Here is a 57,671-nt window from a genome sequence, read left to right as displayed (position 1 = left end):
GACCACCCCATAATGCACCAATGATCGCACCTAATCCCGCTAAAAACAATGCTGTTTTCCTGTTTTTAATTACCTTTGCTCCATAAGCGACCCCCATACTCGCTGCAGAACCACTTGCTCCTATATTAAATGCAAACAGACACGCCGCTAATATTGCAATAATCACTAACATTTTCATCCTACTTCCTTATATTAAAGTTGGCAACACATTTTATATAATAAAAAACTCCCACTTTAGCATAAAGCAGAAGTTTTACCTCCTTCTTATCTGCCAAGTGATATACTTGCTGGAATTAGCACAGTACATAATGCCTGTTGCTGAGATTTCTACGGGCCAGCCCCTCCATCTCTCTTGATAAGAATTGTTATTGAATCGTATTCTTAATGAAGTATTCGGTTAGTTTCTCTCGATAATTACTGGGTATTTGTATTGAATATAATGGCAAAATTACTTATTGTCAATAGTGGTATTTATTGAAATAATAGGCTTTTCGGCCGAAAACCCTTATATCCCATACATTTACTAGGTTTTAATTTTTTTTAGAAAATTTCCTTGATATTTATACTGGAGAATTGTATGATAGTATGTATAGTATTTCCATTAAAACTAAATAATTCGTTTTACACTTATCCAGAGAGGTTTAGGGACTGGCCCGTTGACACCTCAGCAACCAGCATATTCGATGCATGGTGCTAATTCCAGACGGTATTCTTACCAAAGATAAGGAGATTAGTAAACCTTAACCTTACAGGGCTTTCTTCTTATCAAAGAAGAAAGCCTTTTTCAATTTAGAAAAAGAGGTAAAATTTGCATTAAAGGATGTGGGCCTGTTGAAACATATTGAAACTATACTTGCAAAAATCGGAAATGAATCAGATCCAAAAACTGGAGCAGTAGAAGCTCCGATCTATTTATCGACAGCATATCAACATCGTACGATTGGTGAATCAACGGGATTTGATTATACAAGATCCAAAAATCCTACGAGAGATATTGTCGAAGAAACGATTGCTAAATTAGAAAATGGATCAAAAGGATTTGCCTGTACATCGGGAATGGCAGCAATCCAGCTTATTTTTTCCCTATTCGAAAAAGGTGATCAAATTATTGTAACAGAAGATGTATATGGTGGAAGTTACCGCCTGTTTGATCATTATCAGAAAGCATATAATATCAAACCAACTTATGTTACTCCTGATCAAATTGAAGCAAATATTACGGACAAAACAAAAGCTATTTTTATTGAAACACCTACTAACCCATTATTAATTGAATTAGATATAAAAGAGATTGCCGCAATTGCTAAAAAACATGATTTACTGTTTATTGTTGACAATACATTTTATACCCCATATTTACAACAGCCATTAAATGATGGTGCCGATATTGTTATCCATTCAGCTACAAAGTATTTAGGTGGTCATAATGATGTACTAGCTGGCTTAGTTGTTGCGAAAGGGGAAGAACTCTCTGAAAGAATAGGTTATCTTCACAATGCAATAGGTGCTGTGCTTTCACCATTTGACTGTACGCTCTTAATTCGCGGGATGAAAACACTTAGCTTAAGGTTAGAGAAACAACAGCAAAATGCAAAGGATCTCGCAACATTTCTAACAAATCATGAATTAGTTACAGATGTACTTTATCCTGGCAGAGGTGCAATGATGAGCTTTCGTGTGAAAGACAAAGAAATGGTTGCAGGTTTTCTATCAAACCTTGAAACTATTATATTCGCGGAGAGCTTGGGTGGTGTCGAAAGTTTTATAACTTATCCAACAACCCAAACACATGCAGATATTCCAGAAGAAGAACGGGACCGTCGTGGAATCTGCGGCAGACTGCTGCGCTTTTCTGTTGGGATTGAACATATAGAGGATTTGAAGAATGATATTAATCAGGCGTTAATCAAAAGCAAGGAGGGAATTGTTCATGTCTAAACACCAGCTAGAAACGAAATTAATTCACGCAGGGGTGAACCAAGGTTACCAGGAAAGAAAGACAGGTGCTGTTAACCCTCCTATCTATTTGTCATCAACATACCATCAGGATGAGTTACATTCATTTGGACCTTTTGATTATAGCCGTTCAGGAAACCCGACAAGAGAAATTGTTGAAAAAACCATTGCAGAATTAGAAAATGGAATAGCAGGTTTTGCTTTTTCTTCTGGAATGGCAGCAATTTCCTCTGCCTTTCTGTTATTAAAGGCAGGAGACCATGTTGTTGTAACAAAAGATGTCTATGGCGGAACCTTCCGTTTTGTCAGTCAATTGCTTACACAATTCGCTATTGACTATACCTTTGTTGATATGACAAAAAATGAAGAAATTGAGCAAGCGATCAGACCTAATACAAAGGTTATCTATATCGAGACACCTGCTAATCCTTTATTGCAAGTGACAGACATTCGGAAAACAGTACAATTAGCCAAACAAAATAATGCCCTCACATTTTTAGATAATACTTTTATGACACCACTTTATCAAAACCCGCTTGACTTAGGTGTTGATGTTGTCTTACATAGTGCAACGAAATTCCTGTCAGGACACAGTGATATAGTAGCAGGATTAGCTGTAACAAATGATGAAGAGTTAGCAGGACGATTGAAGTTTGTACAAAATACATTCGGTGCCATTTTAGGTGCACATGATAGTTATACATTGATTCAAGGGATGAAGACTCTGGAAACAAGACTAACAAAATCTAGTCAATCCGCTGACAAAATTGCTCACTTTCTTCAAGAACATCAAGCTGTTGAAAAAGTGTACTATCCAGGTTTAAAGGAACACCCTGGTTATGAGATTAACAAGTCACAGGCTCGCAGTGGCGGTGCTGTGCTATCTTTTCTTTTAGATGGAAAAATTGATTGTCAAAAGTTTGTAGAAAGCATAAAGTTACCAGTATTCGCGGTAAGCCTTGGAGCAGTAGAATCTATTCTTTCACACCCTGCAACAATGTCTCATGCAGCAATGCCCCCTGCCGAACGAAAAGAGCGAGGTATTGATGATCGACTATTCCGCTTATCTGTCGGTATTGAAAATGTGGACGATCTTGTGGAAGATTTAACGCAAGCATTGGAACAGTCAGTTGTAGTAAGGAATTAAGTTATCAACGAACAAGAAAGGTCGGTAAAGCTTTACATTGCTTTATCGGCCTTTTTTGGCATCAATTTGACTAGTTGGGCATAATTCATTGCTCTTAGGCTTCCTCTTCTTTGAGATATTATGGCTTTTCAATGCCATCACGGCTGCTTTATCCTCACGCTTTGGCTTTTAAACACCTTTTCAATGCCATCACGGCTGCTCTTCGCTCACGATTTGGCTTTTAAACAGCTTATCAATGCCATCACCACTGCTTTTCGCTCACGATTTGGCTTTTAAACAGCTTATCAATGCCATCACCACTGCTTTTCACTCACGATTTGGCTTTTAAACAGTTATCAATGCCATCACCACTGCTTTTCACTCACGATTTGGCTTTTAAACACTATTTCAATGCCATCACGGCTGCATTTCCTCACACTTTGGCTTTTAAACCGCTTATCAATGCCATTACCACTGCTTTTCGCTCACGCTTTGCCTTTTAAACACTATTTCAATGCCATCACCACTGCTTTTCACTCACGCTTTGCCTTTTAAACACTATTTCAATGCCATCACCACTGCTTTTCACTCACGCTTTGGCATTTAAAAAAACTGACAAAAAAAGTTGTCCAGAATATATGGACAACTCCTTACACATTATTTATCTGTATTCGTTAATGCTTCTAATGCAATCTTTTTCTCCATTTCAATAGCTTGCTTCATTTGATCTGTATGGGGATTATAATCTTCTGCCAGATCTGCGTCAGCATAACCATCTATTGCAACAATTGCTGCAGCACGGACACCCCTTATGCTCGCAATTGTAAATAGTGAGGCAATTTCCATTTCAACAGCTAGGACACCTGCATTTTTATATTCTTCATGAGGAAAAGCAATTGCTCCTTGATAGAATACGTCTAGTGTCAATGTAATACCATGGTGTGAGTCTATTGATTGTGACTTCGACAGTTCAATCAAACGATTGGTTAAAGTTAAATCAGCTACTGCCGGAAAACCTTCAGGTACAATTTGGCTGCTTAATCCATCTCGTCTGACAGCTGCTGTACTTATAACAAGGCTGCCTGGTTTCACTTCTTTCTGATAAGAGCCTGCAGTTCCAACTCGGATTAAATACTTCACACCACCTTGGATTAATTGTTCAAAACAGACTGCTGCACCTGGTGAACCTACACCATGGCTAACAACCGCGATATACTCTCCCTGGTAAAATCCAGCATACGTATGATACTCACGGTTTTGAGCCAGTAATTTGCTATCATCCAAATCTTCCGCAATAAGCTTTGCCCTCTCTGGATCCCCACAAACGATCACTTTTTCCGGTAAATCTTTTGCATCTATTTTTAAATTTGGCAAATACATATCAATCAAACTCCTTTTTTAACCATTCATCATCAGGCATATAAGCATCATCTATTGAAAAGCGTTCTTCTTTAAATGGATCCCCATAATTATGGAAATCATTTCGCTCCCAATAGCCTGGACGATCTTCTTCCATAAATTCAATTCCGCGAATCCATTTTACGCTTTTCCAGAAATATAGGTGTGGAACAATCAGGCGGAAAGGATAGCCATGTTTTGGAGATAGTGGTTTATTATCATAACTGTGTGCGATCAGGATATCCTCTTTCAACAAGTCTTTTAACGGCATATTACTTTCATAATCATGATCACCATATACCATCACATACTTTGCTGTATCTTTCACATTAATTACCTTTAAAAAATCTGTAAATTTTACCCCGGTAAATGTGTTGTCAAATTTTGACCAGCGGGTAACACAATGGATGTCACGAACAATCGATGTCTGCGGCATGCTCATTAGATCCTCATATGTGAATACTTTCTCTTCTTCAACTTCACCAAAGACTCTTAAATTCCAATCTTTTAAATCATATTCAGGTACTTCCCCTTCATGAAGGATAGGGAATTTCGTTGTTAAGGTTTGTCCTGGAGGTAATCGATCTCCATATTTTTCGTTTCTTGGCGGCACTTTAGACTTTTTCAATCGATCTGCTTTTTTTGACATTTTTGGTAACCTCCTTCAAAATTATCGTGAGCTTCCTGTACTATTTTTCAGTGCACTTAACTGTGTTTTATCTTTAAAAATAAACATTGCTAATATTGTAATCACATAAGGAAGCATTAACGTAAAATTAGTTGGTATATTTAAACCTTGTAATCTGATACTAATTGCTTCAGTAAAACCAAATAATCCACTTGATAGAAATACGCCAATTGGATTCGACTGTCCTAGCATTGTTGCAACAAGGGCAATAAATCCACGTCCAGCTGTCATATTTTCACTAAACATCGTTACTTGACCAAGAGAGAGCTGAGCACCTGCTAATGCACATAGTACACCAGAAATGAGCACTGCCTGATACTGTATCCTCTTCACTTTGATCCCTTGGCTTTTCGCTGCAACTGGATTAATTCCAACTGCATCGAAATGTGAACCTGACACACTTTTCTTGAAAAAGATATACATGGAAATGGTGCAGACAACTCCTAAATACACAATTGGCGTTTGTCCTGACAGTAGGTTTCCGATAAAAGGAATATTGCCTATTACCGGTATCTCCCATGTTGGCAATCCTTGCATTTCATTGCTGTAGTATGCCCCTTGAACATTAAATATTGTTCGTAAAGCAAATGTTGTCATACCAATTGATAAGAAGTTGATCGCAATCCCCGTTACAATCATATTCGCTTGTAAATCAATCACCATATAACCATATAATGCAGAAAAAATCGTTGTTCCAATGACAGCAATCAATATTGCTAACCATACATTGTTGGTAAAAACATTGGCTGCAATGCCGAGAAACGCTCCCATCAGCATAAGTCCATCTAAACCGACATTAAAGACACCAACACGTGAACAAATAGCACCACCTAAACCTGCTAACAGAAGAGGGGCCATCATTCGTAATGTCGAATTGATTAAAGATAAATCAAATAAACTGTCCATCTTATTTCCCCTCTTTCTTTCTTTGTTTTAGAAATGCAAAAGTGAATTTTGCGGAAATAAATAAAATCAATACAGCTTGAATGATACCGGAAATGGAATTAGGCACATCTGTATTTCTTTCCACACCTAATGACCCTGTATCGAGTGCTGCTAAAAAGATCGCTACAATTGTTGTCCCAATAGGGTTAGAGTTGGCGAGAAGTGCTGCCATTAAGCCAGTCCATGCAAATTGCGGATTCGATAATGCCCCTTCAATAAAGCGATAATGCATTCCAAGCACTTCCACACTGCCGGCAAGACCTGCAAGCATTCCACTTATTAAAAGACTGATAAACATTGTTTTTTTACGGTTAATCCCGCCATATTGTGCAAAGAAAACATTCTGCCCTAACATCCTTACTTCATAGCCAAATGTCGTTCTTTTCATAATAAAAGCAATCACAATGGCTAAAATAATTGCAATTACAAAACCATAGTGCAGATTCATACCTGTTAACATTTTCGGCAGACGACTTGCTTGGTCAACCATCACAGTTTGCGGGACACCACCAGCACTTGATGTATCACGAAACGGCTCGCTGACAAGGTAACCAGCAAACAGTACCGCTATGTAGTTAAGTAACAATGTCGATATGAGCAAGTTGATTTGGAATCGCTGCTCCATCCATCCGGAAAAAAAAGAATAAAGCCCTGCAATGATCATACCTGCTGCGATGGAAAGAATCATATTAAGAAAGCCTTGAAATGGTAAAGAGACTGTAACAATCGCTGTTGTAACTGCCCCCATTACAAGTTGACCTTCAGCCCCAAGGTTAAAGAATCCTGCGCGAAAAGCAAAGGCAACCCCCAAACCAGCTAAAATAATGGGGATCGCTCTTTCTAATGTATTGGTAACAAAATAAAGATTCCCGAATGCACCTTTCCACATTTCCTGGTAGGTCACAACAACTGATTCACCTGAAAGGATTATTGCAACCGTACCAACCAGAAGCCCTACTGCAACTGCTAATAATGGTTGAACAAATAGAGTGGCACTTGTTTTTATTTTACTCAATTGTTACCACCTGCCATTAAAATACTTAATTTCTCTTCACTTGCATTGTTTCGATCAAACTCACCGGCAATTTTGCCTTCATACATGACTAAAATACGATCAGATAATGCCAATACTTCCGATAATTCAGAAGATATAAGTAGAACTGCATCCCCATTATTTCTTTTTTCAATAAGCTGCTGATGAATGAACTCCATTGCCCCAATGTCTACCCCGCGAGTTGGTTCAGCTGCTAATAAGAATGGAGTATTTTTCTGAATTTCTCTTGCTGCAATCAATTTTTGCAAATTGCCACCAGATAAATATTGGGCACTTGCGTCAATGGATGTTGCTTTTACATTGAATTTCTTGAGACTATCTGCAACATATTTGCGAATTGCTTTTAATTTTAATACACCTGACTTTTGAAAATTTGGTTTTATATAATCTGTCATCATCATATTGTCAATCAAATTTGCTTCTTTTGCTGCACCCCATAAGTAACGATCTTCTGGTATATGTGAAAGTCCTGCATCTCTAATTTGCTTCACTGTTTTGTTCGACAAATCAGTTCCATTTAAACGGACCGAACCATTTTCAATTGGGGCAAGACCAGTAATTGCTTGAATCAATTCTGATTGGCCATTTCCCGAAACTCCAGCAATCCCAACAATTTCACCATGGTGCACTTGAAAAGTAACATTGTCTAGCAATTTTTTTTCTGTATCTTTGTCTTTCATCCTAATGTTTGTGACAGATAATACTTCACTGCCTGTTTCTTGTTCTGGCAGTGGATTTGCTTTTAGTTCTCTCCCAACCATTAAACTAGATAATTCTTCGGGATTGGTTTCCTTTGTTGATAATGTTCCAGTTACTTTCCCATCCCTCAAAACTGTAACCCGATCGGACACTTCCATTACTTCATTTAGTTTATGTGTAATTAAGATAATGCTTTTCCCCATTCTGACCAGCTCACGCAAGCTTGCTAATAAGTCTTTTACTTCAATTGGTGTTAACACAGCGGTTGGTTCATCAAGAATAATTACATCAGCACCTTGGTATAATACTTTCAATATTTCCACACGCTGCTGTATCCCCACAGGAGCGTCCCCTGCAATTTGAAGTGGATCTATATTCATACCGAACTTTGCCGCTAATTGGGCAACTTCATCTGCAGCTTTTTTTCGGTCATATCGCCATCCTTTTTTAGGTTCATTATGGAATACGACATTTTCTGCAATTGTGAATGGAGGAAAAAGCATGAAATGTTGATGCACCATGCCAATTCCTAAGGCAATAGCATCATTGGGACTCTCAATATTTTGTTTCTTTCCACTTACAACGATCTCACCTGATGTGGGTTTTTCCATTCCATAGAGCATCCGCATAAGGGTTGTCTTACCCGCACCATTTTCTCCGACAATTGCATGGATTTCTTGTTCGTTTAATGAAAAATTAATGTGGTCATTTGCTGTAAAATCACCATATTTTTTTGTAATACCATTTAGTTCTAACAACAATCGAATTCACCTTCTTTGTTGAATGATAGAAGAAAACATTATTCAGACTATGTAAGTTCGGTCAGGAAGAAAATTTACTAAATAATCCAAAACTAGACTTGCAGTGCTTTCACTATTTGACAAGTACGATATATGATCACTTCTTCAAAAGAAGCAAAGTACGCTTTTTCGAGTTTTCGGACTCCCTACTGATTCTACTAAAATATAATGCTGTTAAGTAAGAAAGGCTGCTTATAATAAAAGCAGCCCACAGTTCTATAATCCCTTATTGCTCTAATGGATTTTGTACTTTTAATTCACCAGAGATGATTTGGTCTTTAATTGCGATCACTTCATCAATTGTTTCCTGACCAATGAAATCACTTAATGGTGATTCAGAATCTTCTGTTACAAAAACAACTCCCACACCATTTTCAGCAAGGCCGAAGGATTGAGTTCCAGTGGTAAACTCCCCATCCCCGTATTCTTTAACAAAATCATAAGCAACAACGTCCGTATTTTTCAATTGGGATGTAACGATATGTTCAGGATCATCAACTGTTCTGTCAATATCTTGTCCAGAAGTATAAAAGCCTTTCTCTGCCGCAGCTTCAAATACACCTAGATCACTAACAGCAGCAGCTGCTGCAATGAAATCAGCACCATTAGCATGTTGTTGTAACGCAATTTCTTTTGCTTTCGCAGGATCTTCGAAACTTCCTACATAGCTTGAAAGAATTTCTGCATCCTCGTTAACATGTTTAATCCCTTGTTCAAAACCTACTTTATATTTATCTAGTAATGGAACATCCATTGCTAGAACAATTCCTATTTTGTCTGTTTGTGTGGAAAGACCAGCAATTGTACCTAATAGAAAACTTGCTTCATATTCTCGGAATTCAGCACTTTTAACATTTGGCAAATCAACTACCGCATCAATGATGGCAAAGTCTTGATCGGGATTTTGCTCAGCAACACGTGTTAGGGCGTCTACTGCATCAAATGTTGCTGTTAAAATTAAGTCATAACCATCTGCTACTGCTACTTGAAGGTTTTGTTCTACTTCTGTTGGGTCTGATGACTCAATAATATTTACTTCAAGACCTGTCTCATTTGCAGCTTTCGTTGCACCGTCAGAAATTTGCTGAAAAAACGGGTTTACCCCAATTTGATCTGTTAATACAACGGCAACTCTTTTAGCTTCTTCATTTGACTCATTGCTTTCTCCACCGTTGCTTGACTTATCTGCTGATGAATCATCACTACTTGTACCACAGGCTGCTAATAGCATGATGAGAATAGCAGAAAAAAGCCATAGTAAGCTCTTTTTCATATGTTAGTCCCCCTATAATTATCTATCTATATTACATACCGTGATTATAAAGAACTATCCTGATAAAATCAATCTATTTTCGACAAATTCTGAAAATTTAAAACTCTGTCGACCTATAGTCATATGGATCAATCTGTTTTAATAGTTGCAGTTGTTTTGTTGTCGGTTCGTTTGTGTAGCGTATTTCGTCGTAGATTAATCGGAACCCTGTTTGTTTCTGGACTTCCTCCATTGTTGTATGGGGGTGAATCGAATCAAGTTGTAGCTTGCCATCCTTAAAGACAAACACACATAATGGTGTAACAATCTTCCACAAATTCCCTCTGGTTGTTACAAAGTCTACCTTTTCAACAAATGTCCTCGGGTCATGTTTTGTTCGCCAGATAATCGCTTTTTTGGCTGTTGGAATTAAGACAGCACTACCAGCACCTCCTGGCAGTCGGACTTTTGGCTTATTGTACTCACCAATGACTGATGCATTGACATTACCATTGATGTCGAATTGTACCCCGCCTAAAAATGCAACATCCAGCTTACCACGCATCGATAAATCAAATATCTGGTCCAAAGGAAAGTAAGATTCTCCTGCTTCAACTAAGTCTGCTCCTGCAGAGGAATAAGAGGATTGTTTAATCGAACTCGGATTAACACCACCTGGAATGTTTAAGTGGACTAGATTGGGGGCATGTAAATGACGAGCCAAATGCATGGCTACCATTGGCATTTGAGATGATACCCCATGAAATACTGTTTCCCCATCCTGGAGCATATCGGCAATAGCACATGTCATTAAATCACTGATCCGATAGTTTACCATGTCCTGTTCCCCCTCTCATGCTGATAATCTTGTTGCTCATACTTTTTAATAAATTCTATTATTTCCTGCTTTTCTTTTAAACTTAAAAATTCACGCAATGCTTTTTCATCAACATCATATTTTTTATAGCAAGAAGCGGGGGCCGCCCCTTTTGGAACATGAATAACCGCATCAACTAAAAATGCCGGGATATCAATTCTCTCTTTATTTTGCTTTATCCGATATGGTGAGACAATTTGTTCTGTTGTAATGATTACACGTTCAGCCGCTCTTGACATTAATACATCTTCAAATTTAGGGCCATTAATAACAGCATTACCTTCCTCATCACATTCCTGGACATGAATAATCGCAACATCTGGGAAAATGGAGCGAACTAACGTGACAGGTGTGCCTGTAAAGGGGTCTTCTACAACAACAAAATACTCATTATTTTCAATAAGATCCCCATATTTCAAACCACTGACAGGCATAAAAGGAACATTGGTTGATGCCCCTCTAAGTGCACTGATAACGGTATAACAAGCATGTTCATTAGCTTTTACTATCCCTGTTTGAACAGCCTTTCGATAATGTGGCGGCAGCCCATAAACTGTCTCATAACTAACAAATCCTGCATCAACTGTTTCAACGGATCCTACAGCACACAATAAGTCAATATCATGCGCTCCAGCTGTTTTTACCAGTTTTAATCCTTTTTTCTCTTGTCTGGCGAGCTCTCTAACAAACGCCATCGGGGAACGGTGTAATACATTTCCCCCTAGTGCAATTGTAGATCTATCAGCAATTGTTTCGACAACTTTTTTTAATGATTGTAATTTGGACAAAAATCCTCACCTCCAGCTGCTAATTATTTCACTGCATTACTTGCAATATGCACGGCATCCCATACACCTGCAAATGGTGGTGCGTAACATAAGTCAGTCATTCCCAGCTCATCTGCCAGCATATCGTTTTGAATAGCTATAGCAAACATATCAATCCGCAGAACTGCTCCAGATTCACCAATTGCTTGAGCACCCAATATACGCTTTGAGCGCTTCTCACAAATAATTTTTATCCACAATGGCTTTTGTCCAGGATAATAACCTGGATGATTCGCTGCTTTCACAAATTCAGTTGTATAGTCGATCGCTAAACTTTTTGCTTCCAGTTCAGATAAGCCAGTTCTTGCTAACTCAAGGTCGACAATTTTTACTGCAGCACTTCCTAATGTACCTATATATTTTTTATGGGCTCCAGCAATATTCTCTCCAGCGAGTCGACCACACTTATTCGCATTTGTTCCAAGTGGCAAATACGTGTTTTCTTGTTTCACATAATGATAGACTTCTGCACAGTCGCCAGCAGCATAGATATCTTTAACATTTGTACGCATCTCACGGTCAATTACAATTGCCCCATTTTCGGCAAGTTGGATATCTGTCCCTTGCAAAAATTTTGTTGCTGGCTTTACTCCAATTGATATAATGACTAAATCAGCATCATAGCTGGATTTATCTGTAATAACTTTTTGAACAGATCTGTCTCCAGAAAAACCTTTTACACTCTCATTTAAATGCAGGTCAACCTTTTTCTCATACAAGTGTTTTGTTGCGATCTCTGTTAATTCCTGATCAAATGGTGTTAAGATTCGATCAGCCTGTTCGATTATTCGTACATTTTTCCCTAATGTATGCATTGCCTCTGCAAGCTCTATACCTATATAACCACCACCGACAATTACCACATTGCGGATATTATGGTTGCCCACTTTCTGTTTTAAAAGAATCCCATCTTCCATTGTTTTTAATACATGGATGTTATCAAGCTCTAAGCCATCAAATGGCGGAACTATTGGAACAGTACCTGTTGCGATCATTAACTTATCATAATGGTCAATAAAAAGTTGACCAGACTGATTGTTTCTCACCATTACTTGCTTTCTATCGGGAGCGACTTTTACCACTTCATGTACTGTCTTTACCTCAATCCCGCGATTTTGGAATTCTTCCTTTGTTCGTGCAATCATTTTTGTATGGTCATTATTTTCACCAGAGACATAATAAGGGAGACCACATGCCCCATAGGACACATAGTCACCCTTTTCATATACGATAATCTCTGCCTCCGGGTTTATTCGCTTTAATTTAGAAGCAGCAGACATTCCTGCTGCTACTCCACCAATTACGATTAGTTTCATGACATATGTCTCCTATTCGTAAAAACTATAATTCTTTATTTAAATAATTGGCTCCTGATCAACAATGCCTACAACCATCGCATCTATTGGAGCACATTGCGGCAATGCATGTTGGACGGCACTACCGAAACTTACTAAAACCAGCTCACCTTCTCCTGCACCAATCGTATCAGCAGCAACAAACCATTCTTTATTTTCCCCATTGAAGGGCTCAATCACTAATAATTTATATCCTTGTAATGTATCATATTTTCTTGTAGATATAACTCTGCTTACAACTTTTCCAATTACCATAAAATAAACCTCCATAACTGGATAAGGTTTACTTGATCAATGTTAAGTATTCCTGACCCTTAATTCCAAATGCATTGGCATCATCTGTATCAATATGCATATCTAGTGCGTAGCGATCACTTACCCTTATTGTTACGCCATACATGAGTCCGCCTTTTTCTCCGTCTATTTCTACTTTTACTTTTTGGTGATTTACAACACCAAATCTTTTCGCATCTGCTGGTGACATATGAATATGGCGATCTGCGATAATACAGCCCTCTAATAAGTCCACATTCCCTTTCGGCCCGATTACTGTTAATGGGGCAGAGCCTTTTAAATCTCCAGAATGCCTTACTGGCGGGTTTACACCAAGCTTGATAGCATCTGTTTTTGAAATCTCAATTTGAGTTTGTTTTCTTAATGGGGCAACAATACGGACTCGCTCCATTTGGGATTTCGGTCCAACAATTGTCACTTGTTCCATACATGAATATTGTCCAGGCTGTGAAATATCACGATGCTTAGTGAATGTATAATTTTTGCCAAAAAGAATCTCGGCATGTTTTTGTTCTAAGTGTATATGTCTTGCAGAAACACTAACCGGCACCAATAGATCATGATCTTGCTCTTGAACCAGTTCAATGCCATGTGCGGTAATCTCGTCCATGACAGCATCACGGATGGCACGATAAAGTGTTTCTCTGCCTTCAACTGTCATATGTTGTCACCCTTTATTTAATGAACTCAGGCAAGATTTTTGCGATATCGCCATGTGGACGCGGGATCACGTGAACTGCGATTACTTCGCCAACGCGCCCAGCTGCTTCTGCTCCTACTTCTGTTGCGGCTTTAACTGCACCTACGTCTCCTTTAATAATTACTGACACAAGGCCTGAGCCAATTTTTTCGCTTCCTACTACTTCTACGTTTGCTGCTTTTAGCATTGCATCTGCTGCCTCAATTGCTGCTGTTAGTCCTCTTGTTTCGATTACTCCTAATGAATCACTCATTGGTATTCCTCCTTGAAAAATATAATAGATAATTTAATGAACAAATCTCAACTTGTATCTCCAGTGATTTAGTCTTAATGCTTGTTTAATGTACAAATCTTCTGCTGTATCTCCAGTGATTTGGTATTAATGCCTGTTTAATGTACAAATCTTCTGCTGTATCTCCAGTGATTTGGTATTAATGTTTGATTAATGTACAAATTACCGAAAATTCCGCTGAAGTAGACTGTTCTCCAATCCAATCTTCTCGGATATATTAAGACAATTTAAGCAGTTTATTTACATCACCGTGTGGTCTTGGGATGACGTGGACTGCTACAACTTCGCCTACTCGTCCGGCTGCTTCTGCTCCTACTTCTGTTGCGGCTTTAACGGCACCTACATCCCCTTTGATAATTACTGATACAAGGCCTGAGCCGATTTTTTCGCTTCCTACTACTTCTACGTTTGCTGCTTTTAACATTGCGTCCGCTGCTTCAATTGATGCTGTTAGTCCTCTTGTTTCAATAATTCCTAATGAATCACTCATTATTATTTTCCTCCTCTAAAGGTTTTTCCTCTGTTTTTTTTGTTGTTTTCGTTATACTTGGTTTTGCTGCCCGTTTTTTGACAATTTGTTTTGGTTGCGGAACAACAAAACGTAATATTTCTTCATGTGGATTGGTGATTACGACAGCATTTTTCAATGGACTATCTTGTTTCGACTCATTGACACGTTTCGCTGTTTCAATTGCCAATGTGACGTCAGAGATCGAACCGCCAATCATGATGGAAACAAGCTTTCCGCCTAATTGATTCTGACTTGATAAAAATTCGATAGCAGCTGTTTTGCTGACTTGATCTAACATTTCCATTGCAACAGCGAAGTATTTTGTTTCAATGATACCGATCGCTTCATATTTTTTCATCATCTATCACCCACTTCTGGTATCATCTTGCCATACAGCTTTTCATCAGGTCGCGGTATAGTCTTAACGGCAACAACTTGGCCATGGCGATATGCAGTCACTACACCAACTTCCAATGCTGCTTGTACAGATGCTAAATCACCTTGAATCATGATGGTAACCCAGCCCGATCCAGTCTTCTCTATTTTGACAACTTCGACAAATGCATGCTTACACATGGTGTCAATTGCTGAAGTTGCTGTTACTAAACCTTCTACTTCCATTATCCCTAACGACTGATACATCGTTTATTCCCCTTGCTTCATTATGGTAATTTCACTTTACCTATTCCTAATAAATTCTCAAGCCCTGGCGCGTAATTACTAATTAATTTTGTCACAATTTCTTCATCAGCAATATACTTACAAGCTTCTTGCCTTGCCACATCTAAAGCTATTCTTACATCGGAAATATTCCCGGTAAATTTAACTTGGATCACGACAGGAATAGAAGCCTTGTCCCCCGATGAAGGGTTATTGCAATCCATTGCTTCGATTCTTACTTCAGCCGCTTTACAAGCTTGGTCCATTGCTGCCAATGCCACACTATACCCCAGCACTTCTAACAGTCCAACTGCTTTCGCCATTACGGTTCACCTACCCTTTTATATTGAAACCGCCATTTGCGATTACAGTTCTTCGTTGTCTTGTATAGGTTCTGGCAGATGTCACACCTTCACCTGTCGGCCCAGCTATTGTCATTGTTGTAAAGCCTTCTCCTTTGAAACCAACGCCAGACAATGAGGAACCATTATTCACAAAAATAGTTGTACCAATTGCACGGGCAAATTTTGTAACATTTTCTATATGATTTGAATGCATTACTGCCGTATGCCTATTGCCGTGTTCTGCCTGCACAGCTTTCTCAATAGCTTCATCAATTGATTGCACTCGTACAATCGGTAAAATTGGCATAAGCTGTTCTAATTGAACATAAGGATGATCTGCATCGACTTCACATAATAACAGCTTTGTCTGTACATTCGGAACACCGATATTTTCTAAGATTAGGGAGGCATCTTTTCCTACCCATTCTTTTGAAACTAAATAGTCTCTTGCTAAGTACGAGCAGCCGCCAGGTACCCCTTCTTTATTTTCTTTCAATGTAAGCTGCATTGCTTGTTCCAAATTTCTGTGATCAAGCATATAGGCACCCTCTGCTAATAATTCGAAGATTAGATCATCAGCAACCTCGTCCAAAACAAATACTTCTTTCTCCGCAATACAGAGCAAATTATTATCGAAAGAAGCACCTTCCATAATGTCCTTTGCCGCCTGTTTCAGATCTGCTGTTTGGTCAACAATTACCGGCGGGTTCCCGGCACCTGCTCCTACCGCTTTCTTCCCTGATTTCAGCAAGCTTTTCACCATTCCAGGACCGCCTGTTCCAACGAGTAATTTCACATGCTTATTGTTTGCAATTTGCTGAACAGATTCGATTGTTGGTTCTTTGATCATTGTCAACAGATTAGAAGGTCCGCCTGCTTTAACAATCGTTTGATTTAACAATTGTACCATCTCTGCAGAAACCTTTTTCGCTGATGGATGCACATTAAATACAACTGAATTCCCTGCTGCAATCATCCCGATCCCGTTATTTACAATTGTATCAACAGGGTTTGTTACAGGAGTTACTGCACCAATCACGCCATATGGTGTTTGTTCAACAAATGTTAACCCATTATCACCTGTAAATGTTTCTGTTTGTAAGATCTCTGTTCCAGGTGTTTTTTCTACTGTTAAACTAAGTTTGGCTACTTTATCGTTATAATTGCCTAATCTCGTTTCTTCGACGGCAGCTTTTGCAAAATACTCAACTTTTTGAGAGACTGCTTCACGGATTGCTGCAATAATATTATTTCGATCCTCAATTTTAAAATCTTTCATCCATTTTTGTTGTGCTGAATATGCCGCATTGATGGCATCATCTGCATTGGTAAAAACACCATCAATATTGGTTCCGTCAGATGGAGCATATGATACTGTTTGAGGAGACAATTGTTTCATCTTGATCGGATTTGCTGCTGAATTCGCCGATTTACCTTTATCAAGTTGTGCTTCCACATTTTTAAGTACGGAATCGACAATTGTTTGTATGTCTCTTTCATTTAATTGCATTTACAATGCTCCTCCTTTCTGCAATTGTTCGATCACACGACTGGTGACTTTTTCCACAATTTCCTGAATGACTTCTTCTTTATTGGGCTCCTGCTTTTGCTGCTGTGTGATATCACATGGTGGAACTCCGCCAGTCTTAATTCCCATATTATTTCGAATGTCTATTAAATCCGAAATCTGGTTACAATTGAGTTCATTGGCTTTGTTCAGTATATTTGTCGAATAGGTTAGCATCAATGCATAGTGTTCCAATGACTCCATTCGATAATATGCTTCAATTAAATCTCTTCCCCACGTTAATGCTCCATGATTTGCCAGCAGTACCGCATGATGATCTTTAATTAATGGAGTGATCGAATCTGGCACTTCTTCTGTGCCAGGTGTAGCATATGGTGCAACGGGAATCCTTCCTAATAAAACTACCGCTTCAGGTGATACAGGTTTTTCTAAGTTAATTCCGGCTATTGCATAAGATGTGGCGACTGGCGGATGTGCATGTACCACCGCATTTGTCTCTTCACTTTCACGATATACCCGTAAGTGCATCTTCACTTCTGAAGATGGTTTTCGGTTACCAGCTAAAACCTTACCATCTAAATTCATCTTCACCATCATATCTGGTGTCATGAACCCCTTACTCACACCAGTAGGGGTCGTCCAAATGGTGTCAGGGCCTACTCTAACAGAGATGTTCCCATCATTTGCTGCAACGAAATTCTTCTGATAGACACGTTTGCCTATATCACAAATTAATTTCTTTGCCTCGAAGTCACTGTAATACTTTTTTTGGTACAATGGTTTGCACCTCCTTCAACACTTACTCTGCGAATATTTTCGCTAAATTCTCTTCATAGTTTGGATAGATGATACCTTTTTCAGTAATAATAGCAGTGATTAATGAACTATCTGTCACATCAAAAGCAGGATTATATGTTTTCACAGTTTCCGGCGCCATTGGTTCACTATACCATTTTGTTTTAATTTCTTCTTCTGATCGAAGCTCAATTTCTATGTCTTCCCCAGTTTTCGATTTTAAGTCAATTGTTGACATTGGTGCACATACATAGAACGGTATACCATAATGTTTTGCCAAAATTGCCACACCCGATGTACCGATTTTATTTGCTGCATCACCATTTGCTGCCACACGGTCACAACCAACAAGCACTGCTTGCACCTTCCCTTGCTTCATAACGATAGATGCCATATTGTCACAGATTAATGTCACATCAACCCCTGCCTGGTCCAGTTCCCATGCAGTAAGGCGAGCACCTTGCAAGAGCGGTCTTGTTTCATCCGCATATACTTTAAAGTCATAACCTTGTTCTTGTCCAAGGTAGATTGGTGCAAGAGCTGTCCCATACTTTGCCGTTGCAATGGTTCCAGCATTGCAATGGGTTAACAAGCCCATTCCCGGCTCCAGCAGTTCCAACGCATATCGGCCAATTGACTCACAAACTTCCTCATCTTCCTTCTTAATCAAATCAGCTTCTTCTTTTAGCGCACGTTTGATTTCATTAATAGCCATAGTCTTTTCTTTAAGAAGCCTTGCCTCCATACGATCAAGTGCCCAAAACAGGTTGACAGCTGTAGGGCGGGAAGAAGCTAATTTCTCTTTCACTTTTGAAAAAGTGTGAGCGAATTCCTCGTAACTGCTGGCGTCACTGTTTTTCGTCACTAAATAAATTCCATATGCCGCTGCAATTCCAATCGCCGGTGCACCTCTAACTTTTAAATGGTAGATGGCATCCCACACATCATCGACTGTTTTTAATTCAAGGAATACTTTTTTATTCGGCAGTTGTGTTTGATCCAATAAAATGATCGAATTATTTGTATCATCCAGTTTTACAGACTCAATGACTGTTACATGTTCTGACATGTTGTCCCCTCCTATTGAAACACTTTCTTTACTACGTTGACAAAATCTGCACCTGTCAGGAACTGACCGCGTTGTAGGATAAACTGTTTGGCAATTGTTAAACAATTTTCTTCAGCTTTTTGACGAGCCTTTTCTTCTTTAATTGATGTTATATCAGCAACCTTGGCAAGTCCGATGATTCGGCGTGATAGCTCCAATCCAGCCACAGCAGATGTATCTTTCAAAATATTATTTACATAGTAATCATAAAAACCGTCATACGTTGCGACAAGGTCTTTGTCAGTATCCTGCCATAATTGGCTGAATTTTTGCTTGAATAGATCGATCACATCTTTGATTGTTGTTAATATGTAGGAAGTGAATTCGGTTCGCTTTGCTTCATCTGTAATGACAGCTTGTCCATTTGCATAAGCAAAAATCAAATTCGCCACAACATTCCCCACATCATAGCCGGCTGGTCCGTAGAAAGCGAATTCCGGATCAATCACTTTTGTTGCACCTTGTTTAATAAAGACAGAACCTGTATGCAAGTCACCATGGATTAATGACTGCGCATTTGTCATAAACTCAAATTTTAATTTGGCTGTTTCTAACCGCAAATCCTTATCTGCCCAAAACTCTTTTTCGATAAATGGACGTGTAGCTGGAAAAACCTCATTGCGGTCACAGTTATAAAAAGGTTCTGTATATACTAAATCTTCACTGATTTCACATAATTCCGGATTAATGAAACTCTTTACCAAATCTTTCTTCTCTTTATGATCCATCACCACATCTGACGTTAGTAAAATCATTTTTGCCATAAATGTCGTAATATGATCTGCAAACTCCGGAAAGATCTCATGTTTGATTAGTGCATTGCGCATAATCTCGTAATCTGACAAATCTTCCATCGCAAAACAGTTCATAACAGGATCATATTGATAGGTTTTTGGTGTGTAGTCCGGAACAAAATCGTACTGGATTTTTAATATATCACTTTCAATTCTGTTACGATCTGGTGATACTTTAAATTCGTCTGATATTCGCGCAACAGGACCTGCTTGTTTTAAAATAATCGAGTCACCATCTTTTTCATCAATAATACGGAAAACATAGTTTAAGTTCCCGTCACCAATTTCCTTACAAGTTAACAAAGCATCTTCTTTGAAATAATTCAGCTTTTCCTTTGCATATTCTATTGCTTGCTCTTCATTCATTGTAAAATATTTCGTAGAAAAGTCGGTCACACTAAAACCCTCCTATTTCATTTTGTAATAAGTCAGTGCAAGTGCTAGTGCAAATACTGTACCTTTTACAATATCCATCGCATAATAAGGTACAGACATCATTACTAATCCATTAGCCAGAATACCGATTAGTACAGCACCGACAAATGTTCCAAATGCATTCGGCTTTCCGGCGCCAAGCACCGATAAACCAATAAATGCTGCAGCAACAGCATCCATTAAATAGGTCCCCCCTGCATTAATCTCTGCTGTCATAACACGTGATGCTAACATAATTCCGCCTATTGCTGCGAAAAGTGCTGACAATACATATGCCAAAACTTTATATTTATTTACAGCAATACCAGATAGTCTTGCCGCTTCCTGGTTTCCGCCAATCACATACAAGTAGCGGCCATGTTTCGTATAAGTTAGAAATATATGAACTAGTATAACGATCAGAAACATGAGAATTATAATTAATGGGACTTTACCTATCATTCCAAAAGCATCAGGAATTTTCCCTTCTGCATATGTCCCATCAGGCATGATCATATTCTCTGAAATGGTTGCACTTCGAGTATATGTTAATGCCACCCCTTGCACAACAAACATTGTCGCAAGTGTTAACAGCATATCAGGTATGCGGATTTTCACGATAAGAAAAGCATTCAAAAGACCAACAAGCAGTGCACAAACCAATGCAACAATAATCGCAATACCAGTAGGTTGTGAATGCCACACGAACATGGAAATAACAACAGCATTGGCTAGGGATGCAACGGAACCAATCGATAAATCGAACCCGTTAACAGATAACGAGATCGTCAGTCCAATTGCAATAATGGTAACAATTGAGATCGATCTTAAAATATTAATAATGTTATTCATTTGTAAAAAAGACGGATTAGCAATTGAAAAAATAACAATTAATAAGACAATCGTTATTATGGTGCCATATTTATATAAAAACTGAAAAAAATCAAAACCACTCTTCTTTTTTTCCACAGAAGGTAGGTGTGCCTCATTGGAATTTCCACTCATTCATCCTGTCCCCCAGTCGAATAAAATAATAATTCTTCTTCTGTTACTTCCTTAGTGTTTACTTCCTTTGCTACTTTCCCATCAAAAATAATGTACGCTCGATCAGTAATACCAATAATCTCGGCTAATTCACTAGATGCATAAATTACTGCTTTCCCTCTTTTTGCTAATTCCAGTATCAATGTAAAAATATCTTTTTTTGACCCAACATCCACACCTTTCGTTGGTTCGTCAAAGATATACACATCTGCATCTGTAACAAGCCATTTACCAATAGCAACTTTTTGCTGATTTCCGCCAGATAAGTTTTGTAATTTGGTATCAATTGTGGGTGTCTTAACCCCTAACTGTTCGACCATTTGTGATGCTGCCTTTTTCTCTTTGGAAAAATTTAAGAAAGAGAAAAATCGAGTAAATTCACTTAAATTAGCAGAAGTTATATTTGTTTTCACATCTTCTTCAACTAAAATTCCTTCTTTACGTCTTTCTTCAGGAACAAATGCCAATCCTTGTTTCACAGCATGGTTAGGTATCTTCGGCTTTATTTTTCTTCCATTAAGTTTAATAGATCCTTCCACTTTCTCTGTTGCCCCAAAAAGGGCCTTGCAAATTTCAGTTTTTCCTGCACCAACTAATCCAGCAAGTCCGATTATTTCCCCTTTACGAACGTGAAAGCTCACATCCATTACTTTATCTGTATCTCTCAAATGTTCTACTTCCAAAATTGGCTCACCAATTGTCTTTTCGATTTTAGGGAATTGTTCCGTCATCTTTTTACCGAGCATCTTCTCCACAATATCATTTATCGTAACGGACTGAATGAGATCTTCACTAATAAACTTTCCATTTCGCATCACTGTAATATGATCACAGATGTCAAACAATTCCTGTAAACGATGGGAAATAAAAATTATGCCGACATGATCTCGTTGTAATTGTCTTACAATTCGGAATAATTGATCTGTTTCTGACTTACTTAATGGGGCTGTAGGCTCGTCTAGAATCAAGAAACGACACTTACTTGAAATAGCTCGTGCAATTAACACCATCTGCTTTTCTGCTAATGTTAATGAACTGACCAATTGCTTTGAAGAAACGTTTATATGTAATTCTTTCAATATATTACTAGCTTGCTGATGAATATGTTGATAGTTAACCCACTGTTTTTTCCCCATTTCGCTAACTAAATCGTTTAACATAATGTTCTCACCAACAGTTAAATAAGGAATTAACGCTGTGTCTACTTCCTGATAAACAATCTGAATACCGAGTTCTTTCGCATCCTTTGGTGATTGTATTCCAACTTCTTTTCCATCAATAAAGATGCTGCCAGTGTAGTGAGTATAGGCACCTGATAAGATTTTCATCAAAGTAGATTTCCCTGCGCCATTTGCACCGATTAATGCATGGACATCTCCTGCATCTACTTGAAAAGAAGCTTGATCTAATGCACGAACACCAGGAAAATCAATTGTTATTTCTTTCATTTGCAATGCTGCTGACATTGTTCTTTCACCTACTTTTATCTTCTAATCATCTAGCTAGCAGATAATATGTAAAAGGATAGAAAGCAATCAGCCTATGACTGTTACTTTCTATCACCATTGCTTATTAGTTGGCGTTATTTTCTTTTAATGTAACCATCCAGTCTTCAAGGAACGCATCAGATTCGCCCCATCCTTCGATAACATCTGCTAATGTTTGCATGTTTACTTCTTCACCAGAAGCATTTAATTCTTCCTGAGAGATTAATGATGCTTCTAATGAGTATTCTTGAGGTGTTTCTTCACCAGCTAGTTTCTTTGCTAAAATACGGACATTTACCGCACCGATTAACATTGGGTCAACTGCTGCTGTATATTTCCACGGGCTTCCTTCTTCCTGCATTAATTGAAGGTCCGCATTAGATACATCGATACCATAAATATCAATCTCTTCACGTCCAGCTTCCATCAATGCACGAGTTGCGCCTGTTGCAAAAGCATCCCATGTAGCAAAAATTGCATCAATTTCACCTTCTGGGTATTTATTTAACCATGCAGCGACAGCATTTTGTGTGTCGACTGTTGTGTTATCAGTAGCTACCCCAAAGCGTTCTAACTCCTCAATACCTGGGTTTTCTTCTAGTACTTGTGTATATACATTATTTCTTCTTACCATTGGCGGGAATCCATCGACCCACAGGTAACCAATGTTAGCTTCCGCTTCCTGTTCTTCTACTAATTTTTCCAGAACTAACGTTGCTAAAGCCTCATCATCTTGAGAGGTTAATGTTACGCCATCAATCTCTTTTAAATCTTCAACTGAGTCAAATGTAACTACTTCAATCCCAGCATCTCTTGCTGCTTGGACTAAATCAGCTGTTGCTGCATCATCACCATGTGAGATTACTAGCCCATCGTATTCTTGGTCAATGGCTTGTTGAATGGTGTCATGGAACTTTGTAGTATCCCCATTTGCTGAGAATGTTTCTACTTCCATTCCTAAAGCTGTTGCTTCTTGTTGGGCACCAGCTAAGTATTGTGCTGTATGGTCATCGCCGCCAATTTTACGAACAACCATAACTTTCAATGGTTCCGCTTGTTGGAATGCTTCTGGTACTCCTTCCAGATTAGCAGATTCTTCAGTTGAAGCATCCTCTCCTGTTCCTGCACCAGCCTCTTCGCCTGATGTTGTTTCTTCATTGCCGCTGCCGCATGCTGCTAATAATAAAACGAACAATGCTGCAAATAATAGCGTGAAAAGTTTTGAACTTCTCATGTGATCTCCCCCTATAGATATTCTATTATGATAAACGTATCAAGCTTCTTTTGTTATTTGTTGCCGATACGGTATATCTAAGACTTTCTTTAACCATTCTTGGACTTATTCTGTCAGACATAGAGGAATCTCCTATTTTTTTATTAGTTTTATATATTCCTCATTGCTGACAATACAAATCTGTTAAACAAAAATTATTAAAATTCTGACTACTTAGATTCTTTTCTGCTGCAATTGTTTAATAACTTCAGCTGTTAGCAATTGTACGATGTCTTCTGTGTTATTATTATTTGTCTTGCTTGGTGATGATTCTTTTTGATTGATCCCTGTTGCTTTTTGTAACGATTGGTTTAAATCTTCATAAAGATCATCAATATTTTCAAGTCCTACTGATAGCCGAACCATATCTTCTGTTACACCTGTTGATTCCAGTTCTTCCTTCGACAGTTGCAAATGAGTAGTCGTTGCAGGATGAATAATCAGACTTTTCGCATCACCTACATTCGCCAAGTGTGACCATAATTGCATATTGTTAATTAATGCACTTCCTGCTTCTCTGCCGCCTTTGATGCCGAATACAACAACAGATCCATATCCATTTTCCAAAATATTTTTCGCATACTGATGGGATGGATGTGATGGTAACCCTGGATATGTTACCCAACTTACTGCTTGATGCTGTTCCAGTCTTCTGGCTAATTCAAGAGCATTCTGATTGTGACGCTCCACACGCAGATTCAATGTTTCTAACCCTTGTAATAATTGGAAAGCATTGAAAGGACTTAAACATGCACCAAGATCTCTTAGAAGTTGAACACGTAACTTCGTTGCAAAAGCAATATCCCCAAAATCTTTCGCATACACAATACCATTATAGCTTCTGTCAGGTTCAATAAAACCAGGGAATTTCGCTTGATTCCAATCAAAGTTACCGCCATCTACTACAATTCCGCCAATCGAAGTCCCGTGCCCTCCAATCCATTTGGTAGCAGAATGGACGACAATATCGGCCCCTTGTTCAATTGGACGGCAAACATATGGGGTTGCAAATGTATTATCAACAATTAATGGAATGTTTGCCTCATGTGCAACTTTAGATACTGCCGGTATATCGAGTACGTGCAAGCTCGGGTTCCCAATTGTTTCAGCAAATAGTGCTTTCGTTTTATGATTAATTGCTTTTTTGAAGTTTTCCGGGTCTGTTGGATCAACAAAATGTACTTTAATCCCATAGCGCGGTAAGGTTATGGCAAACAGGTTATATGTACCACCATAGATATTTGTTGCTGCAACAATTTCATCTCCTGCTGAAGCAATATTTAAAATTGCCAGAGAAATGCCTGCCATTCCTGACGCGGTTGCAACAGCAGCAGCCCCACCTTCCAATAATGCCATCCTTTTTTCAAATACATCTAAAGTAGGATTCATTAAACGGCTGTAAATATTTCCATTCTCTTCTAATGAGAATAATTTCTCGGCATGTTCTGTATCCTCAAAAACATACGATGTTGTTTGATATATAGGAACAGCACGTGATCCTGTTGTAGGATCTGGTGTCTGCCCACCATGTAATAATAACGTTTCTAAACGTTTTTCTCTCATTTTTGAAACCTCCAAAACTGTTCGACTAATTGACTAAAGATATCATACCATAAATTATCAGAATTTTGTCGAAAATTTAGAACACTTTTGTTGAATATTTTAACCAATTACTAACCGGATAGCTCCAATTGCTGCAAACACTAAGACTAAAATCTGAAAGAGACGTTGGGGCATTAGTTTTAATACTTTTACCCCTATTACCGCCCCTGCGATAATAGCTGGAATGAACCATAGATTGAAACGGAGCGATTCCACCGTAATGATCCCAAGTGAATAGTAAAATGGTACCTTTATCAGATTGACAAATAAGAAAAACCAGGCACCTGTCCCGACAAACTCTTTCTTTGGAAGACCTTTTACTAAAAAGTAAATCGCCATCACACCGCCTGCAGCATTGCCAATCATTGTAGCAAAGCCAGCTAATGCCCCCATAGTAAATGTAAACAATTTCGATTCAGGCAATAACTGATTAAATTTCTCCCCTAAACGTTCTCGACTGATATGTAATAAAATGAGAACAAGAATCAGGATCCCAATCATCGGCTTCAGCTGGTCACTTGTGACAAAACTTAAAACACCATAACCTGCCAAAATACCAGTTAAAACAGAAGGTATGAGGGAAAATAGATATTTCCAGACAACATTTTTGCGATAATATGTGACAGCATATATATCCCCAACAATTAATAATGGCAGTAAAACACCGACGGATTCTCTTGCTGGAAATATCATCATAAAAATCGTTACAACCAGAATTCCCATACTGGCAACCCCTGCTTTAGAAAATCCGATTAACATTGCAGAGAAAATAATAACTACCCATTCAACTATGGTCAGTTCAAACATATATATCACGTCCTCCCTATCTATAGACCATGTATTCTATTAAACCATTACATTAACAATCAACCATATCAATACAAAGCTAATCATTATTGTTATGTTAGATACTGTGCCGACAAGACGCTGATTATAACCAAATATGATGGAATATGGTAAAACAGACATCGATGCAGGCAATATAAAACCAACCAGTAATGTAAAACGGAACATCTCTTCAACGGGAAGCAAATAATAACATAATAAACCTAGCACAATACCAATCCCATACCTTGTTATTAAATATGTTGTAATTAATTTGCCATACCCTTTAGCAAAAGAAAAATTTAAATAAAGTCCCAATAACAGAAGTGACAGCGGCATGTTTGCCTTTGATATAATACTGGATACATCCATAACAAAAACAGGTACATTCCAACCGATAATACTGAATAAACACATAACCAGATAGGTTTGTAAGGGGATTGATTTGGCTAATTTATAGGTTATTGCCCTCGTTTCAACGATTCCGGTATTATCAGAATAGATTCCTGCAATAATATAACTTAATCCAAATACAATAAATGCATTACCTACATCAAACATACCGAAATATTTAAGCCCTTCCAATCCCCAAAGCCCTTCCACTAATGGGTAAGCAAACAGCCCGATATTCAAGCCTGGCACCATCATACTGAACATACCACTGTCATGCCTTGACTGTTTCCTGAATATAAACAATGCTATAAATCCAATCACAATACCATAGAAGAAAGCAATCAGTATTAAATAAAATAAAGAAGAAGTAAACGCTACATCATTAAAAGTTACAATGATCAAACATGGTAAGGTCAAATTAAAAATTATTCTTGCAACACCTTCGCCATCCTCTTCTTTTACTATGTTTGTTTTCTTTAACAGAAAACCGACCGCAATAATAAAAATAGAAATGAGAAATTGCTCATTAAACCCACTCATATTTCGCTCCTTTTTTTAATGTCGATGAAATTTGTAGGGATTAGCCGTAAGTATGGTATACACTATAGCATATCGTAACAGAAAACAGGCAGATTATGATATCCTTGTTTTGACACGAATATGGTAAAAGTTGTACCATATTAATGATTGAACATAGGTTGATTTAATAAATTCACTCATTTAAACCTGCCTATTCTCACACAAAAACAATTCTAGCATTGGAGGGGTGTGGCGAATGACGTGTAACACGACAATCGCCTGATATCAATGGGAGAAACATGGTATTTTATCAATTCTGGCAAGTGTCAACCTGCTTATAATATGGCTGTTGATGAATGTCTGTTAAATTGGCACAGCAAAGGGGAAATTCCGCCAGTTATTCGTTTTTATGAGTGGGAACCTGCAGGGATGTCTGTAGGGTATTTCCAAAAAACCAAAAATAAAATTGATTTAGACGCACTAAAAAGTCAGAATATTCCGCTAGTTCGAAGGTTAACAGGTGGAAGAGCAGTATTGCATGATGATGAACTTACATACAGTGTCATCGTTTCGGAGAGCTATCCTGGCATGCCTCATTCGATCAAGGATGCCTATCGTGTCATTTCGAAAGGACTGCTGGAAGGGTTTTATCTCCTTGGAATAGATGCATCATTTGCAACCCCTGAAGGAAAACTGGAAACAACCCAATCTGCTGTATGTTTTGAAGAACCATCTTGGTATGAATTAGTTATTGAAGGAAAAAAAGCTGCAGGAAGTGCTCAAACAAGGCAAAAAGGGGTCATTTTACAACATGGATCGATCCCGATTACGATCGACAATGAAAAACTTTATGATTTATTTATTTACCCGAATGATAAAGTTAAGGCAAGGGCTAGGAATGCTTTTAAAGATAAAGCTGTTTCGATCAATGACGTATCAACCAAAAATGTAACAATTGATGATACTAAGACTGCATTTCAGCAAGGTTTTGCTAAAGGATTAGATATTAATTTAGTTACATATGAGTTTTCCGAATCCCAGCTAAAAGAAATTGAAGAACTTATGTATTCAAAGTATATGAATGATTCATGGAATTTATCTAGATAGGAGACGATAGAGATGGCAAAAAATGAAGAACACCTGCGTAAACCAGAATGGCTGAAAATTAAAATTAATACAAACAAATCGTATAACCGTTTGAAACACCTGATGCGTGACAAAAGATTGAATACGGTATGTGAGGAAGCAAAATGTCCAAATATTCATGAATGCTGGAGTGAGCGTCAAACGGCTACATTTATGATTTTAGGTGATACATGTACAAGAGGATGTCGTTTCTGTGCAGTCAAAACCGGGCTGCCAAACGAATTAGACTGGGGGGAACCAAAACGTGTTGCAGAATCTGTAGAGATCATGGGATTAAAACACGTTGTAGTAACCGCAGTTGCCCGTGATGATTTAAAAGACGGAGGTGCTGCAGTATTTGCAGAAACTGTCCGCCAAATTCGCGAACGGGTACCAGGCTGTTCGATCGAAATATTACCTTCTGACATGAAAGGTGATTATGAGAGTTTACATACATTAATGGACAGTAAACCAGACATATTTAATCACAACATTGAGACAGTAAGACGATTAACAAAAAAAGTTCGTGCGATTGCAATGTATGATCGTTCATTAGAATTATTACGACGGGTAAAAGAGATAGCACCAAATACACCGACAAAATCCAGTATTATGGTTGGATTAGGCGAGACAAAGGAAGAAATTATTGAAACAATGGATGATCTCCGTGCAAACAATGTAGACATTATAACGATCGGCCAATATTTACAACCAACAAAAAAACATTTGAATGTTGAACGATATTACCATCCAGATGAATTCAATGAGCTAAAGGAAATTGCTTTTTCCAAAGGTTTTAAGCATTGTGAAGCAGGTCCGCTCGTTCGTTCTTCCTATCATGCAGATGAACAAGTTAACAAATCAACAGCACAACGCCGCTTGAATTATGTTAAGGGCTATGAAGAAACAAGTGGAGAAAAACTTACAAAACTTACATTCTAATCGAGGAGCGTATTAATGGCGAATTACAAAGCATTGTTTTTAGACATTGATGGTACAGTTTTACGTGCAGATCATACCATTGAAGAATCAACAAAAATCGCTGTAAAGCAAGCAAAGTCTCAAGGGATTGAAGTATTTCTAGCTACTGGAAGACCATTGCACGAAATTAGTGATATTGCAGAAGAGCTGAGTATTACCTCTTTTGTTGGATATAATGGTGCTTATGCGCTTCATCAAGACGAGGTGTTGGTAAATGAACCTATGTCGTCTGACATTATCGAACATTATTTAAAAATCGCTGAAGAAAATCAGCATGAAATGATTCTATATACGAACAGATTAAATCTATTAACATCAATAGATATGGAAGTTGTTCAACAATTTATCTCTTATTTTTCATTAAATAATGTACAGCGCTATTCCAACGAGTTTGCAAATGAAATTCTCGGAATTACAGTTATGAACATGAAACCCCAACAGCCAATGCTATACAACATGGCGAATGAGAATATTTATTTTTCTCCAGTAAACGTTAAAGGTCTGGAGCATTGCTATGATGTAATTCGCGAAAATGTCAATAAGGGAATAGCAGTTCAAACAATCCTGAAAAAATTGCGAATTTCTCCAGATGAGGCAATTGCGTTCGGTGATGGAATGAACGACAAGCAAATGCTTGCATATGTAGGCAACAGTTTCGCAATGGGGAATGCAACTCCAGAACTGATGAAATACTCCAGGTATCAAACGACATCTGTAGAAGATTCCGGGATTTATAATGGATTGAAAACATTGGGCATAATAAAGTGAGAATTTCGTCAGCGGGGTCTTACGGATGGTTAGTACTACGATAAAAGAATAAAAAATAGCAAAGTAAATCCAGGTTTACCGACCTGGGTTTTACTTTGCTTGTAGTGAAAGCACACACCTTAAATGGATTGGGGAGCAACTAGCACTGTACACATAAGCTGAAAAAAAGTGGACTAATTATTTGCACTTACATGTACCAACTAGGTGTTATCTACACTATAGCAAACATAAAATTTGTTGCCTTTCACCTTGTTATATAATCTGACACTGTTTTTCCCTCCACTTCTAAATCGCCCATTTTTCATAAATCTAGTCATTTACCCTAACCTATTGGACGAATAAACATACATTAATTAGTGAAAACAATGAAGGAGGTTGATGTTTGTGAGTTACTACGGATATAATCCATGTGGTGGATACGGCAGTGGTTACGGTGGCTATGAAGGAAGCTGTGGCTATGGTTATGGTGGAGGTTTTGCTTTAATCGTTGTCCTTTTCATTTTACTAATCATTGTAGGTGCTTCCTTCTACAACTAATACGTTATAAACAATTAAAGATATCTACAATGTTTAAGATCGGGTGGTTAATAAACACCCGATCCTTTATTTTATATTTTGCTTTCATTTAACATTCGCACTTCATAAACTCCGCCGGCGATTTTCCCTTCGTCTGCCTGGAATTTGACACGAACAGTTTCTTTTTCTGTAAATAAATATTTTGGAATTTGATAGCTGACTGTAAACAATTGTCCTGGTTTATTATTATTTAATATTTGTTCTCCAATCTTCTCATCATTAATCCAAATGGAAAAATCCCGTTCCATCCATTTTCCATTGACATGCATTGGCATATCTCCACCAAAATAGGTAACAGATACATACATATCTTTCGTTTTATCAACTTTCATTTCATAACTGAAATAACCACCATCACGTGCATCCCGATAACCGCTGTGAACAATATTCAAATAGCCTGAAGTAGATTTTTCTGCTTTCATATTATGATCAACCTCTGGCTGTTGTTCATGGGGTGTAACAACATCAACCGTCACTTTCTGGATTCTGTCCCGCAATTCTTTCTCTGCATCAACGAAATGTTCGTAACTTCTTCCATCCATTATGTTCCAATAAATAGTATACCTTTCATGATGAATATCATAGAATGGTTTTAATTGAAGTTTCTGATTGCCAGGCTGGCCTACTTTCACTGTCTCGAAAATTAACTTCTCTGCATCTTGCAAATGTATCCACTGTTCCAACTGATCAACGTTTGTGACAATTGTTGGCACTTCAATGAGTGGATAATTATTTAATTCCTGGTGATCAGCTAAAATATCTGTATCCGGATAATTTTCACGTCCTAATGCACCCGCTAGCACGATTGGACCATACATTATAACCTGTTTTTTCTCATCATCTTTTGCAATGTATTTGTGTAAGTTCATTGGTGTTGTGACATTTAATTTGTCGCCATTTTGCCATTTACCTTCAAGTTTTATATAGCCATTCAGCTCCATATAATCTATATTTTTACCATTATGCTCGACTATTATATCTCCGGCTAACCAGTATGGCTTTCTAATCAAAAGACTATCATTCTCGTCAATTTTTTCTAATGTGACTATCGTAACATCTTTTTGCGGGAAGCCTGTCTCTTGCTTAATAATAACGTCTTTTGTTTCATACTTTGCTGAAATAAATAAGTTGATAAAAATCTGATTCGCCTGGTGATAAAAAATACCCCGGTTATATCTTGCTGGATTCTCCATTCCTGTACCCGTACAACACCAGAAGGAATGATCTTTAGAATTATAAACTTTAAAATGGCCTGGTTCAGATGAGACAAAGTATGTTTTCATTCCAGATTCAGGATCTTGGGATGCTAAAATATGATTATATAGAGCTCTTTCATAGAAATCATAATATTTCCCTTCTTGCGACCAGCTGAAAATGACCTCCGTTAATTTCAGCATATTATAAGAGTTACATGTTTCTGTCGTTAAAATGCCAAGTTCCTCGGCATTTTCTGGTCCAAAATGCTCTCGAATACTATTACCACCTATTGCATATGTTCGATATTGGACAACTTGATCCCAGAAAAATGTGGAAACTCTCTTATATTTTTCTTTTCCTGTAATATTATATAACTTTGCTGCACCAATTACTTTCGGGATTTGTGTATTAGCATGTTTCCCTTCTAAATCGTCGGTACCATCGGCTAGCGGCTCCAAAATTGCTTCATGATAAAATTTTTCAGCGAGCTCTAAATACCTCTCATCTTTCGTTATAATGTATAAGTCTGCAAATGAATCATTCATGCCGCCATGCTCACATATCAACATTTTTTGGAATTGGTTATGTGTTAAATCTTTTAAACCGTTGTAAGCCCAATCAGCCATTTTGATTACAATTTGCAATGCTTTTTGTTCACCAATTAATTGATAGATATCAATTAGACCTGCATATATTTTATGAATGGAATACCAGGGAACCCATGAACCAGCAAGGCTGAAATGTTCGACATCGAATTCTCCTGTAAATACTTGATCAAAACATGTCCGTGGAAATCCACTTAAGTAGCCGTCACTATCCTGTACATTCTCTAATTCTGCTAATGCATATTTTAATTTCTCTAACAGTTGCCTATCACCTGTTACATAATACATTTGGGCTGCAGCAGATAACCAATGACCAATCGAATGACCGGCAATCGGGGTCTTTTCCCAGCCGCCGTATCTTTCTTTTTTTGCCTGTTGATTTGCTGCTTCGTAACATGGTGCAATTAATCTGTCGACATCTAAGTATAGTAAATATTCTTTCCCTTTTTCTTGTGATTGTTTAAAAATCCCCTCTAATAATTTTATATCTGCCATCTTTTATTCCTCCAAAACTAGATTGTTGTAGTTAATTATGAAGGTAGATTTAGCAATTGTACATTTCATATTATCGGAATAGCTATCTTTTTTTTGGATTTTTCGGTATGATTGTTTTTAAGGAGGTATATCAATGGATCATGATATTGAAATCTCTGCCGATTCACTGCCACTTATTAACGAAATTGGATTTATGCGTGATGATGATGGAATTCTCAAACATCCTGACAGAGTAATGCCAGATTTGCATGTTTTTGTTTTTGTACTCAGCGGCATACTTCAGATTGTGGAAGATGGAAATGTATATGATTTAAAGAAAGGATCCTATCTTTTTCTTAGAAAAAATGTACATCATTGGGGGGAAGAATTCTATCAGCCTGGATCGGCCTGGTTCTATATTCACTTTTATTGTCAAGACAAGGGTAATGTGCATAGAGATTTCTCTGCATATCGCCAGACTTCGATCATTCCAAGTGATGTCTATGAAACAAAAATTAAGCTACCGAAAAGTGGACAAACTGACCAGGAGACATATTTTGGCTCGAAATTATCCCAATTATTAGAAACATTCGAATCTTCTCATCCCTTAAGGCCTATTAAAACATGTATGGAAACATACGACTTATTTCTGGAACTGTATACGGAAAGACTTAATGATACTTTCTCTTCTACCAATCGTATTGTTTCTAAAATGATTGAGATGTTTCATAGAAATAGAGGTTCTAAATTATCCAGTGAACAGATCGAGCAAGAAACAGGGATGAATTATTCCTATCTATCATCACTTTTTAAGAAATATACCGGAAAAAGTGTGACACAATATCGAAATGAAATATTAATTGAGCATGCTATCCAACTGTTTAAAAATGAAAATTACAATGTTTCCGAAGTAAGCGATCAACTAGGTTTCTCCAACCCGTTTTATTTTAGCCGTGTATTTAAAAAAGTAACTGGTGTAGCACCAACAACATACCTTGAGCAAATATACCGAAAATGAAAAACTGCCTTTATTCAGGCAGTTTTTCTATGCTCCGATCTTTTGTTAGCGTTAAATAAGAGTTGTGCTTTGATTAATCTTTTTCGTACAGTAATACCTATCCAGCTTGCTAATATTGCTTTTATAATACCTATACCGATAAAAGGATAGACTCCCTGACTCATTGCAGCAGTCCATGATAAGTCAGCAGTATATTTTAATTGCACCACACCAAAAGCTAGTGTAATGAACATCCCAATAATATTAGCAATAATCGCCATTGCTACATTGAATTTTGTTTTCTCCAAGATCCATCCGGTTATATATGCTGTAAAAATAAATCCGATAATAAATCCTCCAGTGGGACCTGTAATAATATGTGGGCCACCAGAAAAACCAGAGAAAACAGGCAAACCAATTACTCCAAGCAGCATATAACAAATTAAGGATAAACCGCCTAGCCTGCTTCCTAAAATCGTTGCTGTTAAACCAACTCCCAATGTTTGACCACTAAACGGTACAATGAATGCTTGAAATTGAACTTGTGCTAATATTGCTGTGATTGCTGCGAAAATACTCGATAAGATGATTGATCTTAATTTGCTTGATTGCATTTCGACACCTCATTGTAAACTATTATTTTATATTAGTTAACGTTAACTTTACAATTATATAAGTTAACATAAAATCTCAGTCTTCGCAACATAAAATTTTCCAGTATTTTTAAGTCCTTACTTGTTTTCGGCAAGAAAAACAGACTTCCTGTTATACGGAAGTCTGTTCCTTATATTTATTACAATTTTAACTGTGTTCAATTTTTACAGTTTATTACTTTATCTATGAAGCAAACGTTCAACATCGTTTACAACTCTTTGACTTTTCTCATAATCATTTTCACGCTCTTTTTCCACTTTTAGACGCTCAGACAGCTTTCTGCTGTACTCTGCATAGCCCACACCATGTGCTTGCTGCATAGCTTTCTCCATTTCGGTTGTGTAGTTTAGACGAATCTTCCGCTGATTAATAGTCAATCAGTCCTTTCTTAATGTTGTAATAAGCTCTGTACGGAAACTATTCCCGGCATCCCAGATATCTAAACATACACAAACATAATAACAGCTGCGGATCCCTTAAATAATTACTTACACAACAACTTTTGGTTAACAATATCTGATAACAATTCCATATCACTTTCCGAAACATGGATTGTATCACTCCAAAATTCGGTATTAGAAACCCAATTCCTTAGCATGTTTTCCTTGTTTGTGACATAATTTGGTTCAAATCTGACATTGTCTTCTCCATCAAATACTGCTGCATAAAATATATCCGATTCAACGATATCCTGGAAGAAATGACTGCCGTACGATAACTCTGGCATAAACCCTCTAGCTTGAGAAGCTATTTCACAAATGGCATTAACATGTTGAATTTCCGAAAAATGAACGGGGACACCTAATGAAGGAGTAGATGTACCCCATCGTCCGGGGCCAACTAAGAATATATTCTTATCTTTTAATTCTCTCGTTATTTTTCCAATGATACGCGCAACACTATATTTATCCTGTTCATTTAAGTTTAAATAATTATCCATATCCACATAGATAACATAATCAATCGGTAATCGGATATTTCCACCCATGAAGTTTCCATTTGTTTGAATAAAACAAGAATCATCTTCTGAAATTGTCGGTATTTCTACAGATTTCCCTAGCCCTTTTGTTTGTAAGGGACGGCACTGAACAATATTTATTTTGAAATCATCTTTCGAACGGAAATTTGCTGTGAATTCCACATCGACCGGATAATCGTATACTCTAGAAATCTCAGCAAGCATCTCTTTTATAATTTCAGGAAATTTAGAATGTTTTAATAGGTTCTTAAAGTCAAGAATGTATGGTGTAGGCATGTTACGATAGCCTAATTCTTTCAAACGGAAAGAGGTCTCTGTATCAATCGATGCAAATAAATTACGTTCTACATCCCAGACATTCGCTATTGCTGTATCAAGTTTTACACTAGTTAATTTATTTTCTGCTATGGATAAGACATCAACCCCATGCTGGGAGAATTTCTTCTGATCTTCCATATGCATTAATGGTTTTCTTGTTGGTTGATCAAGTGTCACGATTTTCGCATAGTCGTCAACCGTCCGATCAACCGCTCTTGTCCCTAAACCAAAGACTAAACGAATCATCCCGGCATCCATATCCACATTTTTATCCCATACATACAAATTAGATGAATTCCCAACCCCTGCGACATGCGGGAAAAAATTGTCCGCATAATGGTCACCGGATACTCTTTGGATCAGAATTGCCATTTGTTCATCCTTCTCAAAAAGCCCGCGATTCATTCTGTATTCCAATGCATCTTCATTCATTGTACTAGCGTATACTGTACGGATGGCATCTTCTAATTGTTCATACCGTTCCTCTGGAGTACCTTGATTTACACAAAACACGCTGTCATACTTTCCGGCAAACGCGTTTCCGAAGTTATCTTCCAATAAAGAACTTGATCGAACAATAATGGGGGATTGACCAAAGTATTCCAACACCTGAACAAATTGTTCTTTTATATTTGCAGGGAATTTTCCTGTCCGTATCTTATCTTTTAATTCCTTCGCATATTGATAATAGCCTGTTTTTGTTTTTTGTTTAACACGCAATTTCCACCAGCCGTTTTGTACAATATAGGTATAAAAAATATCTGATCCAATATAGAAGGAATCGTGTGCTTCTATATAGTTGTTAAATCTGTTCTGTTTATCTGATCGCAATATTTTTCTCGCCAGTAACATTCCGACACTTTTGCCCCCAATGAATCCTGTACCAACTTCTCTTGAGGCGATCCTTAAAATATCCTCTAAGGTGAAATATTTGTTGCATAAATCATACATCCGTGATTTTTCACCAATTAGCAATGACATAAGCAATTGCTTTATACTCTCTTGTTTTTCTTCGCTCTCTCTTAACGCACTCTTCGCTTCTGCAAAAATTACATCCCAATAATCCATTCTTTCTTCCACAAGATTTACATTTGCAAATAAACTAGATGCTTCCGAGCTTGCAGTTATACTTTTCGCTTTATTACCTTCAATTAAATGAGGAAAGAACATTGTTGGAGAATATCTTTGCCATACTTTTAATGGATGGATATATCGTTTGTTTTCCACTTCATATAAGTCAAGTAAAACCTGTGTTGTTTCCCGAATTCTGGCAATTGTACTGTACGTATGAACATTCCGGTTTATTGCAAAATATGCCACAGTTTCTAATTCATATAAATATGGACAACACACTTTGAAGAAATTACCTATCATTAAATCTGAATACCAGTTTGTTAATAAATCCGTTAAACTATCGAAAACATAGAATGTTCTATTGCCTTCCTTTTCGATTAATCGATGGATCTCTGTCGCAAAGCTTTCAAACCCTTTTTTCGCATCAACTTCATATACGATAATCTGATCATTTTCTTCGACTAATTTCTTATGTTGACCAAAACGGACATATACTATTTTTCTATTATCTTCTAATGCCTTATGAACAAACGGTGTAATAATACCCTGATATGATTCCATATTATCTACTTGCCAAACCACATTATCACCTAAACGCAGGGAATCGATCGTTTCATCAAACCCACTCATACCTGTCGAAACTTTCAGCTGCATTTCCAATCGTATCACCAACCTAACAAAATGTTTATATATATTATTATAACATCATTTATGTTGAAACCTATATCCATTAGGCATTAATACGATATAGTCTTGATATAAGAATAAGCCTATCACTGTTCCAGCAGTCCGTAAAACGTAGAGTTAATGAAATTATCCTCTATTAAACGAAAGCAGACTATCCAGGAAAGTATTATCGGCAGTGACAGGATTACCTTTTCTAAATGAACAAATTAGTTACATTTCATTGGTGGCAACCCTCTTCCTTTAAAACAAAAAAGCAAAAAAATAACGAGAGTATTGTCTCGTTATTTGATCAGTCAGCTGGATTCAAATTTTTTAATGCCTCTTGGTCTTGTCTAATACTTTCCATAACATCTTCATGCAAGTGATTAACAGAATAGTCTGTAACTTTCTCTCCGTTTTGGTAATCTTTTAATGCAAGCTCCCAAATCAAGCGAACCTCACGATCTAAAATATTTGGTTTACCTGGATTATTTTTTTCTAATGCTTTCCAGTAAATTGATTGTAAGTTATCATTGATGAAATAAGGATTAGTAATTGGCTGTTGGTACATTTTTAACATATCATTGGACATGTGTTTGACGAATTCCCAAGCTATTTCTTTATTTGGACTATTAGATGAAATGGCGATAGACATACTTGCCTTCCGATCAATACCTGCTAAGTCAAACGGCAATGTTGTCACACCCCATTTTCCTTTTTGCTCCGGTAGCCAGTTCATTAATTGTTCCGTAACAAAACTCCCCATATAGATCATCACTAACTGGTTGTTAGCAAGTGCTTCTTTTCCTCTATCATCCCAAATATTTAAATAGGGACTAAGCTTTTCTTCAGATACACTTACCGCAGTTTTAACTGTATCATTAAAAGGTGATTTATCCAGAATATAATTATAATCACTTTCAAAGAAATTTGATGTTCTTAATGCTGTCTCTATCAGCATTTGCTCTGATTCCGCAATATAGTATCCATCCTCAGCTAATGTTCTTGCCATTCTTAACCAGTGGTCTGACTCACTTATATAGTTACTCAGTGATATCGGGTCATGCGGATAACCATATTGTTCTAATATATCTTTACGGTAAAACGTTACATATGGAAAGAATAATAAAGGCATTGTTACCATCTCATCATCATGTATATATTCATCTAATAAACCTTCTGGTCGTTTCGAAAGAAATTGTTCATCATAATAGGACTCACTCAATAAGTTCTCCAGCCCCCCTATACCTAAAAATGTCCCTAATTGATCATCTGGTATTACAAAAAGATCAGGAGTCGATTCTGCCACAAGGCTATCTAAGTACATATTTACTACACGACTCTTGTCAATAACTTTTATTTCAATATCTAAATCGGGATACTTCTCTTGGAAAGAAGGTAAGGAATTTTGGAAGATATCACTAAATGTCCACACCTCTAAATGATGGTTTTCTTCATTCTGGACTGTTTCTTCCATTACAGGCTCTGTGTATAATTTAGAGTCCTTTACATTCTTTATATTGGCTTTGTCACAGCTTACTAATAGAAAAAGGGAGATGATACAAGAGAAACAATATAATTTTTTCATTCTTTATCCCCCCAATATAACTTTGAACCTTCGTTCTGATGATGGATATGCTTTTCGTCATACATTAGTGTATCCGCCCGATGTAATAATGCATCGACATTTCTTCCATCTTCCGGGAAAACACTAATTCCTATACTTGCACTTAACTCAACTGTCTTATCGAATAGTTTGATTGGCTGATGGATTTTTTCATGTAATTCTTCAACTATCTCCTTTATCTCATCCCGTGATGCTAAATCCACAATGAAGACAAATTCGTCCCCTGCTAACCGGTACACTTTTATATAAGGGGCTTCTTTTTCGAATTCACCCAAACGGTTGGCAAATATACGTAATAATTTATCTCCGCCACTGTGACCCAAAGTATCATTGATCTGCTTAAAATTATCTAAATCAAGGAATATTACCGCAAACCTGGTGCCTGTTCCTGATGCTTTATTTAATTTCTGCTCCATATCTGTATAATAAGAATGTCGGTTTGGCAAGTTGGTCAATACATCATAATGTGCTAAATGATATAATTCAGCCTCAGATTCCATCAGTTTATTTGTTCTCTCTAACAATAATTGATTTTGTATCTCCGTTTTCCTAAACATAGATTGCAGCTTTTCTGCGACAATTTTTACATTATCAATCAAATTTGAAAATTCTACAATATTGGTATTATTCCAATCAATTGTTTGTTTCCGGCTCACCTTATTCGGGATATCACTCGTTATATTTGTAATAGTTCCCAGGGCTTTCGATAAAATATTATTGGTAATTAATCCAAATAATAGTGAAATGAATAAAACCAGTAATGAAATTAATAAATACACTTTTAATTTTTTTATTACGATGATAAGTTCTGCATCTACAGGTATCACCATATATACTAATTTATCTAAAAATTTAGTTTTCCCGATATAACTGGCATTCGCCCAGTCTATTAAACTGAGGTTTTCTTCAGGAAACCAAATATAATCATTATCTCCGATCTCTAATACATTGCCAGAATTTAATTTCTCTTCTATATCTCTCGTATTTTTTTGTAAACCTGCTTCAATCCAAACATTAAGATTCTCATTTAAAACATATATACTGCCATTTTCATTTGTCAGGAATTGATCAAGCTCATACTTTAATCTCGCCATCTCTTTTTTCGAGTCTAGTGCATAGTTTTTAATTTCAATCGATTCCATTCTATTTGTCTTAGATTGAAGAAATTCCTCCAGTTCTATTGTTTCTTGTTCCCACTGCTCATATAGTTCTGCTGCCAATGTATTCGCATGAAAAAAAATAACAAAGAGTATGGGAGAGATTGCTGCAAATATTAATAAGTTTGAGATAATTTGCCCAAAGTACAATGGTTTCTTCTTAGCAAAAAAACGACCTGCTGCAGGTAAATAACAATAATAATCGCAAAACATATCTGCAACAAGTGATGCATAAATAGTACTTATAACAACTAAGGAAACATTAAGCAGCACCAACTGCCCTACCACTTCTGTCGGGATATAAAAAGAATTAACGATGATAGCGATAAAAATCATTAAAAATGAATAAACAAAACTCCATGTAAACAGATCTCGCCCTTTTATTTTATACAAACCGCCAATTATCAATACTTCGATTATACTTAAGAAGCTAAACGCATCCTCATTACTTAAGGCAAGAGAAACTGCTGTCATTACTATAGTTGCCACTAAAGACGCTCGAAACCCAAATAATTTAATCATCGCTAAATAAAGAAATGGTGCGAAATTGATAGCTACACCAAAAATAATAGTAAGTGGAAAAAACTCTAATACAATAAGTAACCCTAACAATATCATAAACACTGTAAATTTTTGTCTTTCTTTTGATATTACCATGTTCTCCCCACCTAATTAAACGTTCTGTCCTCATGTTTTAACACAACAGATTAGTACTTCTAAATAAATGTAACTAGTAAAATTATATCTGTAAATATATCACATAAAAAGTACTCCTATTGATTTCTCACTAATTACGCAAAACCATTCGACCCTGTTAACATTATTAGATTGTTAGAGTCAAAATGATTCAGTGATTCAGTTATTTCTCCACCTTCCAGGAGTACACATAGAAAAGTTCCTCGACTATGAGAATGGAGAAGGGGTCAATAACTCGGGAATTTTCTTTTGATGAATCATAGAAAGAACAGTGTCTATATCCTTTTTCTTTAATGGCTTACTAAACCAGAAACCTTGATATATTTTACATCCAAGCTCTTGTAATAATTGTACTTGTTTTTTATTTTCTACACCTTCTGCTATTACTTCTAACTCTAATGCTCGGCTCATTTCCATAATAGCTTGAACAATAGCTAACTCTTTTGAATCTCTATGAATATTCTCAACAAAAGATCTGTCTATCTTTAAAGCATCAATAGGAAATTTCCTTAAGTATGATAGAGAAGAATAACCCACTCCAAAGTCATCTACTTCAATTCGGATTCCTAATTCATGCAATTGTTGCAATACCACAATTGATAAATCAATATTCTCGATAAGCAGGCTTTCCGTAATCTCAAAACTTAATCGGTCAGCAGGAAATTCCATACATTCTAATCTCTCTCTTATTTTCCTGGGGAGATCTCCCTCTTCTAATTGCTTGTATGATATATTAATGGATACCTCAAATGAAGAGCCTTCTTTTTCCCAATATAAAATATCATTGATTACTTGATTAATAACATAATCACCAACCGGAATAATCCAGCCTGTTTCTTCCGCTATCGGGATAAATTCACCTGGCGGTACATTTCCTAACTCATTATTTTGCCAGCGAACAAGCGCTTCAAATCCTATTACTTTTCCTTTTTCTGTGTCTACTTGCGGCTGATAGACTACCTCTAATTCATCATTATCAATTGCTTTGAATAGATTTTTCTTAATTAATACGGACCTGTTTTGTTTATTAGTTGAAAAGTGATCTTCATAAAATATAATATTAGTATTGCCATTCTCTCTTGTTTCCTGTAATGCTTCTTGTGCCTGTAACAACATCCTGTCTGCTGTTTGTTTATGGTTAAAAACAATACCTATACTTGGTGTAATCATCAGTTCTTGCTGGTCAAATTTCCAAGGAGAATGTAACATACTATTAAATTGATTTAATTTACCTTGCAATGTTGACTTCGTATCCTCTGTCAACAGGAAACAGTATTCGTCTTCCCCGCTTCTGGAGAGGTAAGCAGGGTCAAATAGATGAAGGATCTTATTCTTCATTTTCAGCAAAATATTATCCCAGATCTCCGTACCGTAGATTCGTTTAATTTCTTTCATATTTACAAAATCAAGCATCACGAAGTAAAAGTGATGATTTGATTGAATAAAATCTTCTAAGTCTTTTCGCAACCTGTATTTGTTCGGCAATTGTGTTAATGAGTCATAGTATAATATCTTATCAAGTGATTCTTGATATTTTTTTAGTGAAGTTATATCCCGAGCAACCAACAACGTATTCCGCTTACCATTCTCATCAACTATTTTACGTCCTTTTATTTCCAGCCAATGGATATTACCTTTAAAATCAATTACTTCTGTTTCCATTGTTTCTATACTATCAACTTGATATAAATAATTCACAAATTTTTCAATACGATTTATCATTTTTGCCGGCAACTTTTCTTCCCATAGCACTTCTATTCCCTGTTCCCCGACCAATTGACTGATCGCCGGAGAAATATACGTTATCTCCTTTTTTTCATCTAATAGACAAATAATATCTGTCACATTATCTGCGATAAATTGATAGCGTTGTTCACTTTTCTTAACTTGCTTTTGATATTGCATATTCTCCATTACTAATCCAATAATATACGCATATGTCTCCAATGTCTGAAGTTCGCTTTCTGATGGATGATATGGTATTTTCTTATACATTGTTAATGCACCAAAGACATTCCCTTCAGCGGTAATAATTGGTGTTGACCATATTGATTGGATGCCATATTTTTTTGCTATTTTTACATATTTTTTGTTTTGCATTTTCCCATCCACATGATCCATTACCATTGTTTTCTTTTGAAAAACAGCTTCACCTGTCACTCCCTCGCTCTTTTGTATCGGAAAGTCACTAATCTCCTCCAGGAAAGCTGAAGGCAAAGAGGCAGATGCTAAAGCTGTTAATTTCTCCTTTTTTTGATCACATTCAAAAATTAAACACTGATAGTCCATATGTTCTTCAATTATTAGGCAAATTTCCTCAAAAGCCTTAGGTTGACCTTTGAAAGTAAGTAATGCCTTGATAATTCTAAACTGATTTTCAAGTAATATTGACTGTTTTTTCCTCTCCGTAATATCGTTTTGAATACCAATGAAGTATTTTATTGCTCCGTTTTCATTAGTTATAGGGGAAATTTTCAATTCATTCCAAAAAAATTGACCATTCTTTTTATAATTACCTATTTCTATTTGTAAAGGAGTTTTGTTCTGAACTGCATGTTTAATTTTTTCTTTATCAGACTCGCTGGTAGAACCCCCTCGAAGAATATCGAAGTTCTTACCTATAACCTCTTTACTGGTAAAACCGGTTAATCTCTCAAATCCTTTATTCACATAAATAATAGGGTTGTCCTTTTGATTAGGATCTGTTACAACAAGACCGGAGGTTACATGATCAAAAAGACCTGCGAATCGTTCACTTTCATTCAGCTTCTTCTCTGTTTCTCTTCTTCGCAGTAATTCACGCTCATATTGCTTATTCAATTTTTGCACAATAAAAAATAATAAGATGCCAGTTAATAATATATAAAACAGTTCCTTATATGTTTGATAAAAGGCATTTAAACGAAAATATTCTATCAGTATATCAGAAATAAAAAACCAGAATACTCCTGCAACTGTATATACAGCAGAAACTCGTAAGGCATCTTTCAACAACAGCTTCACCCCGCTAGAAAATAGGACTTTTGACCATCATATCACATTTGAAAGAGTTTAATAACATTTACTTCACCCCTGTGAGAAAATACTGAATCCATCTTTTCCTTCCTTTTTTGAATCATATAACGCTAAATCTGCTTGTTTCATTATTTCAAAAGGATTACTATTTTGATTCATTGTAATGCCGATACTTGCCGTAACTTTAAGCCCATCTTTAATAGTTTTCCAGTCCTCATCCATTCGTTTTTTTATTTCCTGCGCTAAATGAATTACTTCCTTTTCCGTTTGACCCTGGACCAGCATAATAAATTCGTCTCCGCCAAGGCGAGCAACTATATCTCTTTCTGTCAACAATTGCTCCATTCGTTTCCCGAATTCTCTTATGACTGCATCCCCTACATCATGACCAAATGAATCATTGATCCTTTTAAAATCATCGATATCCGCCATTAATACTGCTAATTGGTTATTGTTATTTATTGCTTTATTCAGATGGAGTTTGAACAGCCTTCGATTAGGTAAATCTGTTAAATGATCATGCATTGCATCAAATTCTAATTTCTTTTGATTATTTTTCTGTACTGTAATATCTCTTGATAAAACAACCATATGCTTGAACAATCCCAAATCATCAAATACTGGAGTACCTTTAGACTCTAGCCAAATATAATCTTCATCATTTGTAATATGCCTAGTTTCGATTGTAAAAGGCTTACCATTTTTAATGGACTTTGTAACAATCTTGTTTAAATTCTCCTGATCATCTGGATGGGTGTTGTATAAAAAGATTTTGTTCACATATTCTTGTTCATTAAATCCTACTATTCGTTTATGGGATGGCGAGGCATAGACTATTTTCCCTTGATGATTCAGTAAAGTGATAAGATCATTTGCATTCTCTGCAATAACTTTCAGACGCTCTTCACTTTCATATAACCTCTGCTCTGATTTAAGTTGTGCAGAAATATCATGAAAAATAGCATATATTCCCTCTACTTCATGGTTAATGACGATAGGACTTAATTTTACTGTAACATGAATCAGTTTATTCCCCTTATCACGTAACAATGTTCTACTGACCTTTGTTTCTCCATTTAATGCATCTGTCAGCAACTGATTAAAGCCCTCTACCGAATGTTCATCAAAAATTGTTGAAACCTGTCTGCCTTTCAACTCGACAGAAGTATAATTAAGCAGATCTGCCATTTGTGGATTGCTATTCATTATTACTCTATTAAAATCAAATGATAAAATAGCGTCAGGGTTATTTCTAAAGAGAGATTCATATCTTTTTTTACTTTTATTTAATTCTGCCCAAATCTGTTTTAACTCTCGCTCTGCTTGAATTTGATCTGTAACGTCTTTCACTGCTGCAACAATTAAATAAATATGGTCTGACTGGTCATATAAAGGCGTTAAAATAGTTTCAGAATAAAAAGTACCGCCATCTTTTCTATAGGAATCTCTATATTTAACCACCTTATTTGTATCCACTACCTCTTGATATTTTTCTATTAAGTATATTGCTTCTTTATTCGAAAGTACATCACTTAAGTTCTTGCCAACCACTTCTTCTGTTAACGTTGTCCTGATACATGCAGCTTTATTTAAAAAATCATAGACAAATTGTCTATTTCCAACAGGACGGACTGCATATATTTGATCTGTCAGACCGTATGTTAATATATTTAAGAAGGAGCTTTCTATCCTTCGTGCCAATACAATAACCTTCTTTCCTATATAGCTTCACCCTATTGATTTGTCGAATTTTATCGAATATTTTCAGATATAATTATATTATATCGTAATAAAGCTGTGGAGAACATAAAAAAATCGGACCAGAGAGTCTTCCTGGTCCGATTATGTTATGTTATTTTAAACTTTTCGACATGCTTTTCTAAATCTGCTGAAAGTTCTTCCATTTCACCAACACTTTTGGTTACACTTTCCATTGTGTGGTTCATATCTTCTGCAGACGCTGCCGTTTGCTGTACTGCTGCAGCGGATTCTTCGCTAACCGCTGCTATTTCATCAACAGATCGATACATATCCATACTATTCTCATTGATCTGCTGAAGTTGACCAACAATTGAATGTATCTTTTCAGCCATAGTATTAATCGAATGATTGATTGTTTCAAAAGATTTACCCGTTACCATGATTTGCTCTGAACTTTTTTCGACTTCTTCAAAACTTAACTGTAATGATGCAGTTACTTCAGTTGATTCATCTTGAATTTTGTTCACAATATCGGTTATCCCAGATATAGAATTAGATACTTGTTCTGCCAGCTTCCTCACTTCGTTGGCAACTACTGCAAATCCTTTACCCGCTTCTCCAGCTCTTGCCGATTCTATAGCTGCATTTAATGCAAGCAGATTCGTTTGTTCAGCAATCTCCTTAATAACAAGCACAATTTTATCAATTTCATTTGTTTGTTGATTCAACCCTAAGACTTTATTTGTTGCATTACGAACTCTTTCTTTCATTTCATTCATTTGTTCGACTGATTGATCTAATTGCTGTTTCCCATCATTACTTAATGTAAGGACATCATCGGATTGTAATGCAAGATCCCTGCCAAATTGGGTTGATTCAGAGACTTTTTCATTAAATCTTTCCATAACAGCGGTAAGATCAGAAGCATTGCTAGCTTGCGACTCACTTCCCGAAGATAATTCTTCCATTGTTGCTGCGATTTGCTCTGTTCCTTCTTTTACCTGATCTGAGGCATTCCTTAAGGTTGTGTTTTGCTGCATAACACGAGCTGTTGCAATCATCAGCTGGTTGATCATATCATAAAGACTGTCTTTTAGCTGATTAACAGTTATTAATAACTCTGCAAATTCATCTTTCCCTTTCACTTTCATTGGCGGACCGCTTAAGTCACCGTTAGCCAGTTTTGTTAGTTCCATTTTCATATTTGCAATATTCCGGTTAAACCCTCTAACAAACAACAATACGAGAACAAGACCAATTACGATTGAAATTATCATTGTTATAATTGTGGAATGGAGGATATCTTTTCTCATCATTGTTGCAATCATATACATATCAAAATCAATAGCCGCTACACCAATTGTTTCACCCAGATCATTTGTATATGCTTTAGCCAGTGTAATAGTAGGTTTGCCTGAAGCTGTATCGATATATGGCATTGTCCATATAACTTCACCATTTCTATTTATTGCTTGGTTGTACCAATCAGTTGAAGTTGATCGATAATTGTTCAAATCCACATTACTTTCAGGTATATTATTTAGATATAAAGCCCCTTCTGTTGTCCCTATGTATAAGTTAATAATAAATGCCTTTCCATGGGCTTTCTCACTGAGAAAAGATTGATAATAATTTGTTAAAGCTTGATCGTTAACATTCGGCATATTGGGATAATTTGTATCCGAATCACCGTTTGGGGTAACCTTTTCATATTGTAATTCTTCTGTTTCTACTAATCCTGTCAGAAATTCTTCATATTCATCAAAAGTTTTTTCGTATTTTGGCGAAACTTCAATAATATCATCTTTTTGAATAATCGCCCGTTCTAATATCTCCGATTTTTGATAAGAGAACCATGATGTGGCTGCTAAAGGTACGACTAGAAGCAATACCATTAGTATAGGTAATTTGTATTTGGTTTTGTGCAGTTTTTTCATCTTTAATGTCTCCTCCTATGCTGAATTCCCTACTATTCTACCATGAAAAAACATGTATTAACATATTCAGATATAAAAGAATAAGAAAAAAGAGCTAGTATACTAGCTCTTATTAAAAAATATATTATTTTACTATTAGTACAGGGCAGTTAACACGTTTTGCAACTTTGTGACTAACACTGCCTAATATCATTGTCTGGAGTTTATTTAATCCCCGACTGCCCACTACGACACAATCATAGTTTCAATTGTTAGCAAACTCAACAATTGTTGGACCTGGTTCCCCATGCAAGAAATGTGTGAAAAAAGGAATGTTCTTCTCGTCCATTAATTCCACCACAGGTTTTAACTTAGCTTGTCGTTCTTTTTTTACTTCATACTTATCGATTCCATGCAAAACATCTTCTTTAGAAGTTTTGCTATCAACAGCATACACTACATCAATTTGTCCATTATTAGGGATTGCTAGATTAATAGCATGTGATGCTGCTCTTATAGAATGATCTGACCCGTCAGCTGCAAGTAGAATCTTTTTATACAAGCCCCTCACCTCTTCACATTAATGACCCGATGCTTTCGAAATACCGCCAATCTTATCTTTCAGGCTTTTGCTGTCACTGTTTAGCCCTTCATAATTTACTTTAACATTATTTTGCTCAAATTTCATTTCAATTTTATCTAATGCACCAATAGCCGAGTCATCCCAAAGGTGGGCATTTGTAAGATCAATTTCTACTTCATCAATATTTTCATTGAAATCAAACTTTGCTACAAAGTCACTAACTGAAGCAAAAAAGATCTGCCCGTCAACTTTGTAAATTTTCTTTTTACCATTAACTGCAACGATCTGTGTCACTTTCACTTTCGATATTTTCGCTGCAAAGAAAATGGCACTTAATAATACACCTGCTAGTACACCAATAGATAAATTATGTGTTACTACTACAGTAACAACTGTCATAACCATTACCGCAGCATCAGTTCGCGGGATTTTATGAATATTTTTTATGGATGACCAATCAAATGTACTGATCGAAACCATGATCATCACTCCTGCAAGTGCTGCCAATGGTATGTCAACAACAACACTTCCTAAAACGAAGATGAGGAACATTAAGAATCCACCTGCAACGAGTGTTGACAATCTGCCTCTTCCACCAGATTTCACGTTAATAACAGATTGTCCGATCATCGCACAACCTGCCATACCTCCAAAAAAGCCTGCTACGATATTTGCAATCCCTTGACCACGGCTTTCTTTATTCTTATCACTATCCGTGTCTGTCATATCATCTACGATATTTGCTGTTAGCAGTGATTCTAGTAGACCTACTAATGCCAAGGATAAGGAATAAGGAAAAATAATCGCAAGTGTTTCGAAATTTAAAGGAATATCAGGAATTAGAAATACTGGCAAGTCAGAACTTAAATTACCTAAGTTACCTACAGAACGAATATCAAACCCTGCAAATAATACAATAGCTGTTACTACGATTATTGCGACTAAAGTGGAAGGAACAGCTTTTGTTACCATTGGGAAAAGATAAATAATCGCTAATGTTAATGCAACTAAAGCGTACATAATCCAACCTTCACCCTCAAAATGTGGCAACTGTGCTGTGAAGATCAGGATAGCTAATGCGTTAACAAAGCCGATCATAACCGAGCGGGGTACGAACTTCATTACCGCTGCTAACTTGAATACCCCAAAAAGAATTTGCAATACACCCGTCAGGATCGTTGCTGCGAGTAAATATTGTAAACCATGTTCTGTTACTAATGTAACCATTAACAATGCCATGGCACCAGTTGCTGCAGATATCATGCCAGGTCTGCCGCCAACAAATGCAATAACAACTGCAATACAAAATGAGGCATAGAGACCTACCATGGGATCTACATCTGCAATAATGGAGAAAGCAATCGCCTCCGGAATTAGTGCAAGTGCAACTACTATCCCTGCTAAAATATCTCCCTTGACATTGCCAAACCATTCTTCTTTAATTTTTGCGACGTTCATGAGGCACCTCTCTCTTATTAATTATTTTGCTTCTCTGATCCCCTCAGAGAAAATCCGAACTGAACGGAGAAGATCATACCACATTTCAGGAAATAGGCAAAGTTTAATGAAAACGCACCCATGATTGATTTACTTTTATATACTAAAAATATCTCCATTTTACTATAATAAACATAAACAAAAACTTTTATTAAAAGAAAAAGCTTATCACTATTTTACAGTGATAAGCTTTTTTTCGTTTCTTATTCTGAATGGTATGACTTAAACAACTGACTGAAGTTTTAGTTAGGCTTGCTTCTTTTAATAATGTACATTATCGAAATAATTTCACATATGAAGATACTTATTGTGATGACAAACTTCTTTCTTTATAAAAGTCACTGCTTTATCCTAAACTAAAATAATGCTTTCCAAGTCCTGGGGCCGACTATTCCATCAACACTCAAATGTTCCTTACGCTGAAATTGTTTTACTGTATGTTCTGTTTTGCTTCCGAATATCCCATCAACTTGTATGGCTAATTTCCTTTGGATTATTGTAACGATTTCACCTGTACTGCCTTTTTTAATATATTTTCCTGGATACTTTTCAACAAGCCTCATTGTACTCAACCATTTATTTCTCGTTCTAGGACCAACTATTCCATCAACTTGCAAACCTTTATCCTGTTGAAAATTCCTTACAGCTAATAAGGTTTCATCCCCAAATACTCCATCAACCCTGTATCTTGGCAAAGAATACCCAAGCTTTAAAAGATCTTGTTGTAATCGAATAACCTCTTTTCCTTTAGAACCTTTCTTCAAAATAATTGGGGTTGGCATACTATTTACATAAAACTGATTGAGATAGGTAACAGGATTTAATGTAGAGTTTTCCTTGTTGGAGCGATAACCGTAGGGTGTTGTTGTTTCTGCTAATCTTCGGACCTCATAATGGAGGTGAGAACCTGTAACATACCCTGTGTTTCCCTGATGCCCGATCACTTGATTTTCCCTAACTTGTTGCCCTCTCTTCACAATGACACGATCTAAATGGGCATATAACTGTCCTCGACTGTTTTTATCTTTTATTAACACAACATTGCCATATCCGCCTAAGCCTGTACCACTATTACCAAAGCCAGCATATAGAACAGTACCGGAAGTAAATGCATGTATTGGGGCTTTATGTTGTTTTACCAGGTCAATGCCTGCATGGAATTCCCTTGTTCCATTTATTGGGTGTGTTCTGTAACCATATGGACTAGTTATACGATAACCTTTATATTCCGCCACCTATTAACCTCCTCCAATTATTTTTCCTTGCACCAGGTTTGCTTAACAACTTGATGACTTAATACAGAGATACCTACTGCAATCACACCATCAATAGCTGCACGCACATTCCAGCCGAAAATACTGCAAGATGCTGTTATTCCGAAGCATAAAAGGATCCAAACAATGAACCAATCAGGAATATATGGTGTTCTTTTACAAGCGTATCCTATAAACCATAGTGCTGGAACAATATAATAGAAGTCCTCCCGCATAACCGATAGCAATTCTTGTAACAAAACGAACACCTCCTCTGATTATGATTAGAGCCCTTAATAAACCATGTTATTGTTTGGCAAAAATATTAAAAGACTCACAATTAACTTATGCAATAAGACGGAATGTGTTTTGGCTTTTGAATTAGAACATTACATATCTATAATCAATTTTTCTCTTAAAAAAGTAGTACTGTTTTAGGATATAATTTTTTCTGGATTGACCGTTGTTCAATTTGGGAATAATTAAACGTAAGTTATGGAATTAAAGTGAGAATCCCCCAGTGGAGGTCTTGCCGTTGAATAGTACCACGATAAAATAAATCCGAAGATTACCGAAAGGAGGAAATATGTCGTTTCAGACATAATAATTATGAAAAATAAAAAGGTGGGGCAGGTTGGAATTGTTTTTATTATTTCTACTATATTCGTTGCTTTGTTTGTTTTATGGGGAGCTATTTCCCCAAGCTCACTAAATGAGGCTGCAAGTACGGGGTTATCATGGATGATTACCAATTTTGGCTGGTTCTATATGTTAATCACCGCTTTATTTGTATTATTTGCAATCGTCATAGCTATTAGTCCGTACGGGAAAATAAAGCTAGGGAAACCTGATGACAGACCTGAGTATTCATGGATTTCATGGATTGGCATGTTATTCGCTGCAGGGATTGGGGTAGGTTTTGTCTTTTGGGGAGTAGCTGAACCAGTCCTTTACTTCATGGATCCACCCTTAGGTTATGAACCCGGTTCCCGAGAATCTGCTTTAGCAGGTTTACGTTACGGTTCTTATCATTGGGCAATGCATCCATGGGCCATTTTTTCTATTGTAGGCATGACTCTGGCTTATGTACAATACCGCAAAGACCGTCCTGCTTTAATCAGTTCCGCTTTTTATCCATTATTAGGTGACCGTGTAAACGGGTGGGCTGGAAAAACAATTGATACATTGGCAGTAATTGCAACATGTACAGGTGTGGCGACAACATTCGGTTTAAGTGCAATGCAAATTACAGGTGGATTGTCTTATGTCACACCAATCCCTAATAACGCATGGGTACAACTGTTAATTATCTCGATTGTCACATTACTTTTTATGTTTTCTGCGGTAAGGGGTTTGGACAGGGGAATAAAAATATTAAGCAATATTAACTTAGCCGTTGCAGGGTTATTATTAATATTCGTGTTAATTGTAGGACCTACTTTATTTATTGCCGAAAACTTTGTTACAACACTTGGTGGTTATATAACTAATGTTATCCCAATGGCCTTAACTTTAACACCTTTTTCAGAAAGTGAATGGTTAGGTACTAATACCATTTTCTTTTGGGCATGGCATATATCATGGGCACCTTTCATGGGTATTTTTATTGCACGCATTTCAAAAGGCCGTACGATAAGAGAGTTTATGGCAGGAGTCTTAATTGTCCCATCACTCCTTGCGATTATTTGGTTTACTACATTTGGCGGTACTGGATTAAACATTGAGATGTATGGTGCCGGAGGTTTAGCAGAATTAATTAACTCACAAGTCGAATTAGCATTATTCGCTATGCTAGCTGAATTGCCATTAAGTCTCATTACCAGCACATTGGCGATAATTCTTATCCTTATTTTCTTTATTACATCTGCTGATTCTGCTTCCTTTGTGTTAGGATCAATGACATCGAACGGTGACCTTGAACCTAAGAACTCTGTAAAGTTAATATGGGGTTTTCTAATTGCAGGCGCCGCCAGTGTTTTATTATTCAGCGGCGGTGGTGGATTAGATGCATTACAAACAGCTTCTATCATTGCAGCATTGCCCTTCGCCATTGTCATGGTGCTAATGATTATTTCCTTATTAATCACACTAGGGAAAGACTGGAAAATTGACCGTAACCTTTATCGGAAGAAAAGAGTAAATCGGGTGAAGGGAGAATTTAAAAAGGAATTCACAAAAGATATTAAAGAGGACGTATATGACGAAGTGAAAAGTGATTTGTATGAAGAAATGAAGACAGAGATGTATGAAGAAGTCAAAGATAAAATTTATGATGAAATTAAAGAAGAAATAAAAGAAGACTTACATGATAAAAAGTAAAAGAAAAAGTGTATGAAATACCTCGCTTTAAGCAGATTACTTTATAGCAATTCTTATTTATGTAAGAATAGATATATTCAATAAGTGAGGTGTAATGATGAAGATCGAAATATGGTCAGATTTTGTATGTCCATTTTGTTATATAGGAAAAAGAAGGCTAGAGCAAGCCATTGAACGATTCCCGGAAGAAATTAACGTTGATATACAATTTAAAAGTTATCAATTAGATCCTGATGCTCCGTTATACAATGGAGAGAATATCCATGAAGCGTTAGCAAAAAAATACAACATGCCTTTAGAAAGAGCGAAGCAGATGAATCAGCAGGTTGGTGATCAGGCGAAAACAGTTGGATTGGAGTTTGTTTTTGATACAATGAAGCCAACAAACACTTTTGATGCACACCGTTTGTGTAAATACGCTAAATCGCTCGGCAAGGAAGCTGAATTTGTTAGCGAAATGTTATATCAATATTTCACTTTATCTGCTAATATCAGTGATAAAGATACACTATTATCAATTTGTGAAAAGCTAGGGTTAAATGAGGATCAAGCAAAGCAAATAATTGATAATAAAGAATTATTTGCCAAAGAAGTTCAAACAGACCAGGAAGAAGCGCAAAAACTGGAAATCACCGGGGTGCCATTTTTTGTTTTTAATGGTAAGTATGCGATATCTGGTGCGCAACCAATAGAAACATTTATGAATGCATTAGAAAAAATTGTGGAAGACGACAGAATGACACTTCAAGACCTCTCAACGAAAAGAGGCAGTTTCTGTGATGGGGACAACTGCAGTTAGCTGGACCTTGCAGACAATGAGCAACAAACGAGTATCTGTGTGGTATTAAGGAAGATCCTAATTATTGGGGGAATGTTTATAACTAAACATTCCCCCATTTCTATTTTAAAGAAATTATCCAATTACCTATCGTTATTTTTTTTTAACCATGTTATAATCATTTTGAACTATATAACAGTTTTATTGTACTAGATTAGTCAATACATACATATGCCAAAACAACTAGAGTTATTTTATAGTTCTATATTTTGAAAGCACTTTCTTATAAACTAATTATTACTGGAGGTCTATTATGAGTAGAAAGTTATCCACCACTAAGAAAAAAACCGGGAACAAACCTAAGAAAAAGAAGCTCAGTTTCAATGGGAATACCCTACATAAAATAAAAATTGGGAAACAGAAAAAGAAAAAAGATGCAGCAGATCACCAATCAACTATTTCAAAAAAACATTCTATTAGTACACGAATTTTATTCAGTATACTTCTAACTGTTTTAGTAAGCGTTATCATTACTGGTGTGCTATCATATACTATTTCAAATAATGTTATTAAATCCAAAGTAACCGATGCTACAGAACAAACAATCGTTCAGTCAGGAGATAAACTAGATTATTTGATGCAGCAATATAAGGATCGGGTCACAGAGATTTTAATGGCTCCAAATTTTAGTAATACACTAATAGAATTAGACAATTATGAGGAAACCAATAACTTTGATTATTTTACACTCAAAAGTACGATCGATGATGCTTTAACTCAAGTTACAATGATCGATGGGAATACTAATCTTTACTTAATCCATACAGCAAAGGAGCGAATTGTTTCTTCATCGCAGACTGTTGTTGAAGAAGATGTCTTCAGCAGTGATTGGTATAATGCTGCAGTAGAATCTAATGGTTCAACATATTGGATTGGCGGGTTATCTGGTGGCATCTCTGCCGTAAATGAAGATCCAACGATTAGTTTTGCGCAAAAACTGAGAATTGGCGGAACGATGTATTTAATGTTAGTTGAGCTTGATACACTTGTTTTTGAGAATGCATTACAAAATGTAATGATTGGAGAAAATGGTACCCCTTATGTTGTTGATCAAAATAATCAAGTAGTCTTTTCATTTAATCAGGAGGAGATTACAGAAAAGTATCCATATGATATAAAAGCTGACTCGGATAATCATATATTGGATGAAGATGGACAAGTAGTAATAAAGCGTCCATCAGAAGTAACCGAATGGTTTTTAGTTGGTTCATTGGCAAAGTCAGAATTGACGAAAGATACTCGCGTAATCTTTTTTGTAACAATAGGTATTATCGCTATATCCCTTATTATCTCTATTTTTATCGCAAATAGAATTGTTAAAACAGTCGCCAGGCCGTTAGCAAATATCTCCAGCTTAATGTCATATGCGAAAGATGGAGATTTAACAGTACGTTTTGAAGACATGAATAGAAAAGACGAAATTGGAGAACTTGCACAGAGCTTTAACACCATGTTAAAAAATATATCTGAGATGATGCAGCAAACAACAATCTCTTCAAATATGGTATTAGATGCTGCAACGAAACTAACTGATATTTCACATACCCAGTCACAATCTGCAAAAGAAGTGGCAGCAGCTTCTGAAGAAATTGCAAGTGGTGCAACAGGATTAACAGATGAAGCGGAAAAAGGAAACACACTTGCTTTAACGATCCACGATGAAGTCGAAAATGTATTCCAAAATAATAGTGAAATGGAGACACATGCGATCGAAGTACTTGAAAGAAGTCATGAAGGACTGGAAAAAATGAACGAGCTTGTTCAAACAACAAGAGACGGAGAGCAAATGACAAATGCCCTTGTAAACAAAGTAGACACATTAAAATCGAGTACAGAACAAATTACAGATGTTATGATCATGTTGACAAATATTGTCCAACAAACAAACTTATTATCACTGAATGCAGCGATAGAAGCAGCAAGAGCGGGTGAAGCTGGCAAAGGATTTGCCGTTGTTGCCGATGAAATTAGAAAACTCTCTGAACAGTCGAAGCAATCGATTGATCGTGTCGAAGAAATTACAAATGGTATTGTGAGTGAAGTAAATGATACATTGCAAGTATTAGAAGAAGCAAATCCACGCTTCCAAGCACAAGTCACGCAAGCTGAACAAACTCAACAGTTGTTGAACAGTGTTGGGGAAAGTATGGGGACATTTACTGGAAAAATTCAGCATGTTACCGAATCAATTCAACAATTAAGGGATTCCCAAGAGGTATTAACTTCAACGATTCACCAAGTAAGTGCTACGGCTGAACAATCTTCGGCTATTAGTGAAGAAGTATCAGCAACAACAGTAGAACAATTAAAAGTTAGTGAAACACTTGTATCAACATCAAATGAATTGAAAAAACTGTCAGAAGAACTACAAGAAATGATGAAGAAGTTTCAAGTAGAGTAACAACTGTAAATGCTCCCCTTCTATAAGGGGAGCATTTATTTTTCGGTTGCATCTACTAATTAACAACACGTATATTTATAATTCACAATCTCTTCAGAACCAGCCAATTTATTCTACTAAACCTGTTCTTTCAATTCCTTCAAATCAGCGTTCGGTAAACATATTTAAATTTAAAGGTGGCAGTATCATTAGAAATGATACTGCCACCTTTAATTGATTCCTGATAAATGGTTGGGCCAAATGCTCTGCTTCCACTTCAAATACAGCAGATATTTGGGAAATGGACATAGAGAGAGGTATGCCAAAAATTAATAACTTAATCATTTCCATTTCGAGCAGTATACTCTCCTCCTGGATAAAGCGTATTGGAATATAACCTTTTACACTGTATTTGAGTGATTCCGCTTTTCACTGTTATATCTATGTTGCTGCTAGCATATAAATAAGCATTTTGCTGATCATATACAATTACCTGATTTTGATTACTTCCAATTAAATCACCAAAAGCCACATATCCGTCTACCGGGAAAGTAGTAATTACATTTTGATAACCATCATATATTGATGGAAATATATTACCGCCACGTCTGTACGCAATTATATAATCAAGGTCATTATTGTCCCAATTATTGATTGTGTCAATAATCGTTAACCAACCTCCTGTTTCCCTATTTTCCTTCCAAACTTCTTTCCC

At 36.6% G+C, this 57,671-nt stretch carries 50 protein-coding genes, 2 pseudogenes and 2 riboswitches (2 of these 54 running past the window's edge); of the genes and pseudogenes, 10 read left to right on the top strand and 42 right to left on the bottom strand.

Annotated features, from left to right (window positions below):
- On the bottom strand, positions 1-178 hold the 5' portion of the coding sequence (locus ACFOY7_RS10525; protein WP_390252004.1) for an inorganic phosphate transporter. It extends 902 nt beyond the left edge of the window; only the first 178 of its 1,080 coding nucleotides appear in the window; it begins with the start codon at positions 176-178; its stop codon lies off the left edge, out of view.
- An 83-nt stretch (positions 179-261) separates the two neighbouring features.
- A riboswitch (SAM riboswitch) is annotated at positions 262-362 on the bottom strand.
- Between the two features lie 262 nt (positions 363-624).
- A riboswitch (SAM riboswitch) is annotated at positions 625-728 on the top strand.
- Between the two features lie 103 nt (positions 729-831).
- Between ACFOY7_RS10525 and ACFOY7_RS10520 the strand changes: the two genes are divergently transcribed.
- Positions 832-1,938, top strand: coding sequence for a methionine biosynthesis PLP-dependent protein (locus ACFOY7_RS10520; RefSeq protein ID WP_390252003.1), 1,107 nt, complete (start codon positions 832-834; stop codon positions 1,936-1,938).
- Positions 1,931-3,103 (top strand): aminotransferase class V-fold PLP-dependent enzyme, encoded by a 1,173-nt coding sequence (locus tag ACFOY7_RS10515; protein WP_390252002.1) that lies wholly within the window; start codon positions 1,931-1,933, stop codon positions 3,101-3,103. Before ACFOY7_RS10520 ends, ACFOY7_RS10515 begins: the two co-directional genes overlap by 8 nt.
- Positions 3,104-3,739: 636 nt before the next feature.
- On the opposite strand, the gene ACFOY7_RS10510 is transcribed toward ACFOY7_RS10515, so the two are convergent.
- The 26 genes and pseudogenes from ACFOY7_RS10510 to ACFOY7_RS10385 all read right to left on the bottom strand — a co-directional run bounded on the left by ACFOY7_RS10510 (position 3,740) and on the right by ACFOY7_RS10385 (position 27,581).
- Positions 3,740-4,462, bottom strand: a complete 723-nt coding sequence (locus ACFOY7_RS10510) for a nucleoside phosphorylase (protein WP_390252001.1) — start codon at positions 4,460-4,462, stop codon at positions 3,740-3,742.
- Between the two features lies 1 nt (position 4,463).
- Positions 4,464-5,129: a sulfite oxidase-like oxidoreductase gene (locus ACFOY7_RS10505; protein ID WP_390252000.1), complete on the bottom strand. Its 666-nt coding sequence runs from the start codon at positions 5,127-5,129 to the stop codon at positions 4,464-4,466.
- A 21-nt stretch (positions 5,130-5,150) separates the two neighbouring features.
- Complete coding sequence (locus ACFOY7_RS10500) at positions 5,151-6,074, bottom strand: ABC transporter permease (protein WP_390251999.1); 924 nt, start codon at positions 6,072-6,074, stop codon at positions 5,151-5,153.
- Position 6,075: 1 nt separating this feature from the next.
- The gene (locus tag ACFOY7_RS10495; RefSeq protein ID WP_390251998.1) at positions 6,076-7,128 is read right to left on the bottom strand and encodes an ABC transporter permease; all 1,053 of its coding nucleotides are present in this window, start codon (positions 7,126-7,128) and stop codon (positions 6,076-6,078) included.
- Positions 7,125-8,627: an ABC transporter ATP-binding protein gene (locus tag ACFOY7_RS10490; RefSeq protein ID WP_390251997.1), complete on the bottom strand. Its 1,503-nt coding sequence runs from the start codon at positions 8,625-8,627 to the stop codon at positions 7,125-7,127. Before ACFOY7_RS10490 ends, ACFOY7_RS10495 begins: the two co-directional genes overlap by 4 nt.
- Before the next feature lie 265 nt (positions 8,628-8,892).
- Positions 8,893-9,939 carry a BMP family lipoprotein gene (locus tag ACFOY7_RS10485; RefSeq protein WP_390251996.1) on the bottom strand — a complete coding sequence of 349 codons (1,047 nt, stop codon included), beginning with the start codon at positions 9,937-9,939 and terminating at the stop codon, positions 8,893-8,895.
- A 97-nt stretch (positions 9,940-10,036) separates the two neighbouring features.
- Positions 10,037-10,756: a CoA-transferase subunit beta gene (locus ACFOY7_RS10480; protein WP_390251995.1), complete on the bottom strand. Its 720-nt coding sequence runs from the start codon at positions 10,754-10,756 to the stop codon at positions 10,037-10,039.
- Entirely contained in the window at positions 10,750-11,583 is an 834-nt protein-coding gene (locus ACFOY7_RS10475) for a CoA transferase subunit A (RefSeq protein ID WP_390251994.1), read from the bottom strand. The genes ACFOY7_RS10480 and ACFOY7_RS10475 overlap by 7 nt, the downstream gene beginning before the upstream one ends.
- Positions 11,584-11,606: 23 nt before the next feature.
- Positions 11,607-12,938 (bottom strand): CoA-disulfide reductase, encoded by a 1,332-nt coding sequence (locus ACFOY7_RS10470; protein WP_390251993.1) that lies wholly within the window; start codon positions 12,936-12,938, stop codon positions 11,607-11,609.
- 39 nt (positions 12,939-12,977) lie between these two features.
- A complete protein-coding gene (locus tag ACFOY7_RS10465) occupies positions 12,978-13,232 on the bottom strand; it encodes a EutN/CcmL family microcompartment protein (protein WP_390251992.1) in 255 nt (84 codons plus the stop codon).
- Positions 13,233-13,260: 28 nt separating this feature from the next.
- A complete protein-coding gene (locus tag ACFOY7_RS10460) occupies positions 13,261-13,932 on the bottom strand; it encodes a phosphate propanoyltransferase (RefSeq protein ID WP_390251991.1) in 672 nt (223 codons plus the stop codon).
- A 13-nt stretch (positions 13,933-13,945) separates the two neighbouring features.
- Positions 13,946-14,224 carry a BMC domain-containing protein gene (locus ACFOY7_RS10455; protein ID WP_390251990.1) on the bottom strand — a complete coding sequence of 93 codons (279 nt, stop codon included), beginning with the start codon at positions 14,222-14,224 and terminating at the stop codon, positions 13,946-13,948.
- Between the two features lie 256 nt (positions 14,225-14,480).
- On the bottom strand, positions 14,481-14,753 hold the full coding sequence (locus ACFOY7_RS10450) for a BMC domain-containing protein (protein ID WP_390251989.1): 273 nt from the start codon (positions 14,751-14,753) through the stop codon (positions 14,481-14,483).
- Entirely contained in the window at positions 14,746-15,135 is a 390-nt protein-coding gene (locus ACFOY7_RS10445; protein ID WP_390251988.1) for a BMC domain-containing protein, read from the bottom strand. The genes ACFOY7_RS10450 and ACFOY7_RS10445 overlap by 8 nt, the downstream gene beginning before the upstream one ends.
- Positions 15,132-15,416 (bottom strand): BMC domain-containing protein, encoded by a 285-nt coding sequence (locus tag ACFOY7_RS10440; protein ID WP_390251987.1) that lies wholly within the window; start codon positions 15,414-15,416, stop codon positions 15,132-15,134. Before ACFOY7_RS10440 ends, ACFOY7_RS10445 begins: the two co-directional genes overlap by 4 nt.
- Before the next feature lie 20 nt (positions 15,417-15,436).
- Positions 15,437-15,757, bottom strand: coding sequence for a BMC domain-containing protein (locus ACFOY7_RS10435; RefSeq protein WP_390251986.1), 321 nt, complete (start codon positions 15,755-15,757; stop codon positions 15,437-15,439).
- A gap of 10 nt (positions 15,758-15,767) precedes the next feature.
- Positions 15,768-17,288 carry an aldehyde dehydrogenase family protein gene (locus ACFOY7_RS10430; protein ID WP_390251985.1) on the bottom strand — a complete coding sequence of 507 codons (1,521 nt, stop codon included), beginning with the start codon at positions 17,286-17,288 and terminating at the stop codon, positions 15,768-15,770.
- Complete coding sequence (locus ACFOY7_RS10425) at positions 17,289-18,083, bottom strand: class II aldolase/adducin family protein (RefSeq protein ID WP_390251984.1); 795 nt, start codon at positions 18,081-18,083, stop codon at positions 17,289-17,291.
- A gap of 22 nt (positions 18,084-18,105) precedes the next feature.
- Positions 18,106-19,170, bottom strand: a complete 1,065-nt coding sequence (gene mtnA, locus ACFOY7_RS10420) for an S-methyl-5-thioribose-1-phosphate isomerase (RefSeq protein WP_390251983.1) — start codon at positions 19,168-19,170, stop codon at positions 18,106-18,108.
- Between the two features lie 11 nt (positions 19,171-19,181).
- The gene (gene mtnK, locus ACFOY7_RS10415; RefSeq protein ID WP_390252079.1) at positions 19,182-20,369 is read right to left on the bottom strand and encodes an S-methyl-5-thioribose kinase; all 1,188 of its coding nucleotides are present in this window, start codon (positions 20,367-20,369) and stop codon (positions 19,182-19,184) included.
- 42 nt (positions 20,370-20,411) lie between these two features.
- Positions 20,412-21,422 (bottom strand): ABC transporter permease, encoded by a 1,011-nt coding sequence (locus ACFOY7_RS10410; RefSeq protein WP_390251982.1) that lies wholly within the window; start codon positions 21,420-21,422, stop codon positions 20,412-20,414.
- Complete coding sequence (locus tag ACFOY7_RS10405; RefSeq protein WP_390251981.1) at positions 21,419-22,927, bottom strand: sugar ABC transporter ATP-binding protein; 1,509 nt, start codon at positions 22,925-22,927, stop codon at positions 21,419-21,421. Before ACFOY7_RS10405 ends, ACFOY7_RS10410 begins: the two co-directional genes overlap by 4 nt.
- A 106-nt stretch (positions 22,928-23,033) precedes the next feature.
- Positions 23,034-24,182, bottom strand: a complete 1,149-nt coding sequence (locus tag ACFOY7_RS10400) for a sugar ABC transporter substrate-binding protein (protein WP_390251980.1) — start codon at positions 24,180-24,182, stop codon at positions 23,034-23,036.
- 285 nt (positions 24,183-24,467) lie between these two features.
- Positions 24,468-25,784 (bottom strand): annotated as a pseudogene (locus tag ACFOY7_RS10395) (O-acetylhomoserine aminocarboxypropyltransferase/cysteine synthase family protein); the annotation flags it as partial.
- A 99-nt stretch (positions 25,785-25,883) separates the two neighbouring features.
- Complete coding sequence (locus tag ACFOY7_RS10390; RefSeq protein WP_390251979.1) at positions 25,884-26,630, bottom strand: sulfite exporter TauE/SafE family protein; 747 nt, start codon at positions 26,628-26,630, stop codon at positions 25,884-25,886.
- A 39-nt stretch (positions 26,631-26,669) separates the two neighbouring features.
- Entirely contained in the window at positions 26,670-27,581 is a 912-nt protein-coding gene (locus ACFOY7_RS10385; protein ID WP_390251978.1) for an AEC family transporter, read from the bottom strand.
- Between the two features lie 267 nt (positions 27,582-27,848).
- Here ACFOY7_RS10385 and ACFOY7_RS10380 point away from each other — a divergent pair, with 267 nt between their 5' ends.
- From ACFOY7_RS10380 to ACFOY7_RS10365, 4 genes are all read left to right on the top strand, one after another.
- The gene (locus ACFOY7_RS10380; RefSeq protein ID WP_390251977.1) at positions 27,849-28,667 is read left to right on the top strand and encodes a lipoate--protein ligase family protein; all 819 of its coding nucleotides are present in this window, start codon (positions 27,849-27,851) and stop codon (positions 28,665-28,667) included.
- 12 nt (positions 28,668-28,679) lie between these two features.
- Positions 28,680-29,627: a lipoyl synthase gene (gene lipA / locus ACFOY7_RS10375; RefSeq protein WP_390251976.1), complete on the top strand. Its 948-nt coding sequence runs from the start codon at positions 28,680-28,682 to the stop codon at positions 29,625-29,627.
- 15 nt (positions 29,628-29,642) lie between these two features.
- Positions 29,643-30,434: an HAD family hydrolase gene (locus ACFOY7_RS10370; protein WP_390251975.1), complete on the top strand. Its 792-nt coding sequence runs from the start codon at positions 29,643-29,645 to the stop codon at positions 30,432-30,434.
- 378 nt (positions 30,435-30,812) lie between these two features.
- Entirely contained in the window at positions 30,813-30,971 is a 159-nt protein-coding gene (locus ACFOY7_RS10365) for a YjcZ family sporulation protein (RefSeq protein WP_390251974.1), read from the top strand.
- A 71-nt stretch (positions 30,972-31,042) separates the two neighbouring features.
- Here ACFOY7_RS10365 and ACFOY7_RS10360 read toward each other — a convergent pair whose 3' ends face one another.
- Positions 31,043-33,307 (bottom strand): beta-L-arabinofuranosidase domain-containing protein, encoded by a 2,265-nt coding sequence (locus tag ACFOY7_RS10360; RefSeq protein WP_390251973.1) that lies wholly within the window; start codon positions 33,305-33,307, stop codon positions 31,043-31,045.
- A 133-nt stretch (positions 33,308-33,440) separates the two neighbouring features.
- Between ACFOY7_RS10360 and ACFOY7_RS10355 the strand changes: the two genes are divergently transcribed.
- Entirely contained in the window at positions 33,441-34,304 is an 864-nt protein-coding gene (locus ACFOY7_RS10355) for a helix-turn-helix domain-containing protein (protein ID WP_390251972.1), read from the top strand.
- A gap of 14 nt (positions 34,305-34,318) precedes the next feature.
- On the opposite strand, the gene ACFOY7_RS10350 is transcribed toward ACFOY7_RS10355, so the two are convergent.
- The 12 genes and pseudogenes from ACFOY7_RS10350 to ACFOY7_RS10295 form a co-directional block, all read right to left on the bottom strand.
- Positions 34,319-34,897 (bottom strand): biotin transporter BioY, encoded by a 579-nt coding sequence (locus ACFOY7_RS10350; RefSeq protein ID WP_390251971.1) that lies wholly within the window; start codon positions 34,895-34,897, stop codon positions 34,319-34,321.
- Positions 34,898-35,116: 219 nt separating this feature from the next.
- The gene (locus ACFOY7_RS10345) at positions 35,117-35,314 is read right to left on the bottom strand and encodes a hypothetical protein (RefSeq protein ID WP_390251970.1); all 198 of its coding nucleotides are present in this window, start codon (positions 35,312-35,314) and stop codon (positions 35,117-35,119) included.
- 107 nt (positions 35,315-35,421) lie between these two features.
- The gene (locus ACFOY7_RS10340) at positions 35,422-37,962 is read right to left on the bottom strand and encodes a PEP/pyruvate-binding domain-containing protein (protein WP_390252078.1); all 2,541 of its coding nucleotides are present in this window, start codon (positions 37,960-37,962) and stop codon (positions 35,422-35,424) included.
- Positions 37,963-38,284: 322 nt separating this feature from the next.
- Positions 38,285-39,562, bottom strand: coding sequence for an ABC transporter substrate-binding protein (locus ACFOY7_RS10335; protein WP_390251969.1), 1,278 nt, complete (start codon positions 39,560-39,562; stop codon positions 38,285-38,287).
- Positions 39,559-41,415: a diguanylate cyclase domain-containing protein gene (locus ACFOY7_RS10330; RefSeq protein ID WP_390251968.1), complete on the bottom strand. Its 1,857-nt coding sequence runs from the start codon at positions 41,413-41,415 to the stop codon at positions 39,559-39,561. The genes ACFOY7_RS10335 and ACFOY7_RS10330 overlap by 4 nt, the downstream gene beginning before the upstream one ends.
- Before the next feature lie 246 nt (positions 41,416-41,661).
- Positions 41,662-44,445, bottom strand: coding sequence for a bifunctional diguanylate cyclase/phosphodiesterase (locus ACFOY7_RS10325; protein ID WP_390251967.1), 2,784 nt, complete (start codon positions 44,443-44,445; stop codon positions 41,662-41,664).
- 75 nt (positions 44,446-44,520) lie between these two features.
- A complete protein-coding gene (locus tag ACFOY7_RS10320; RefSeq protein ID WP_390251966.1) occupies positions 44,521-46,170 on the bottom strand; it encodes a PAS domain S-box protein in 1,650 nt (549 codons plus the stop codon).
- 146 nt (positions 46,171-46,316) lie between these two features.
- Positions 46,317-48,107: a methyl-accepting chemotaxis protein gene (locus tag ACFOY7_RS10315; RefSeq protein ID WP_390251965.1), complete on the bottom strand. Its 1,791-nt coding sequence runs from the start codon at positions 48,105-48,107 to the stop codon at positions 46,317-46,319.
- A 124-nt stretch (positions 48,108-48,231) separates the two neighbouring features.
- Positions 48,232-48,648: pseudogene (locus tag ACFOY7_RS10310) on the bottom strand (universal stress protein).
- Between the two features lie 18 nt (positions 48,649-48,666).
- On the bottom strand, positions 48,667-50,127 hold the full coding sequence (locus tag ACFOY7_RS10305; RefSeq protein WP_390251964.1) for a SulP family inorganic anion transporter: 1,461 nt from the start codon (positions 50,125-50,127) through the stop codon (positions 48,667-48,669).
- A gap of 395 nt (positions 50,128-50,522) precedes the next feature.
- Positions 50,523-51,401 carry a peptidoglycan-binding protein gene (locus ACFOY7_RS10300; RefSeq protein WP_390251963.1) on the bottom strand — a complete coding sequence of 293 codons (879 nt, stop codon included), beginning with the start codon at positions 51,399-51,401 and terminating at the stop codon, positions 50,523-50,525.
- A 17-nt stretch (positions 51,402-51,418) separates the two neighbouring features.
- Positions 51,419-51,679, bottom strand: a complete 261-nt coding sequence (locus ACFOY7_RS10295; protein ID WP_390251962.1) for a phage holin family protein — start codon at positions 51,677-51,679, stop codon at positions 51,419-51,421.
- Between the two features lie 349 nt (positions 51,680-52,028).
- Here ACFOY7_RS10295 and ACFOY7_RS10290 point away from each other — a divergent pair, with 349 nt between their 5' ends.
- The 3 genes from ACFOY7_RS10290 to ACFOY7_RS10280 all read left to right on the top strand — a co-directional run bounded on the left by ACFOY7_RS10290 (position 52,029) and on the right by ACFOY7_RS10280 (position 56,977).
- On the top strand, positions 52,029-53,738 hold the full coding sequence (locus ACFOY7_RS10290; protein ID WP_390251961.1) for a BCCT family transporter: 1,710 nt from the start codon (positions 52,029-52,031) through the stop codon (positions 53,736-53,738).
- Between the two features lie 97 nt (positions 53,739-53,835).
- Positions 53,836-54,537 (top strand): DsbA family oxidoreductase, encoded by a 702-nt coding sequence (locus ACFOY7_RS10285; RefSeq protein WP_390251960.1) that lies wholly within the window; start codon positions 53,836-53,838, stop codon positions 54,535-54,537.
- A gap of 292 nt (positions 54,538-54,829) precedes the next feature.
- Positions 54,830-56,977: a methyl-accepting chemotaxis protein gene (locus tag ACFOY7_RS10280; protein ID WP_390251959.1), complete on the top strand. Its 2,148-nt coding sequence runs from the start codon at positions 54,830-54,832 to the stop codon at positions 56,975-56,977.
- Between the two features lie 144 nt (positions 56,978-57,121).
- Here ACFOY7_RS10280 and ACFOY7_RS10275 read toward each other — a convergent pair whose 3' ends face one another.
- Both ACFOY7_RS10275 and ACFOY7_RS10270 read right to left on the bottom strand, forming a co-directional pair.
- On the bottom strand, positions 57,122-57,301 hold the full coding sequence (locus tag ACFOY7_RS10275; protein WP_390251958.1) for a hypothetical protein: 180 nt from the start codon (positions 57,299-57,301) through the stop codon (positions 57,122-57,124).
- Positions 57,294-57,671 carry the end of a hypothetical protein gene (locus tag ACFOY7_RS10270; RefSeq protein WP_390251957.1) on the bottom strand. The gene runs 918 nt beyond the window's last position, so only the last 378 of its 1,296 coding nucleotides appear in the window; the start codon falls outside the window, past its right edge; it ends in the stop codon at positions 57,294-57,296. Before ACFOY7_RS10270 ends, ACFOY7_RS10275 begins: the two co-directional genes overlap by 8 nt.

The organism is Gracilibacillus xinjiangensis (genome assembly GCF_042651765.1).
Classification (GTDB): Bacteria; Bacillota; Bacilli; order Bacillales; family Amphibacillaceae; genus Gracilibacillus; species Gracilibacillus xinjiangensis.
Note: the sequence above shows the minus strand (reverse complement) of the source record. Positions and strands in the feature narration are given on the sequence as shown.

Excerpts from the sequence above, each read along its gene's own strand:
- ACFOY7_RS10515 (WP_390252002.1), top strand. The coding sequence starts at position 1,931 with ATGTCTAAACACCAGCTAGAAACGAAATTAATTCACGCAGGGGTGAAC.
- ACFOY7_RS10510 (WP_390252001.1), bottom strand. The coding sequence starts at position 4,462 with ATGTATTTGCCAAATTTAAAAATAGATGCAAAAGATTTACCGGAAAAA.
- ACFOY7_RS10505 (WP_390252000.1), bottom strand. The coding sequence starts at position 5,129 with ATGTCAAAAAAAGCAGATCGATTGAAAAAGTCTAAAGTGCCGCCAAGA.
- ACFOY7_RS10500 (WP_390251999.1), bottom strand. The coding sequence starts at position 6,074 with ATGGACAGTTTATTTGATTTATCTTTAATCAATTCGACATTACGAATG.
- ACFOY7_RS10485 (WP_390251996.1), bottom strand. The coding sequence starts at position 9,939 with ATGAAAAAGAGCTTACTATGGCTTTTTTCTGCTATTCTCATCATGCTA.
- ACFOY7_RS10480 (WP_390251995.1), bottom strand. The coding sequence starts at position 10,756 with ATGGTAAACTATCGGATCAGTGATTTAATGACATGTGCTATTGCCGAT.
- ACFOY7_RS10470 (WP_390251993.1), bottom strand. The coding sequence starts at position 12,938 with ATGAAACTAATCGTAATTGGTGGAGTAGCAGCAGGAATGTCTGCTGCT.
- ACFOY7_RS10465 (WP_390251992.1), bottom strand. The coding sequence starts at position 13,232 with ATGGTAATTGGAAAAGTTGTAAGCAGAGTTATATCTACAAGAAAATAT.
- ACFOY7_RS10460 (WP_390251991.1), bottom strand. The coding sequence starts at position 13,932 with ATGACAGTTGAAGGCAGAGAAACACTTTATCGTGCCATCCGTGATGCT.
- ACFOY7_RS10455 (WP_390251990.1), bottom strand. The coding sequence starts at position 14,224 with ATGAGTGATTCATTAGGAGTAATCGAAACAAGAGGACTAACAGCAGCA.
- ACFOY7_RS10450 (WP_390251989.1), bottom strand. The coding sequence starts at position 14,753 with ATGAGTGATTCATTAGGAATTATTGAAACAAGAGGACTAACAGCATCA.
- ACFOY7_RS10445 (WP_390251988.1), bottom strand. The coding sequence starts at position 15,135 with ATGATGAAAAAATATGAAGCGATCGGTATCATTGAAACAAAATACTTC.
- ACFOY7_RS10440 (WP_390251987.1), bottom strand. The coding sequence starts at position 15,416 with ATGTATCAGTCGTTAGGGATAATGGAAGTAGAAGGTTTAGTAACAGCA.
- ACFOY7_RS10435 (WP_390251986.1), bottom strand. The coding sequence starts at position 15,757 with ATGGCGAAAGCAGTTGGACTGTTAGAAGTGCTGGGGTATAGTGTGGCA.
- ACFOY7_RS10430 (WP_390251985.1), bottom strand. The coding sequence starts at position 17,288 with ATGCAATTAAATGAAAGAGACATACAAACAATTGTCGATTCCGTACTT.
- mtnA (WP_390251983.1), bottom strand. The coding sequence starts at position 19,170 with ATGTCAGAACATGTAACAGTCATTGAGTCTGTAAAACTGGATGATACA.
- mtnK (WP_390252079.1), bottom strand. The coding sequence starts at position 20,369 with ATGAATGAAGAGCAAGCAATAGAATATGCAAAGGAAAAGCTGAATTAT.
- ACFOY7_RS10410 (WP_390251982.1), bottom strand. The coding sequence starts at position 21,422 with ATGAGTGGAAATTCCAATGAGGCACACCTACCTTCTGTGGAAAAAAAG.
- ACFOY7_RS10405 (WP_390251981.1), bottom strand. The coding sequence starts at position 22,927 with ATGTCAGCAGCATTGCAAATGAAAGAAATAACAATTGATTTTCCTGGT.
- ACFOY7_RS10400 (WP_390251980.1), bottom strand. The coding sequence starts at position 24,182 with ATGAGAAGTTCAAAACTTTTCACGCTATTATTTGCAGCATTGTTCGTT.
- ACFOY7_RS10390 (WP_390251979.1), bottom strand. The coding sequence starts at position 26,630 with ATGTTTGAACTGACCATAGTTGAATGGGTAGTTATTATTTTCTCTGCA.
- ACFOY7_RS10385 (WP_390251978.1), bottom strand. The coding sequence starts at position 27,581 with ATGAGTGGGTTTAATGAGCAATTTCTCATTTCTATTTTTATTATTGCG.
- ACFOY7_RS10380 (WP_390251977.1), top strand. The coding sequence starts at position 27,849 with ATGGGAGAAACATGGTATTTTATCAATTCTGGCAAGTGTCAACCTGCT.
- lipA (WP_390251976.1), top strand. The coding sequence starts at position 28,680 with ATGGCAAAAAATGAAGAACACCTGCGTAAACCAGAATGGCTGAAAATT.
- ACFOY7_RS10370 (WP_390251975.1), top strand. The coding sequence starts at position 29,643 with ATGGCGAATTACAAAGCATTGTTTTTAGACATTGATGGTACAGTTTTA.
- ACFOY7_RS10365 (WP_390251974.1), top strand. The coding sequence starts at position 30,813 with ATGTTTGTGAGTTACTACGGATATAATCCATGTGGTGGATACGGCAGT.
- ACFOY7_RS10360 (WP_390251973.1), bottom strand. The coding sequence starts at position 33,307 with ATGGCAGATATAAAATTATTAGAGGGGATTTTTAAACAATCACAAGAA.
- ACFOY7_RS10355 (WP_390251972.1), top strand. The coding sequence starts at position 33,441 with ATGGATCATGATATTGAAATCTCTGCCGATTCACTGCCACTTATTAAC.
- ACFOY7_RS10350 (WP_390251971.1), bottom strand. The coding sequence starts at position 34,897 with ATGCAATCAAGCAAATTAAGATCAATCATCTTATCGAGTATTTTCGCA.
- ACFOY7_RS10340 (WP_390252078.1), bottom strand. The coding sequence starts at position 37,962 with ATGCAGCTGAAAGTTTCGACAGGTATGAGTGGGTTTGATGAAACGATC.
- ACFOY7_RS10335 (WP_390251969.1), bottom strand. The coding sequence starts at position 39,562 with ATGAAAAAATTATATTGTTTCTCTTGTATCATCTCCCTTTTTCTATTA.
- ACFOY7_RS10330 (WP_390251968.1), bottom strand. The coding sequence starts at position 41,415 with ATGGTAATATCAAAAGAAAGACAAAAATTTACAGTGTTTATGATATTG.
- ACFOY7_RS10315 (WP_390251965.1), bottom strand. The coding sequence starts at position 48,107 with ATGAAAAAACTGCACAAAACCAAATACAAATTACCTATACTAATGGTA.
- ACFOY7_RS10305 (WP_390251964.1), bottom strand. The coding sequence starts at position 50,127 with ATGAACGTCGCAAAAATTAAAGAAGAATGGTTTGGCAATGTCAAGGGA.
- ACFOY7_RS10290 (WP_390251961.1), top strand. The coding sequence starts at position 52,029 with ATGAAAAATAAAAAGGTGGGGCAGGTTGGAATTGTTTTTATTATTTCT.
- ACFOY7_RS10285 (WP_390251960.1), top strand. The coding sequence starts at position 53,836 with ATGAAGATCGAAATATGGTCAGATTTTGTATGTCCATTTTGTTATATA.
- ACFOY7_RS10280 (WP_390251959.1), top strand. The coding sequence starts at position 54,830 with ATGAGTAGAAAGTTATCCACCACTAAGAAAAAAACCGGGAACAAACCT.
- ACFOY7_RS10275 (WP_390251958.1), bottom strand. The coding sequence starts at position 57,301 with ATGATTAAGTTATTAATTTTTGGCATACCTCTCTCTATGTCCATTTCC.